The following is a 56,056-nucleotide window of genomic DNA, read 5'->3' as shown; positions in this document are numbered from 1 at the left end:
ACGTGGTCAACAAGTCGGCCGAATTCGCCAAGGAAAGCCCGGAACCGGCGCATGAAGAGCTGTGGACCGATATCTACGCCGATGTGGCGCCCCAGGAAGAAGCGTAAGGGAGGCTGACAGAATGGCTACCGAAATCCTCATGCCCGCCCTGTCCCCGACGATGGAGGAAGGGACGCTCGCCAAATGGCTGAAGAAGGAGGGCGACAGCGTCGCCTCCGGCGATGTCCTGGCCGAGATCGAAACCGACAAGGCCACGATGGAATTCGAGGCCGTGGATGAGGGCATCCTCGGCAAGATCCTGATCGAGGAAGGCTCCGAAGGGGTCAAGGTCAACACCCCCATCGCGGTGATGATCGAGGAAGGCGAAAGCGCCGATGACATCGAGGCCGCCTCCTCCGGCGGTGGCGGCGAGGCGCAGGCCGCCGACGAACCGCCCGCCGAGAAGGGCGAGGGCGAGAATTCCAAGGACGAGACCGGCGAAACCCCCTCCGCCGTGGCCGAGGTCAAGACCCCTGCCCCGGACCGCACCCCCGACTGGCCGGAAGGCACCAAGGTCAAGTCGCAGACCGTGCGCGAGGCGCTGCGCGACGCCATGGCCGAGGAGATGCGCCGCGACGACACCGTCTTCCTGATGGGCGAGGAAGTCGGCGAATATCAGGGCGCCTACAAGATCAGCCAGGGCCTTCTGGACGAATTCGGCCCGCGCCGCATCGTCGACACCCCGATCTCGGAACATGGCTTCACCGGCATCGGCGTCGGCGCGGCCTTTGGCGGGCTGCGCCCCATCGTCGAGTTCATGACCTTCAACTTCGCCATGCAGGCGATGGACCAGATCATCAACTCCGCGGCCAAGACGCTTTATATGTCGGGCGGCCAGATGGGCGCGCCGATGGTGTTCCGCGGCCCGAACGGGGCTGCCGCCCGCGTCGGCGCCCAGCACAGCCAGGATTACGCCGCCTGGTACAGCTCCGTCCCCGGCCTCAAGGTGGTGATGCCCTACAGCGCCGCCGATGCGAAGGGCCTGCTGAAAACCGCCATCCGCGACCCGAACCCGGTGATCTTCCTGGAAAACGAGATCCTCTATGGCCGCAGCTTCGACGTGCCGGAGCTGGAGGATTTCACCATCCCCTTCGGCAAGGCCCGCGTGGCCCGCGACGGCAAGGACGTGACCATCGTCAGCTTCGGCATCGGCATGGCCCATTCGCTGGAAGCCGCCGACAAGCTCTCCGAACAGGGGATCGAGGCCGAGGTGATCGACCTGCGCACGCTGCGCCCGCTGGATTACGGCACGGTGATCGAGTCGGTGAAAAAGACCAACCGCATGGTGACGGTGGAGGAAGGCTTCCCGGTCGGCTCCATCGGCAACCATCTGTCGGCCTATGTGATGGAAAACGCCTTCGATTATCTCGACGCGCCGGTCATCAACTGCGCGGGCAAGGATGTGCCCATGCCTTATGCGGCCAATCTTGAACGCCATGCGCTGATCACCTCCGACGAGGTGGTCGAGGCGGTCAAGAAAGTCACCTACAAGTAAGGAGCAAGCGAGATGCCCACAGAAATCCTGATGCCCGCGCTTTCTCCGACGATGGAAGAAGGCACGCTGGCCAAATGGCTGGTCAAGGAAGGCGACGAGGTCAGCTCCGGCGACATTCTGGCCGAGATCGAGACCGACAAGGCGACGATGGAATTCGAGGCCGTCGATGAAGGCAAGATCGGCAAGATCCTAATCGAGGAAGGCAGCGAAGGGGTCAAGGTCAACACCCCCATCGCCGTGCTGCTGGAGGAAGGCGAAAGCGCCGACGATATCGGGGATGTCTCCTCGGGCGGCGGCGACGCCAAGGCTGACGCGCCCAAGAATGGCGGCAAGGACGAGCCGAAGGACGAGACCGCCGAAGCCCCGAAAGCCGAGGCCAGCAAGGCCCCGCCCGCGCCGAAATCCGGCGATGGTGGGCGCGTTTTCGCCTCGCCGCTGGCCCGCCGCATCGCGGCCGACAAGGGGCTGGATCTGAGCCAGATCAAGGGCTCCGGCCCCAATGGCCGCATCGTCAAGGCCGATGTGGAGGAGGCGAAGCCCGGCGCCCCGCCCGCCAAGGCCGACGCGCCCAAGGCCGACGCCAAAGCTGCGGATGCCCCCGCCGCCGCCCCCGCCGGCCCCTCCGCCGATGCCATCCTCAAGATGTATGAGGATCGCGAGACCGAAGAGGTCAAGCTCGACGGGATGCGCCGAACCATCGCCGCCCGTCTGGGCGAGGCGAAGCAGACCATCCCGCATTTCTATCTGCGCCGCTCGGCCAAGCTGGACGAGCTGATGAAATTCCGCGGCCAGCTCAACAAGCAGCTTGAAGAACGCGGCATCAAGCTGTCGGTCAACGACTTCATCATCAAGGCCTGCGCGCTCGCCCTGCAAGAGGTGCCCGACGCCAATGCCGTCTGGGCCGGCGACCGCATCCTGAAGCTGAAACCCTCGGACGTGGCGGTCGCCGTCGCGATCGAAGGCGGGCTGTTTACCCCGGTGCTGAAGGACGCGCAGCAGAAAACCCTCTCGGCGCTTTCGGCCGAGATGAAGGATCTGGCCAGCCGCGCGAAATCCAAAAAACTCGCCCCCCATGAATATCAGGGCGGCAGCTTCGCCATCTCCAATCTCGGCATGTTCGGGATCGAGAATTTCGACGCGGTCATCAACCCGCCCCACGGCGCGATCCTGGCCGTAGGCTCCGGCATCCAGACCCCGGTGGTCGAGGCCGGAGAGGTGGTGATCCGCAATGTCATGTCGATGACCCTCTCGGTCGATCACCGGGTCATTGACGGCGCGCTCGGCGCGCAATTGCTGGAGGCCATCGTGCGGCATCTGGAAAACCCGATGGGCATGCTGGCCTGAGCCCAGCCTGAGCAACCATCACCGGGCGGGGCCTCCCCGCCCGGTTTTTTTATGGCTGCGCGGCCGCGTGCAGCGCCGCACGGGCCTGCGCCGCCACATCCTCACCGCGCATCTCGCGGATCGTCTCGATCAGCAGATCGCGAAAGGCCGCCTGCTCCGCCGCGCCGGGCGGGGGCGTCGGCGCGGACGGTCGGAACAGGCGCGGCCGCTCGGGGAAATACCGCGCCCGCAGCTGCTCGTTTTCCGCGGCGAACCAGCCCTCGATCTTCGCCACCGTCTCGCGGTCGAACAGATCGGCAGAGCCGGTGACGCCCGGCAGGCCGGAGGCCACGATGCGCCGGTTGATCTGCTGGAGGCGGTCGATCTTCGGCAGTTTCAGATACATCCCGATCAGCGCAGCCGAGGGCGAGACATTCTGACGCGACCGCGCCAGTTCCACGTCCGGCCGATACGGAATCCCCAGCACCGCCATCGCATCCCGGATCACATCACCGCCCGCCATCTCGCCGGGATCGAAGATCCGCACCGTGACGCGGCCCTTGCGGTGTTCGGCACACAGCGCCTCCCACGGCGCCAGCAAGCTGGCGTAATGGCTGGTGCGCATCGGCTTGGACGACGCCACCAGCATGCTGCGCGTCGATTGCTTGCTGCCCCATTTCGCGGTCTGCTTGTACCAGCTTTCCAGATATTCCGGCTGCGGCCGCAGATAGGCAAGCACGCTGATCCGGTCCCATGCCTCGGGCCGGACGAACTGGCGAAACGACTCCATCCGCGTCGAGGCCAGCCCCTCGGACGAGATCAGCACCTGCCCCGCCTCCTGCCGCGCCGTCCATGCGGCGAACGCCTCCGCCTGCGTCGTCATGTCGTCGCCACGTGCGATCTGCCGGGCGACGGAGCCGATGGAGTCGAGCTGGCTGCGGTAATAGGCGAGGCCGTGGCTGAGCAGGTAATCCGCGTTCCGCGTCCAGTAGGATTGCAGGCCGGAGGTGCCGGTTTTCGGCCAGCCAATGTGAATATGCAGATGTTTCATCAGCTTGCCGGAGCGTTCGACACGCTGCCAGCTTAGCCATCCCCGCCGCGTCTTGCCAAGCCCGCCCGCCTTCGGCGGTCAGGATGGCGCGACGGCGGCCCGGCATACGCGCGGTGTACAGCCTGTGTACATCCGGTGTACGCGCTGTGCGCGGGTCCCGCCCTTAAGCCGGGGCTAGACCATCATCTCCTTGGTCGCGGTCAGTTTCAGATCGGGATGATCCCGCTCCACCCGGTCGATATCCCATTGCAGACGGGTCAGATACACTAGGTCCCCGTCGTGATCCGTGGCCATGTGCTGCTTGTTGGCATTGGCGAAGCCCTCGATCTTGTCGCGCGGCCCCGCCAGCCAGCGTGCACTGGTAAATTGCGACGCCTCGAAGCGCACCGGAATGCCGTATTCCAGCTCGATCCGGCTCGCCAGCACCTCGAATTGCAGCGCGCCGACGACACCCACGATAAAGCCCGATCCGATTTGCGGCTTGAACACCTTGGCCGCACCTTCTTCGGCGAATTGCATCAGCGCCTTTTCCAGATGCTTGGCCTTCATCGGATCGGTGGCCCGCACCGATTGCAGCAATTCCGGGGCAAATGACGGGATTCCGGTGAATTTCAGCGCCTCGCCCTCGGTCAGCGCATCCCCGATCCGCAGCTGCCCGTGGTTCGGGATGCCGATAATATCACCCGCCCAGGCCTCTTCGGCCAGTTCCCGGTCGGCGGCGAGAAACAGCACCGGATTGCTCACCGCCATCGGCTTCTTGCTGCGCACATGCAGCAGTTTCATCCCCCGTTCGAAATGCCCCGAGGCGAGCCGTACGAAGGCCACCCGGTCGCGATGCTTGGGGTCCATATTGGCCTGCACCTTGAAGACAAAGCCCGAGACCTTCTTCTCCTCCGGCGCGATCTGGCGCTCGGCGGCGTTCTGCGGCTGCGGCTCGGGCCCGTAATCGCCGATCCCGTCCATCAGCTCGCGCACCCCGAAACTGTTGATCGCGCTGCCGAACCAGATCGGGGTCAGATGCCCCTCCAGAAACGATTTCCGGTCAAACGCAGGCAGCAATTCCCGTGCCATTTCAATTTCTTCGCGCAACTTGTTCAACTGCTCAGCCGGAATATGATAGGCCAGTTTCGGGTCGTCGATCCCGGTGATCTTCACCGTCTCGGCGACCTTGTTGCGGTCGGCGCGATCCATGATTTCCAGCCGGTCGCGCAGCAGGTCATACGCCCCGATGAACTCGCGCCCCGTGCCGATCGGCCAGCTCGCTGGCGCCACATCGATGGCCAGGTTTTCCTGGATCTCGTCGATGATCTCGAACGTGTCGCGGCTTTCGCGGTCCATCTTGTTGCAGAAGGTCAGGATCGGCAGATCGCGCAGCCGGCAGACCTCGAACAGCTTGCGGGTCTGGCTTTCGACCCCCTTCGCGCCATCGATGACCATGATCGCCGCATCCACCGCCGTCAGCGTGCGATAGGTGTCCTCGGAAAAGTCCGAGTGGCCGGGCGTGTCCACCAGATTGTAGCGGAAATCGCGATATTCGAAGGACATGGCCGAGGCCGAGACCGAGATGCCCCGATCCTGTTCCATCTTCATGAAATCCGACCGCGTCCGCCGCGCCTCGCCCTTGGCGCGGACCTGCCCGGCCATCTGGATCGCGCCACCAAACAGCAGGAATTTCTCGGTCAGCGTGGTCTTGCCGGCATCCGGGTGGCTGATGATCGCGAAGGTGCGGCGGCGCGCGATCTCGGGCGGCAATTCGGGGCGGTTGCTGGTCATGGGAACGTCCTTTCCTGACCGCGCCATTTATCCTGCCGGGCGGCAACCCGCAAACGGGAAAAGGGCGCCCCAGGGGCGCCCCGTGCCGTTGCCGCTGTCGGTGCGCTCAGCCGAGATAGGAGGAGACGAACCAGGTATCCTTGTCGACCTCGTTCGAGGCGGCGGTGATGATGTCGGCGGTGTTGGGATCGCCCGCCTCGTCGGTGGTGTCGATGCCGTCGCGCAGCTTGCCGCCATAGTCGCGCAGCAGTTCCGCGACCGCCTTGGCGTGATCGTTCAGCTTCACCATGTCCGTCGGATAGGGCTTCAGCGACGTTGCCTTGGCCACGTCCCGCACCGTCCCGATGGCCGTGCCGTCAAGCTGCTGCACGCGCTCTGCCATCTCGTCGATGCCGGCGTCGACATGCTCCTTGACCGAATCGAGCAGCTCGTGAAACCCAATGAAACCCGGCCCCTTCACGTTCCAATGCGCTTGTTTCAGCGCCCGGCTGACGGCAATTCCGTCGGCGACGAGCGCATTGAGCACTTCGATGGAGGTCTTGCGGGCATTGTCGGTCAGGCTCTGAAGTTCGACGGCCATTGTTAACTCCTCTTCACATTGCGTTGCAGCAGAAACGGGGCTGGCGACGTGAAGTTCCCGGCGCGCCAGCATCAGCCGCAATTTCGCGGCCCGCGCGGCCGCCGGGAGGGGCAGCGGGACCGCCAAGATGTGAAAAACGCTGTTTATTTTTCTGTTACATACGGAACGGAACGGGCGCTCGCTTGTTGACTCGGGAAATCGAATTACGCAATCTCGCTACCAGCCTGAGAGGTGTCACATGAGCGATAACACCCTGACTCGCATGGATTTGGCCGAAGCGGTCTTTCGCGAGGTCGGCCTGTCCCGCCACGAATCCGGCCAGCTTGTCGAAAGCGTCCTGACGCATATTTCTGACGCTTTGGTGAAGGGGGAGCAGGTCAAGATCTCCTCCTTCGGCACCTTCTCCGTGCGTGACAAGAACGAGCGGATCGGCCGCAACCCCAAGACCGGGGAAGAGGTTCCGATCACCCCGCGCCGGGTGCTCAGCTTCCGCCCGTCCCATCTGATGAAGGACCGGGTGGCGGTCGGCAACAAGGACTGACATGAAAAAGGCGGCCGACGCATTCCGATCCATTGGCGAGGTGTCGCAACTGGTCGGAGTCGCGCCGCATGTCCTGCGCTACTGGGAATCGCAATTCCCGCTGTTCAGCCCGGTAAAGCGGCGCGACGGCAGGCGCTATTACCGCCCCGATGACATTCGGATGGCCGCAGGTCTCTGTGCCCTGCTGCGTGAGGACGGGATGTCGATCCGCGGCGCCAAAAGCCAGATGGCCACGGATCGCGGTGCCGCGGTGAAGGCGCGCGGTGCCGCCCGGCTCGGGGGCGATTTCGCCACCGGGGCGGAGGCGCAGACCGGCGATAGCGGCAAGATGCGCAAGCCCGGTAAGGGCAGCGCGCCTGAGACCCGGCAGAAGGCCGCCGCCAAGGCAGACACCGAAATGCCCGTATCGCGCAAGGGCCAGACCGTCCCGCGCCCGAGGAAGGATAACCAGTTGACCGATTCCCTGCCGCTCTTTCCCGAACTCGGCGCCAGGACTGCCGACGCTGCCACGGACGGCTCGCCGTCCGCCGCACCGACGGAGCGTTCGGATCACCCCGCGCCCGCGACGCGCCGCACGGGCGGACCGGAAGGCGCAGACGGGGCATGGCTGGGCCGTCTGCTGCGGATCTCGGCGGCGCTGCACGCGGTCTCGGACCTGCCGGCCGGGTCGGCGCAGGTCGCGCGTGACCATATCCGGCAGGCCCGCCAGACCCTGTCCGCCTGACACCGGTTCCGAAACGGAATTTTGTCACTTGGCCCCTTGTGTCCCCGCCGCGCTTCGCCCTATATGGCCCGCGTCGGGCTGTGGCGCAGCCTGGTTAGCGCGTCCGTCTGGGGGACGGAAGGTCGTGAGTTCGAATCTCGCCAGCCCGACCATCATCGAACCGCCCATCCCGTCCGGGGTGGGCGTTCGTCCATCGGGAGGTCCGAGATGAGCGGTGTTCTGCCTGACAGCGATTTGCGTGCGCTGATCGCATCCGGCGCGATTTCCGCCGCCGAGCCGATCACCGATGCCCAGATCCAGCCCGCCAGTCTCGATCTGCGTCTTGGTGAGCAGGCCTGGCGGCTGCGCGCCTCCTTCCTGCCCGGCAAGGGGCAGCGCATCAGCGACCGGCTGGCCGATTTCGAGATGCACCGGATGGATCTGTCACAGGGCGCGGTGCTGGAAAAGGGCTGTGTCTACCTCGTGCCGCTGGTGGAGCGGTTGCGGCTGCCCGCGGGGCTGTCTGCGGTGGCCAACGCCAAGTCCTCCACCGGGCGGCTGGATCTGCTGACACGGCTCATCACCGATGAGGGGACCGAGTTCGACCGCCTGCCCGACGCCTATGACGGCCCGCTCTACGCCGAGATCTGCCCGCGCAGTTTTTCCGTGCTCGTGCGGCCGGGAATGCGGCTGAACCAGCTTCGGCTGCGGCGCGGACAGGCGGTTCTGGACGATGCGGCGCTGCGCGCGCTGCACCAGGACACGCCGCTGGTGGAAGGGCCGGCGCTGATCGACCAGGGGCTGGGATTTTCCGTCGATCTGCGGCCCGAGACCGGCGACCTGGTCGGGTATCGCGCGCGCCCGCATAGCGGGGTGATCGACCTGGACCGGATCGGCACCTATGACCCGCGCGATTTCTGGGACCGGCTGCATGGCCGCGACGGCAGGCTGATCCTCGATCCCGGTGCGTTCTATATCCTGGTCAGCCGCGAATCCGTGGCGATCCCGCCCGATTACGCGGCCGAGATGGCCCCCTATCTGGCGATGGTGGGCGAGTTCCGCGTGCATTATGCCGGATTCTTCGATCCCGGCTTCGGGATCGGCGCGGCCGGTCAGGGCGCGCGCGGCGTGCTGGAGGTCCGCTGCCACGAGGCACCCTTCGCGCTTGAACACGGCCAGGTGGTCGGGCGGCTCGTCTATGAGCGGATGGCGGCGCGTCCCGACCGGCTCTACGGTCAGGACATCGCGTCGAATTACCAGGGTCAGGGCCTGAAACTGGCCAAGCAGTTCAGCGCATCCGCCGGGTGATCCGCGCGGCCTGGCGGGCGCGCTTGACCATATCGCGCGTGCCCTTGCTGGATTTCGCCGCCTGCTGGCGTTCGAGATCGGTCATGTCGGCAGTCTTCTTGCCGCGCCGTGCCAGGTAATCCGCGCCCTTGTTGATCCCGTAATCCGTTGCCCGGTGGGTCAGGCGGCGCAGCACCATGTTGATGAGGCCATTCAGATTCATCGTCTAATCATCCTCTTCCCCGAACAGGTCGCCCGGTCGTGTGTCGTCGCCATTATCGTCCTCATCCCCCTCCCGCACAAGGGGAACGCTCATCTCGCCGGGCGGGCGGCTGTCGAGAAGCCCGGCGGCGCGCAGTTCCGACAATCCCGGCAAATCGCGCGCGCTTTCCAGCCCGAAATGATCCAGAAATCCCTCCGTCACCACGAAAGTCACCGGGCGGCCCGGCGTCATGCGCCTGCGGCCGATGCGCACCCAGCCCTGCTCGATCAGTTGATCCAGCGTCCCGCGCGAGGTGGCGACGCCGCGGATCTCCTCGATCTCTGCGCGGGTGACGGGCTGGTGATAGGCGATGATCGCCAGCGTCTCGGTCGCCGCCCGCGACAGGCGGCGGGTTTCCACGGTCTCGGTCTGCATCAGGAAGGACAGATCGGCGGCCGTGCGGAAGGCAAAGGAATCGCCCACGCGGGCCAGTTCCACCCCCCTGCCCGCGTAACGGCGGCGCAGGCTGGCCACCGCTTCGGCCGGATCGGCCCCCTGCGGCATCCGGTCGGCCAGATCGCGCAGGCTGACCGGCTGGGCCGAGGCGAACAGCATCGCCTCGACCATGCGCTCCTGTTCCGCCAGCGGCGGCGGCGGGAAATCCGGCTCTTCGCTCATTCCGCCCCCGGCTTGCGGCGCAGCGTGATGGGGGCGAAGGTGGCGTCCTGCCGGATCTCCAGCTTGCCTTCGCGGGCCAGTTCCAGCGTCGCGGCAAAGGTGGCCGCGGTGGCGGAGCGGCCGCGTTCGCCGCTGCCCCAGCCATCGGGCAGGAACTCCGACAGCGCCGTCCACTCCCCGGCAAAGCCGATCAGCCCGCGCACCCTTTCAAGCGCCTGCTCCATGGTGAACACATTCTTGCGGTCGAACGCATAGGGCCGGAACTCGTCGCGGGTCTTGAGCCGCGCATAGGCGCGCATCAGATCGATCAGCCCGACCTCGAAGGTCACGCTGCGCCGCCGGGCGATCTGTTCGGGCATGCCGCGCAGAAACCGGCTCTGCCCCAGACGGTCGCGCCCCATCAGCCGGGCCGCAGCCTTGCGCATCGCGTCCAGCCGTTCGAGCTGAAAGGCCAGATGCGCGGCCAGATCCTCGGCCGAGGGGCCGTCCTCCTCCGGGTCGGGTGGCAGCAGAAGGCGCGATTTCAGAAAGGCCAGCCAGGCCGCCATGACCAGGTAATCTGCGGCCAGCTCGATCCGCAATTGCCGGGCTTCCTCGACGAAACCCAGATATTGCTCGGCCAGTTGCAGGATCGAGACCTGCATCAGATCGACCTTCTGGGTCCGCGCCAGCGTCAGCAGCAGATCCAGCGGCCCTTCATACCCGTCCACATCGACGATCAGCGCCTCCTCCGCGCGCCGCTCCTCGACGGCCGTGGCGACCTCCAGCGGCAGGGGCGCGGGCGGCGTGCGGTGTCGGGGACGCAGCGGGGTGACTTTGTCGGTCAAACGGGCCTCTTCGGGTTCAGGGGCGCAGAATCCGCGCTGCCCGCGCCCGTGTCAAGCGTGCGGCCAGTCAACCCGCCCGCCTGCGGCCCGGTATTCGGCCAAAAGCGCCGCGGCCGGGATCTCCTCCGGCGTGCGGCGGGCGCTGAGCGCGGCTTCCCCGCGGCGGAGTGCGGCGTCGCTCATCTGCCCCGCCTCGGCCGTGACCGCCTCCATCTCATCCATCTGGCCGTGGCAGTGCAGCACCAGATCGCAGCCGGCCCGGATCGCCGCGGCGCTGCGCGCGGCGATGCTGCCCGTCAGCCCGTTCATCGAAATGTCGTCGGTCATCAGCAGCCCGTCAAAGCCGATCTCGTCGCGGATCACGCCGATCATCCGCGCCGATGCGGTGGCCGGCGCGTCGTCGATCTCGGAGAAGCGGATATGCGCCGTCATCCCCATCGGCAGGTCATTCAAGGCCCGGAACGTCGCGAAATCGCTTTGCATCAGCGCCTCCCGCGTGGCGGTGACGCGGGGGGTTTCCTTGTGGCTGTCCACTTGCGCGCGGCCATGGCCCGGCATGTGCTTCATGATCGGGACCACCCCGGCCGCCAGCAACCCGTCCGCCACCGCGCGGCCATTGGCCACCACGGTTTCAACGTCCCGGCCGAGGCAGCGGTTTTGCAGGAAGGAATGGGTCTCGTCCGAGGCGATGTCGAGCGTCGGGGCGCAATTGCTGTCAATGCCCACCGCCCGCAATTCCTGCCCGATCAGGTGAGAGCGCAGCCGCAGCGCCTGCGGGCCCAATTGGGCATCCTCCAGCGGCGGGGCCCATTCGGCCCAATGCGGGGCGCGCATCCGCTGCACCCGGCCGCCCTCCTGGTCGATGGTGACGATCGCCTCGCGCCCGACAGCGTCGCGCAGATCGCCGGTCAGGCGGCGAAGCTGGTCGGGGCTGTCCACGTTGCGGGCAAACAGGATGAAGCCCCAAGGATCGGCCGAGCGAAAGAAATCCCGCTCGGCCCGCGTCAGTTCGGTGCCCAGGAGCCCGAAAATCGCCGCCGTGGTCATTTACTGCGCCGTGGCGGGGTAGCAATCCGTGCCTTCGGCCAGAAGCGCGGCGCAGAACCGGCGCGCGTCGTCGCGCGATTCGAAGCCCGCGACGCGCAGCCGGTAGAAGGTGCGGCCATTGCGCTCGGTCGTCTGCACCACCGGCGACTTGCCCGAGAAGAGCGAGGAGAACCGGCCCGAGATCCGGCCCCATTCGCTGTTGGCGATGCCGTCGGAATCGAAGGCACCGATCTGAACCAGCGGCGAGCCGGAGGAGACCTGCGCAGGCGGCGGTGCCTCGGCTACGGCTTCGGCCACGGCCTGCTCGATCGCCGGGCGCTCGGCCGGGGTTTCGGTCTCTGCCTCGGCCGTCTGCGTGGCCTCGGTCGCGGCGGGCGCGGATTGGGCGCGGGCGGCGACACTGGCCGGGCGCGGCGCAGGGCGCGGGGCGGAGATCGCCGGTGCGGCGTCTGCCATCGACTCGTCCTGCATCTCGGCGCCGATCAGCGTCGCATCCTCGCCCTCCCCGACGATGCCGAGCGCGGCAAGATCGGTGGGCTCCTCGGCGATCAGTCCGGCAGCCAGACCGGCCGCAGCTTCGGCGTCGGCCACGGCAATCACCGGCCTTTCGGGCATGCTCAGTGGCACCTGTTCGGCCATGGCGTCGAGTGCCGCCGGATCGGCCAGCTCGCCCATCGCGACATCGTCCTCCTCCAGCCCGGTCGGCGCGGGAGCGATGGCAATCTCGGCATTGGGCGGCACGCTCACGCCGGCCGCGACTTCGTTCACCGACAGCCCGCCATTGCGCGCCAGATCGCCGCCCGGATCGTCCGGTGCGGTGCGGGCATCGCCCTGAACGGCCCGGATCACCGGCACGCCGGAGACGTCGCGCGCCACCAGCTTGTAGCCCCAGACCACGAGCCCGATCAGCAGAACGACCGAGACGAGCGCCCCCAGGTAATGCGTCAACCGCCCAAGGCGCGCGCCGATGCTTTCGGGATGGTCCTCCGGGTAGGGCTGGTCGTCCTCGTACCAGCCATACTCCTCGTCATACTCGTCCTGGGCCTGCGCCTGGTGCTGATACTGGTATTCACGCGCCTGGCGCGGCGCGGACTCCATGAACCGGCGCGAGCCGAAATCGGTTACTGCCATACGATGCCTGCCTGCCGGTTGACCGGCTGTTGATTACTGCCCGAAACCGGCCAGGCACTTTTGTCAGCGCATTTCCTTGGCCGGAGTCACCCCAAGAATAGCAAGACCTGACGAAATGACAACGCCAACGGCACGCAGCAGCGCAATTTTTGCCGCCGTGGCCTCTGCATCTCCGTCCTGGATGAAGCGCAGCGCGTGATCGTCATTGCCGCGATTCCACAGCGAATGCAGGCTGCCGGCCAGGTCATAGAGGTAGAACGCCACGCGGTGCGGCTCATGCGCGGCGGCCGCGGCCTCGATCAGGCGGGGATATTCGGCCAGCTTGCGGATCAGCTCCATCTCGGCCGGGTGATCCAGCCGTGCCAGATCCGCCTGCGCAAGCGCCGCGTCGGACAGGTCGATGCCCATCTCGGCGGCGCGCTTCATCACAGAATGCACCCGCGCCGAGGCGTATTGGACATACCAGACCGGATTGTCCTTCGATTGTTCCAGCACCTTGGCGAAGTCGAAATCCAGCGGCGCATCGTTCTTGCGCGTCAGCATGTGGAAGCGGGTCACGTCGCGCCCGGCCTGTTCGACCACATCGCGCAGGGTGATGAAGGTGCCGGCGCGCTTCGACATCTTGAACGGCTCGCCATTCCTGAACAGCTTCACCAACTGGATCAGCTTGACATCGAGCGGCACGCGGCCGTTCGACAGCGCCTTGACCGCCGCGTTCATCCGCTTGACATAGCCGCCGTGATCGGCACCGAACACGTCGATCAACTGATCGAAGCCGCGGTCGATCTTGTCCCAGTGATAGGCGATATCGGGCGCGAAATAGGTCCAGCTTCCGTCCGATTTCATCACCGCCCGATCCTGGTCATCGCCGTGATCGGTGGAGCGGAACAGCGTCTGTTCCCGCGCCTCCCAATCATCGGGCAGCTTGCCCTTTGGCGGCTCCAGCACGCCTTCATAGATCAGCCCGGCCGCGCGCAACCGCTCGATCGCGGCCTCGATCCGGCCCGAGCCATAGAGCGCCTTCTCCGAGGAGTAGACGTCCATCGTGATATTCAGCAGCGCCAGATCCTCGCGGATCATCTGCAGCATGGCCTCGGTGGCGAATTCGCGGAATTCGGGCAGCCAGTCCTCTTCCGGCCGGTCGAGCAGGCTGTCGCCGTATTTCTCCTTCAGCGCCTCACCGACCGGCTTCAGATAGTCGCCGGGATAGAGCCCGTCCGCGATCACAGGTGTCTGGCCATTCGCCTCGCGATACCGCTCATAGGCAGAGCGGGCCAGAACATCGACCTGCGCCCCGCCATCGTTGATGTAGTATTCGCGCGTGACGTCGTAGCCTGCGAAATCCAGCAGGCTGGCAAGCGCGTCGCCGAACACCGCGCCGCGGGTATGGCCGACATGCATCGGGCCGGTCGGGTTGGCCGAGACGAATTCGACATTCACCCTGACCCCCTGCCCCATGCCTGAGCGCCCGAAGCCGTCCGGCGCGCGCAACGCGTCCTTCACCACCCCGTGCCACGCCGCCGGGTCAAGCCGCAGATTGATGAAACCCGGCCCGGCCACGTCGGCGGCGGTGATGCGCGGATCGGCGGTCAGGCGCAGGGCCAGCGTCTCGGCAATGTCGCGCGGCTTCGCGCCGGCGGGCTTGGCCAGCACCATCGCCGCATTCGTCGCCATGTCGCCATGCGCCGGATCGCGCGGCGGCTCGACTGTGACGTTTTTCAGGTCCAGCCCGGCGGGCAGCTCTCCGGCCCCGGCCATGGCGTTCAGCGCGTCCAGAACGACGCCGCGAATTTCGGCAAACAGGTTCATCTTCATCTTCCGCTTGTTCCCGCCTGCGATAGCCCCGCCCGCCACCAAAGGTCAACGGCTCCGGGCTTACCGGGCAGCGGTTTCGGTCGTCAGATGGCGCAGCCCGTGGGTCACATCGGCCCGGATCGACAGGCGCAGCGCCGGCTCGTCCCCCGCCTTCAGCGCGGCGATAATCATCCGGTGATGTCGCGGCGGATCGTTGCGCTGCACCCGCCCGTAAAGCGCCCGCATCGTGGGGCCAAGCTGCAGCCAGACGGTTTCCACGATGGCCAGCATCGCCGGGGCCTGGGCGCGCAGGTAGAGCGTGCGGTGGAAATCCAGGTTGCTGCGGATATAGCCCACCGCATCATGGCGCATCACCGCCTCGGCGATGGCGTTATTGATCGCGCTGAGCCGGTCGATCAGGGCGAAATGCGCGCGCGGCAGGGCGCGCGAGGCCAGCTCCGGCTCGATCAGCGCGCGCAGGGCCGCCAGCTCCTCGATCCGCTCGACGGACAATTCCGGCGTCGTCACCCGCCCCGAGGCGGACAGCGTCAGCGCCCCTTCCGCCGCGAGCCTACGCACCGCCTCGCGCGCCGGTGTCACCGAGACGCCGTATTCCCCGGCAATCCCGCGCAGGGTCAGCGCCTGGCCCGGCGGCAACTCGCCCACCAGGATCCGGCCGCGCAGATTGCGGTAGAGCCGCTCATGGGCGGCGGGATCGGTGGGGCGGGCGGCGCTCATGCCGGTCTTGTGATCACAAGCCGCGCCGCGGTCAATCCTTGAAACGCCAGGCCTGCAATTCGGCCCCGTGCTGCTTGAGCCATCCGCGCGGCACCTCATAGCCCGGCATCAGCGCCCCGACCTGCGCCCAGAACCGCGGCGAGTGATCCATATGCGCCAGATGCGCCACCTCATGCGCGGCCACGTAATCGAGCACATCGTAAGGCGCCATCGCCAGCCGCCAGGAAAACATCAGCCTTCCGTCGGCGGTGCAGCTTCCCCATCGAGAGCGCGTATCGCGCAGCGTCAGCGCGCTCGGCCGCTTTTCGAGACGCGCGGCATGACGGTCCACCGCCTCGCGCAATGCGGCATGGGCGCGCGCCTTCAGCCAGGCCTGCACCACCGGGCCCATCGGCTTGCCCTGCGGCACCGCCAGCACCCCATCACCCATCTGCACCCGCCGGACCGGCAGGGCGCATAGCCGCAGCGCCTGCCCCGCAACCGGAAGATGTGCGCCCTCGACCACCACCGCCGGTTCGGGCATCGCGGCCAGCGTCCGGCGCAGCCAGTCCGACTTTGATTCGACGAAGCGCCGCCCCGCCTCCAGGCTCATCTGCCGTGGCAGCGTCAGCGCCACCGCGCCGCCCTGGCGCGACACGCGCAGCGTCATCCGCCGGGCCCGCGCATTGCGCCGCACCGTCACCGCGATATCGTCGATCCTGATCAGTTCCGAACGCGCCATGCGGATAGGTCTTTACAGCCTCATGGGCTTGTGGCAGGGGGACGCGGATTTACCTAACCGCGGCGTAAGGAGAATACCATGCCCAAAGAGGAATGGGGCACGAAACGCCTCTGCCCGCATTGCGGGTCGCGTTTTTACGACCTGCAGAACGATCCGATGACCTGCCCGGCCTGCGGGGCGGAAATGACGCTGGAGAGCCTGGCCTCGGGCCGCGCCCGCACGCTGGTCTCCGAAAAGACCGCCGCGAAGGACGAGGATCAGAACGACAATCTGATCGAAGACGAGATCGATGACGACGACTCCGGCGACATCGAGGACGATCTGCTGGAAGATGACGACGATGACGACGACGTCTCGCTCGACGACATCGCGGACCGGACCACCGAAGACGAAGATTGATTGCAACTGCAACCAATCGCCGCTATCCCTGCCCTGGACCCAACCGTTCAGAGCAGGGAGACGCTCATTGACCTACACCAGACTCGAGAGTTTCGCGCCCCAGATGCGCAGCGTGCTACGCATCGTCTCGGCGCTCATCTTCATGGCCCACGGCACCCAGAAGATCCTGGGCATCCCGGCCAGCGACCGCGCCTTTCCCGAGATCATGTCACGGTTCTGGATCGCCGGCATGCTGGAGCTGATCGGTGGCGCGCTGCTGATCGTCGGGCTATTCTCGCGCCCGGTGGCCTTCGTGCTCTCGGGGCTGATGGCCTTCGCCTACTGGCTGGCGCACGCGCCGCAGCACCCGGTTCCGGCGCTGAACGGCGGTGATGCGGCGATCCTGTATTGCTTCATCTTCCTCTATATCGTCTTCGCCGGCCCGGGCCCGTGGAGCCTGGACGCGAAGCTGAACCGCGACCGCTGAACGCGGTCCGACCGGGGACGCAGGCGGGGCCGCACGGCCCCGTTTTTCTTTTTCGGAGGCCCGCCCAAATTTCCGCTTGCGCGCCGCCACCCGACCCCATATAGACCCCCCACGCAGCGGCGCCGCGCGCCGAAGCAGACCTCCGGTGGGGCCATAGCTCAGTTGGTAGAGCGCTTGAATGGCATTCAAGAGGTCAGGGGTTCGACTCCCCTTGGCTCCACCAATAATTCAGACATTCGCGCGATCCCAGTTCGATGAAGCCCTTCCAAGGGGCATCAGCAAAGCGGCACGGCGTCTATGCAATAGGCTGACGACGACGCGTTTTCGGCCGCTGATACCCGCCACCCACCCAGCATCCTTACCGCGTTAACTGTCTATTTGAATTGCTTTTGATTGTTTGATTTCGGCCCCCTATTGCATGTCCGCGACGATTGAACCGGATGCCATTGCGAGGGGTGAGCCATGTGCGCAGCGAGAACCACGGGACGTCAGGCCGGGCAGGCCCTGGATTACGGCAGGACGCGCGCTCAGAGCTTTTCCGAAAAGACCGGGACGAGCATCGTTGACGGTGTCCTGTCCGGCGTCAAATGGGCCGAGCCGCATCTGACCTACGCCTTCCCGACCGATATTTCCCAGTATCACCCCTATGCACTGAAGAAGGGTGTGGAGCCTGCCACTGCGCGTCAGAAGGAGATGTTCACGAAATATATCGATGAGGTTTCGGACTACACCAATCTGACATTCTCGGAATTGACGTCAGGCGGCGACACTGCCGTTTCCGTGCGCGAAGCCACCATCAGGATCGGCAACGCAAAACCGGCGCCCGGCAGTTCGGCCTCCGCCTACTACCCCCATGATAACGCGGCCGGCGGCGATATCTTCATGGGCCCCGACAATCGCGGCCCGATCGTCGGGAACTGGGCGTCCAAGGTTTCGATGCACGAACTCGGCCACGCGCTTGGCCTCTCGCACGCGTTTCAGAATCATGGCGGGTTCGGGACGGCCGGAGTCTATAACGGCTATGAATACACCGTGATGACGCATCTGGCCTATGAGGGAACGAAGGCGCGCACCCCGAATAACAGCTTCCCGCAATCCTACATGATGTCCGACATCGCGGCGCTGCAATTCATGTATGGCGCGAATTTCGATCACAACGCCGGGAACACCATCTACAGCTTCGACTCCAACGGTCAGATGCGTGTCAATGGCAGGCTGGAAGATCAGAAGAACGACACCGGCATCATCTTCCGCACCATCTGGGACGGAAACGGGGTCGACACCTATGATTTCTCGAATTTCGACAGCAACCAGGCCATTGACCTGGCGCCCGGCGGCTGGAGCGATCTGACCGCCGATGGCAATGGCATGAACGCCAGGCTCGACAGCGCCAGGGGCGTCTACGCCAAGGGCCATGTCTACAACGCCTTGCAATACAAGGACGACGCGCGCTCGCTGATCGAGAATGCGAAAACCGGCGCGGGCGACGATGTCATCAAGGGCAACCGGGCGGCGAATGCGCTGACGGCAAATGACGGCAATGACCGGCTTTACGGATATGCAGGCAACGACACGCTGGATGGCGGTGACGGGAAGGATGTGCTCGACGGCGGGGACGGCGATGACCGGCTGATCGGCGGTGCGAATGACGACCGGATCAATGGCGGCGCCGGGGACGACCTGATCCTGCAGCATCTGCTGTGGGCGAGGGATGTCATCGATGGCGGGTCGGGCATCGACACGCTCGACTATGGCCGGCTGAATGATCCGTCAGGCTACATGGCGAAGCAATATGGCATCCAGGCCTATCTGGATCGCGGCTACGTCAACAAGGCCCCCTATTACGGCGGAATGCGCGACACGGTGTCGAATATCGAGAACGTGACGGGCACGAAGATCGCGGATTATCTGGGCGGCAACCATCTGGATAACGTGCTGCGCGGTCTCGACGGCGACGACAAGATCGTCGGGCATTCCGGGAATGATCAGCTTTTCGGCGACACAGGCAACGACACGCTGTACGGCAGCCACGGCCATGACCGTCTGTTCGGCGGGACCGGCAATGACACGCTGTATGGCGGCTCGGGCAACGACAATCTGGACGGCGGTGACGGCAAGGATGTTCTGCACGGCGAGAGCGGCAATGACCGGCTGATCGCCGGCTCGAATGACGACCGGATCTTTGCCGGGGCGGGCAACGACCTGATCCTGCAACATCTGCTGTGGGAGAAGGATGTCATCGACGGCGGCACGGGAACCGACACGATCGATTACAGCCAGATGAACGATCCGTCAGGTTACATGGCCAAGAAATACGGCATCCAAGCCTATCTCGATCGCGGGTTCATCAACAAGGCGCCCTATTACGACGGCATTCCGGACCGGGTCTCGAATGTGGAGAATGTGACCGGCACGAAGATCGCCGATTACATTCGCGGCAACCAGGTCAACAACGTCCTGCGGGGGCTGGCGGGCGACGACACGCTGGACGGCGGCAGCGGGCATGACACGCTGACCGGCGACGCCGGCAATGACCGGCTTTACGGGTCTGCCGGGAATGACAGCCTGGATGGCGGCGACGGGAAGGATGTGATCGAGGGCGGGGACGGGCATGACCGGCTGATCGGCGGATCGAATGACGACCGCATCTCTGCCGGTTCGGGCAACGACCTGATCCTGCAACATCTGCTGTGGGAGAAGGATGTCATCGACGGCGGCGCGGGCACCGACACGATCGATTACAGTCAGATGAATGACCCGTCAGGCTACATGGCGCATAAATACGGCATCCAGGCCCATCTGGAACGCGGGATCATCTACAAGGCCCCCTATTACGATGGCATGCCCGACCGGGTCTCGAATGTGGAGAACGTGACCGGCACGAAGATCAACGACCATCTTGGCGGCAACAATGCCAACAACGTTCTGCGAGGGCTGGACGGCAATGACCGTCTCGTGGGGTTGGGCGGAAATGACCTGCTGCATGGCGATGGTGGAAATGACAATCTCGACGGCGGCACGGGGAATGACAGGCTGTATGGCGGGGCGGGCAATGACCGCCTCGTGGGGTTGGGCGGAAATGACCTGCTGCATGGCGATGCCGGAAATGACAATCTCGACGGCGGCGCGGGGAATGACACGCTGTATGGCGGGGCGGGCAATGACCGGCTTCAGGGCGGGGGCGGCAACGACCTGCTTTATGGCGGGTCCGGCTCCGATGTCTTTGTCTTCACCACATCCGGTCGAGATACCGGGACCGCCAGCATTCAGGATTTCCAGCGGGGCCTGGACAAGATCGCGATGAGCGGGGCGAAATACGCGGATGGCAGCGCGATCAATCTGTGGTGGCTGGACAGCAATTTCGACGGATATATCAGCGCGTCGGATGACGGCTGGAGCTACTCGAACCATTCGTTGCGGTTCGACGGCTTCGGCGAGGATCTGGTGATCGCGAATATCTCGTCGCTCTACATGTCCGATTTCGTCTGAGGGCGCGGCGGCAGCAGGTCTGACCCGCTGAGGCGAGGCAGCGGCATTACCGGGCTGTGCCGCTGCGGGCGCGCCGTGATCCTCACATCCGGCTCGGCGCCACCCCGAACTGCTTCTTGAACAGGCGGGAAAACTCGCTGGAGCTTGAAAAACCGCAGGTCATCGCGATCCGGGTCAGCGATTCACGATCCCCGAGATGCAGGATCATCCCGCGCGCCGCCTCCAGACGGCGCTGCCTGACCCGCTCCATCACCGACGGACCGTCGGAGAAGATCTTGTAGAGATAGCTGCGCGAGACGCGACAGGCGGCGGCGATCCGCTGTGGCGTCAGCTCGGGGTCGCGAAATGACGCGTCAATATAGGCCAGGACCCGCGCCTGCGCGGCCTGAACCGCGATGCTGTCCTCCGACATGCTGTCGCCCGAGGTCAGAAAAAATGCCACGGTCTCCATCATCTGGTTGGTCATGAAGGCGACGGTCCTGTCATCGGCCTCATCGACATTCTGCAGCAGCTCGAAAATCAGCCGGGTCATCATGTGATAGATGGCATCGGGTTGCACGACCGCCCTGGCCAGGATGCCGGAATTGGGGCCGAGCCGGTGTTCCAGCGCGCTGACCGGGATCTTCAGATTGAAGGTCGAGTAGTCCTTCTCCACGCGCAGCTTCGCCGACATGCCATTGTTCAGCAGATATGTATTCTGCGGCAGCAGGCGCACCGTCCGGTCGCCGATCTGGCACTGCGCGGCCCCGCTTTCGGGAAAGCTCAGCGAGAAGAACGGCTCTTCGGAGAGTGTCCGGCTATGCGATTTCTCGAATTGCTGGTTTCCGAACTCGATCCGGTTGAAGGTCAGATCGCCGATCTTGCGGCTGTAGAGGCTGCCCGAAATGCTGCCCTCGACGGCGGGCTTCACGTTCAGCGCGCCCCACACGCCGCTGAACAGGCTGCGCCAATGCTCACCGGCGCTGTCGGGGCGCGCGTCGGATGATCGGCCGATCAGGGGCAGTTGGGGGTGTGTTTTCTGATCCATCGGGTAATCTGCGTTGGCCGGTGGACGGTATCACAAAAATTCGTGGCGCCAAACAGAAGTCAGCCGCGTCAATGCGCGTCAATTTGTCGGGTGACAGAGCGGGCCCTCGACCTGAATGATGAGCGGCCACGTATCCAGAAAGGGAGGAAGACATGAAGATCACGATGGCAGCGAGCCTGATGGGGACGGCAATGCTGGTTGCGACCGCAGCGCAGGCGCAGGACGAGACATTCGACTGGACGCTGGCCTATCTTTCGGTGAAAGGCACGATCTACGAGGAGGTCGCGCTGGCGATCCCCGAGCGGATCTCGGCCGCGACCGATGGCCGCGTCACGATCACCGCAAATTCGTCGCTGGTGGCCGGGGACCGGCTGCTGGAAAGCGTGCGCGACGGGCTGGTGCAGATGAGCATGCCGCTGACCGGCTATTACACCGGCTCGCAGCCCATGTTCACCGTGCCCAGCCTGCCCGGCTATTCCGAGAGCTATGACGATCTGAAGGCGCTGTCGGAGTCGGATTACGGCGAACAGGTCCGCGCCATCTACAATGACGACTACACCGCGACAGAGATCATGGAGACGGCATTCTGCCCGCAGACGCTGTTCTCGACCGCGCCGATCACCACACTCGAGGAGTGGGAGGGCAAGAAGCTGCGGGTGAACAATCGCGGCACCGGCCTGATCGGCGGCGAGCTGGGCGCGATCACCGTGTCGCTGTCGGCGGCGGAGGTTCTGCCGGCACTGGAACGCGGTGTGATCGACGGCGTCATCACCGACACGTGCTGGGCCTATGGGGCCGGCTTCGGATCGGTCATCACGCACGGTGCGGACTGGCAATTGGGCAAGGTCGTGCCCTCGCCGGTGCTGGTCAACAACGATGCCTGGAACGAATTGCCCGAAGATCTGCGCGAGACCATCGCCGCCGAGTTCGCGGCGATCGAAGCCGATTTCGAGACCCGCTGGCGGGAGCGGACCGGCGAATTGCCGGGTCTGTGGGCCGAGGCCGGCGTCGATTACACCGTCGTGAGCGACGAGGAAAACGCGCGGTTCAACGCCGACGATCTGCAATCGCAGGTCATCGAGGCCTGGCGCGAGGATATGGCGCGCGCCGGACATGATGCCGATGCGGTGCTTGAGACGGCGAAAGCGGCCATCGGGAAAGAGTAATGGCAGCTGTCGCGGAAGAAACGCCGGGGTCGGATCAGACCCCGGCGATGGCAGGGATCACGGCGGCGCTCTCTCGCTGGCTGGGGATCCTGGCGGTTCTGGCCATGCTGGTCAGCGTCAATATCGAGGTGATCGGCCGCAGCTTTTTCGGTCACGCCACGATCTGGGTCACCGAAATCTCGACCTATCTGGTGGTCGTCATCACCTTTGTCGGCTCTGCCTTCGTGGCGGGTCGCGACAGCCATGTCCGCGTCGATCTGTGGCTGAACCGGCTGACCGAGGCGCGCCAGGCCCGGATCAAATCGGCGCTCGGATGGATTTCGGTCCTGATCGCGCTGATCGTGCTGTGGCGCTTCGCCTTTTTCTGGGCCGAGAATTTCGAGCGCGACACACGAAGCTGGAGCCTGCTGAACGCGCCGCTCTGGATCCCGCAATCGGCGGTCCTGCTGGGGCTCGCCGGGATGATCCTGACCCTGATCTTCGGCTTGCAACCGCGGCGGCGCGGATGGACGATCATCCCGGCGCTGATCGCCCTGGCCCTGGCACTCGCCCCCGCCGCAAGCCTGTCCGTGATCGCGCTGTCGCCGCTTCAGCAGGTGATCGTCTTTGCCGGGCTGGTGCTGTGCGCGGCCGTGCTGGCAGGCGGCGGCCGGACGCTTGCGGTCATCGCCGCGATCCTGCTGCCCGGCCTTGCGCTGTTCGTCCTGACCCGGCAGAGCGGCCTGCCCATCCAATCGCTGACCCTGATCCTCACGCTGTTCTTCTTGCTCTTCGCGGGGCTGCCGGTCGTGTTCACGCTGGCTGGGCTCGGCATTCTGGCAATGATCGTCTGGCTGCCGCCGGTCACCCTGACATCCATCGGCGAACGCGCATGGAGTTCGGTGAACACCTTCGAGTTGGCTGCGATCCCGATGTTCGTGCTGATGGGCGCAATCCTGGTGCGCAGCAATGCCTCGGCCGAGATGTTCACCGCCGCGCAGATGGCGATGGGCCGGCTGCGCGGCAGCCTCGCCTATGCCTCGATTCTGGCATCGGGCATCTTTGCCGCCGTCTCCGGCTCCAGCCTCGCGACGGCGGCGACGATGGGCCGCGTGGCCGGGCCGGAGATGATGCGCGCGGGCTACCGGCCCGGCCTGGCTTACGGCGTGCTGGCCGCGGGCGGAACGCTGGGCATCCTGATCCCGCCCAGCATCGCGATGATCATCTATGGCCCGATGGCCGGTGTGCCGGTGACGCAGCTTTTCATGGCCGGCATCGTGCCCGGCCTGCTGATGATCGCGGCCTTCGCGCTCGTGGTCATGGTCTGGGCGCTGATCGACCCGTCCGCCGCCCCCGCTGGGCAGAGCGCGTCCCTGCGCGAGAAGCTGATCGCCACCAAGGGCGTGGTGCCGTTCCTGCTGCTGATGGTCATGGTGCTGGGCTCGCTCTATGCCGGGATCGCCACCCCGACCGAGGCCGGCGCGGTGGGCGTTCTGGGCGCGATCCTCATCAGCCTGGCGCGCAGAACGCTCACCCTCGCCGAGTTCGTCGCGGCGTTGGAAGAAACCGTGCTGACCACCTCCTTTTTGCTGATGATCGCGGTCGGCGCGTCGGTCATGGGGTTCGCGCTGGATTTCCTGGCGATGCCCCAGGCCCTCGTACGGCTGGTGCAGTCGCTGTCGCTGTCGGATGTCGGGCTGTTCCTGGCCATCGTGCTCCTGTATCTGGTCCTCGGCATGTTCGTCGAACCGATCAGCATGGTGCTGATGACGCTGCCGATCATCCTGCCGGTGATCGGCGCCGCAGGGTGGGATCCGCTCTGGTTCGGGATCGTGCTGGTGATGCTGGTCGAGATCGGGCTGATTACCCCGCCCGTCGGAATGATCCTGTATGTGCTGTCGGGCGTCGCGGGCAAACAGGCCTCGCTGGGCCAGATCTCGGGCGGCACCCTGCCCTTCGTGGCGGCGTTCCTGCTGATGGTGCTTGTGTTCTTCGCCTTCCCGCAGATCGTCACCTTTCTGCCGGCGATGATGCAATGATGCGGGCGCAGCAGTTCGACGCGGCCCCGGTCGCGGCCTGGCTGGATCGCGAAAGACAGGCCGGGCGGCTCCAGGCCGGCGCGCTCGAGATCGAAGTCAACGGGCACCGCGCGCATGATGTCAGCTTCGGCCATCACGGTCGCGACGGCACGGGCGCTGCGATCACGCGGGACACGGCCTTCTGGATCGCCTCGATGACCAAGCCGATCGTCTCGGTCGCGGCCCTGCAGCTCATCGAGTCCGGGCAGCTTTCGCTGGCCGCTCAGGTCCGGGACCATATCCCCGGCTTCGGCGATGCCGGTGTGCTGCGTGACGATGGCGAGACCGATCCGCTGTACTGGCCGGTCACGATTGCGGACCTGATGCGCCACACATCCGGGCTGACCTATGGCGCGTTTGGTGATCAGCCCATCCATCGGCGCTACCGCGACGCGAACGCCTTTGATTTCACGGCCGATAACCGCGAGATTGCCATCCGGTTGCGCGGTCTGCCGCTGCTCCACCAGCCGGGCACGGTGTTTGAATACGGCATGTCCACCGATCTGCTGGGCCGGGTGATCGAGGTCATCACCGGCGACCCCCTCGACACCGCCCTGCAGAGGATGGTGCTGGGGCCGTTGGGCATGACGCGCACCGGCTTCCTGCCCGATCCCGCCGGACGCGCCGCACTGCCGTCATCGCCGGTTCAGCAGTCCTTCGCGCCGCCCTTGTCCGCGGGTCAGAAATGGTGGTCGGGCGGTGCGGGTCTGTGGTCCAGCGTGGCCGATTACATGCGCTTTGCCCGGATGCTGCACGCCGGCGGCGCGCTCGACGGGGTGCGCATCCTTGACCCCGAGACCGTTGCCCTGATGCGGCAGAACCACCTGCCGCCGGAAGTGGCCTATGGCGAGTATACCGAAACCCTGGGGATCACCGCGCCCTGGCCGGAGAACGGCCTGGGCTTCGGCCTCGGGCTGGCGGTGCGCACCCGGAAAACCGCAGAGATCCCCGGCGGTGTGGGCGAGTTCTTCTGGCCCGGCATCTCCGGCGCGAATTTCTGGGTCGATCCCGCGCATGAGCTGATCGTGGTGTTCCTGACCCACGCGCCGGAACACCGTGCCGATCACCGGATCGGGCTGCGCCGCGCGGTCTATGACGGGCTGGGCACGATATAGCCGGACTACGCTGCCGGGCATGCCTCCGCCTGGCGCCGTCCGGTCACGGCCCGTCAAGCCTCGCCGGGATCGACCCAGCCCCCGGCCCATGTCAGTCCTCGTCATCCTCGATCAGCACCAGATCCCCGTCCGGCAGAGGGCGCTGCAGCGTGCGCGCCGCGTCGATCGGCGCGGAGAGCCAGGTCTCCCAATCTTCGGGATCGCGCAGGATCACCGGCATCGCCTTCGGGTGGATCGCGCCGACCTCGGCATTGGGTGGGCAGGTCAGGAAGGCAAACAGATCGTCGGTGGTCGGCCCGTCCTTGACCTTGCGGACCGATTCCCATCCGCGCAGCTCGATCCCGGCGAAAAAGATCGGACGGTCATCGGCCGGGGCGAACCACTGGTTGCCGCGCCCCTTGCCGCGCGGCTCGGCAAAGGCGGTCAGCGGCACAAGGCAGCGTTGCGCGGGCGACAGCCAGCGCCGCCAATGGGGCGATGACAGGTTGCGGATATTGGTGACGCCGGGATCCCGCGCGGTTTTCAGCACCGAGGGCGGCGAGGGCATCCCCCACCGCGCCGCCGCCAGTTCCAGCCCGTCCGCGCCATGCCGGATGATCGGGGCCGCGCGGTCGGGATAGATCCGGCCGGGCGGCAGATTGCCCGCCGCATTCTCGAGCCCCGCGAAAAGCCGGCGCATCGCCTCGGCCGAGGTGGTCTGGGTGTAGAGATTGCACATCTCAGCCCTCGAAACCGTCCGCCAAAGCCATCGCCGCCATCGACGGCAATGTCAGTTCCTCGCGGATCGTTTCGACGCGCGCGGGCGTGTAATACCCCTCCTCGTGCAGCATGTTGATCGTCGCCACCAGCTCGCCCGCGCGGATCACCGGCAGATTGACCACCGATGCGCAGCCGAGCCGCCCGATCAGATCGGCATCGGGGAACACCGTGGCGATCTCCGCCAGCGTGTTGGCGATGAAGCACTCATGCCGGCCGTGGACCTGTTCGAACCAGCGATCGATGGTGATCGGCTTGGTGCCGGAGGCTGGATAATTCACCGGATCGTCGCTGTAGGCACGGCGCGCCAGCATGGCCTGCATGTCCACCGTCATAATGGTGAACAGCTTCGCGCCGACGCGCGCGCGCGCCAGGGCGCAAAGCGCATCAAAGACCTGCGTCTCGGTCGTGGCGGCCGACAGGGCGCGGATGAACGCGCCATGCGCGTCCTGGTGATCGGTCATGCTTGGGCCTCGCGCGCGGGATTGCCGCCGGACGCCGCGTAGAGCGCCCGGCTGTAGGGATCGGTGAAGCTTCCGTCATGCAGCGCGGTGGCCGGCGCGATCTCGACCACGCGGCCCTTGTTCATCAGCGCCATGCGGTCGCACATGAAGCCCACCACCGGCAGGTTATGCGTCACCATCAGATAGGTCAGCCCCTGCTCGCGGCGCAGCTTTTTCAGAAGGTTGAGGATCTCGGCCTGAACAGAGACATCGAGCGCCGAGGTGGGTTCATCCAGAAGCATCACCTTCGGTTCCAGCATCAGCGCGCGGGCGATGGCCACGCGCTGCCGCTGACCGCCGGACAGCTGATGCGGAAAGCGAAAGCGGAAGCGCTGATCGAGGCCGACCGCCGCCAGCATCTCGACCACGCGCGCGGCGCGGTTGCCGAGGCCATGCACCTCCAGCGGTTCCGACAGCACCGCATCGACCGTCCGGCGCGGATGCAGCGAGCCGTAGGGGTCCTGGAACACCATCTGGCAGGTGGTGGCAAAGCCGCGATCGACCCGGTGGCCGCGCGGCTGACCCAGCACGGTGATCTCTCCCGTCCAGTCGGGCGCCAGCCCCGCAATGGCCTTCAGGATGGTGGATTTGCCGGATCCGCTTTCCCCGACAAGCGCGAAGCTCTCGCCCTCGGCCACGTCGAGCGTGACGTCATGGACCACGCGCGTCGTGCCGTAGGAGATGTTCAAGTCCTTCAGGACGATGGCGCTCATGTTCCACCCCATGCGCTGCGGTCCAGAACGGGAAGCGTGTCGCGGGTCTCTTCCATCCGCGGCACGGCCGCCAGCAGCCCCCGCGTATAGGGATGGCTGGCATGGTGGAGATCCTGCGCCTTGCAGCTCTCGACCACCTCGCCGCCATGCATGACCATGATCCGGTCGCAATAGCGCGCCACAAGGTTCAGATCGTGGCTGATGAGGATCAGCCCCATGCCGTGATCGCGCACCAGCTCGTCGATCAGGTCGAGCACCTGCGCCTGCACCGACACATCGAGCGCCGAGGTCGGCTCGTCCGCGATCAGCAGGTCCGGGCGCGGGATCAGCATCATCGCGATCATGATGCGCTGCCCCATCCCGCCCGACACCTCATGCGGGAACAGCCGCAGCACCCGCTCGGGTTCATGGATGCGCACCGCGTGCAGCATCTCGATCACGCGCGCGCGGACGTCGCGCCGCGCCAGCCGTTCATGGGTGATCAGCGCCTCGGCGATCTGGTCGCCCACCGTCATCACCGGGTTCAGCGAGAATTTCGGATCCTGCATGATCATCGAGATCCGCGCCCCGCGCAGCGCCCGCATCTGGCGTTCGGATTGCGCGTCCAGGTCGATCCCGTCAAAGACCATGCGCGCCGCGCGCTGCCGTCCCGGCGGGCGGATCAGCCGCAGGATGGCACGGCCGGTCATCGACTTGCCCGAGCCGCTTTCACCGACGATCCCCAGTCGCTCGCGCCCGAGGCGCAGCGACAGGCCCCTGACCACCTCGACCCGGCCCTTCGGCGTGGGAAAGCTGACCCGCAGATCCTCGATCTCCAGCAGCGGCGCGTTCATGACTTGCCCCCCTGTTTCGGGTCCAGCACGTCGCGCAGCCCGTCGCCCAGAAAGCAGAACCCCAGCGAGACCAGGATGATCGCGAAGCCCGGCATCGTCGCCACCCACCACTGATCAAGGATGAAGGTCCGCCCGCGCGAGATCATCGCCCCCCATTCCGGCAAGGGCGGCTGTGCGCCGAGGCCCAGGAAACCAAGCCCCGCCGCGGTCAGGATGATCCCGGCCATGTCCAGCGTCACCCGCACGATCATCGAGGAGGTGCAGAGCGGCAGGATATGGCGCGTGATGACCCGCAGATGCGAGGCGCCGAGAAGCTGGGTCGCGGCAATGAACTCGGAATTGCGGAAGGTCAGCGTCTCGGCCCGCGCGATGCGGGCATAGGCCGGCCAGGAGGTGATGGCGATGGCGATCACCGCGTTCTCGATGCCGGGGCCAAGGGCCGCAACGAAGGCGAGGGCCAGGATCAGCTTGGGCATGGACAGGAACACATCGGTCAGCCCCATCAGGATCTTGTCGATCCAGCCGCCGAAATAGCCGGAGATCGCGCCGATCAGCAGCCCCAGCGGGGCCGAGATCACCGCCACCAGCACCACGATCATCAGCGTGATCCGGGCGCCGTAGATCACCCGGCTGAAAATATTCCGGCCCAGCTCGTCCGTGCCCATCCAATGCGCGGCGGAGGGCGCCAGCAGCCGCGCGCCGAGGTTCTGCCCGAACGGGCTGTGCGGCGCGATCAGCGGCGCGAACGCGGCGGTCAGCAGCAGGATCAGCAGGATCGCCGCACCCAACACCGCCAGCGGGTTGCGCGAGAGCGCCAGCAGCATCCTGTAGCTCCGCCCGAGGCTCGCCTGCAGCCGCGATGCGGGGGAGTCGTCCAGAAGCCAGTCACGGGTGGTGCTCATCGTCTTTGCCCCCTACCGGCTGCGCGGGTCGAGGACGCGATACAGCACGTCCGACACCCGGTTGATGAGGATGAACACCGCACCGATCACCAGCGTCGCGCCGAGGACGGCGTTCATGTCGGCATTCAGCAGCGCCACGGTCAGGTAATTGCCGATGCCGGGCCAGCTGAACACCGTCTCGATCATCACCGACCCTTCCAGCAGCGCCGCATAGGACAGGCCGATCACGGTAATCAGCGGCACCCGGATCGGGCGGAAGGCATGGGTCCAGATCACCCGCCACTCCGCCACGCCCTTGACCCGCGCGGTGGTGACATATTCCTGGCCAAGCTGATCCAGCATGAAGCTGCGCGTCATCCGCGCGATATAGGCAAGCGAGAAGAATCCAAGGATCGCCGCCGGCAGCAGCAGGTGGGCGAGCGCGTTCCAGAACACCTCCCAGTCGCGGGCAATGGCGGCATCGACCAGCATCAGCCCGGTCACCGGGTCGACGAGCCCTTCATAGAAGATGTCCACCCGGCCCGGCCCCGCAACCCAGCCGAGGCCCGCATAGAACACCGCCAGCCCCACCAGCCCCAGCCAGAAGGCCGGCACCGAATAGCCGAGCAGCGCGAAGACCCGGATAACCTGGTCTATCCAGCTTCCCCGGCGCGCCGCCGCCCAGACCCCAAGCGGTACGCCGAGCCCCACCCCGATCAGGATGCCCAGCGTCGCCATCTCCAGCGTGGCCGGGAACACTGTCGCCAGATCCTGCGCCACCGGCCGGTTGGTGGAGATGGAGCGGCCCAGATCGCCGCGAAACACCGCGCCCACATAGTCGATGAACTGCACGATTATCGGCCGGTCCAGACCCATCGCGGCGCGGGCGGCGTCGTATTGGTCCTGTGTCGCGCGGTCGCCCACCACCGACAGCACCGGGTCGATCGGAATCACCCGCCCGATGAAAAACGTGATCGCCAGAAGCCCGATGAAGGTCAGCAGGGTCAGCAGCACGAAGCCGGCCACCGATGCCACCGCACCTTGGATCCTGCCGCGATCCGGGACCGCCGCGCCCATCGCCATCCTCCTCAATCCGCGCCCGCCCCGGCGCTCAGCCTGCGCCGCTCCGGTCCGCATGCTTCGCCGAGCCTCCCGTGCATAGATGAAATCATCAACATTGCAAAAACATTTTTGTTATGGAAAAATTATTTTTGTAGCCTTTCCAGATGCGTCTGGCAGAATGTGATGTGCGCGCAGCAATCGCCGCGCGCCGCGTGACTGAGGGGGGAGATGTCGAGCATGCCGGCAGACAGGGCCAAGCCGGAGCCGCGCCTGGGTTCCGCGATTCGCAAGCGGCGCAAGCAGTTGCGGCTGACACTTCAGGCGCTCTGCGACCGGTCCGGCGTCTCCGTGGGCTATCTGAGCCAGGTGGAGCGCGACAATGCCACGCCGACGCTCGGCACGCTGGCGCAGATCGCCGATGCGCTCGACGTGTCGCTGGATTACTTCATCGCCGCCCCGAAGCCGTCGGACGGGCTGACCCGCGCCGGAGAGCGCCCGCAATTCGCGCTGCCGAGTTCCGAGCTGACCTATGAGAATATCGCCTCCGATTTCCCCGGCGCGGAGCTGTCCGGCTATGTGCTGACCGTTCCGCCAGGGTTTCGGTCGGAGACCGTCAGCCACGAGGGGGAGGAGCTGGTCTTCATCCTCGACGGCGAGATCGAGCAGGAGCTGGACGGCCAGGCTTTTCGCATGACCGCCGGCGACAGCCTGCATTACAGCGGCGAAACACCGCATGCCTGGCGCAACCCGACCACCGCCCCGGCCCGTATGCTGTGGACCGGAACGCTCACCGTGCTGAACCGCAAGGGCGCGGTGCGATTGCCGGCATTCTCGCGCCGCGATGGCGCGGCGGATGACGACGCCAGGGACCACCCCGCCTGACCACCATCATCGAGATCACAGGGAGAAGACCATGAAATATCTGAGATTCGCCGTGCTGGCTAGCGCCGTGGCGCTGCCGCTCACCGCCGGTGCCGACACGCCGGACAACGCGCTTGTCGTGGCGCAGAACATCGACGACATCGTCGCAATCGATCCGGCCCAGGCCTACGAGTTCACCTCGGGAGAGCTGGTCACCAATCTCTATGACCGGCTGGTGCAGTATGATGCGGACGACACCGACACGCTGGCCGCGGGCCTCGCCTCGGAATGGGAGACGGATGCCGAGGGCAAGACCATCACCTTCACCCTGCGCGACGGCGCAAGTTTCGCCTCGGGCAATCCGGTCCGGGCCGAGGACGTGGTCTATTCGCTGACCCGCGTCATCAAGCTGAACCTGACCCCGGCCTTCATCCTGGCCCAGCTTGGCTGGACGCCGGAGAATGTCGATCAGATGGTGACGGCAGATGGCAACCGCGTCACCATCCGCTATGAGGGCGAGTTCTCGCCCGCCTTCGTGCTCAACGTCATCGCCTCGCGCTCGGCCTCGATCCTCGACAGCGAACTCGTCAAGCAGCACGAGGTCGATGGCGACATGGGCAATGCCTGGCTCAACGAGAACTCGGCCGGGTCCGGCCCGTTCAGGCTGGACCGCTATCAGCCCGCGCAGATGGTGCGCATGTCCGCGAACGAGAATTATTTCAACGGCGCACCCGCCATCGACAGCGTCATCATCCGCCATGTGGCCGAGGCCGCGACCCAGCAGTTGCTGCTGGAACAGGGCGATGTGGACATGGCCCGCAACCTGACGCCGGACCAGATCGCCTCGATGGACAGCGAGGAGATCAAGGTCGAGACCTATCCCCAGGCGGCCGTCCATTTCCTGTCCTTCAACCAGAAGACCGAGAGCCTGACCGATCCCGCGCTGTGGGAGGCCGCGCGCTATCTGGTCGATTACACCGGCATGACCGACAGCATCATCAACGGCCAGATGGAGGTGCACCAGGCGTTCTGGCCGAAGGGGTTCCCCGGCTCCTACGACGAAACCCCGTTCAGCTATGACCCGGAGAAGGCGAAGCAGATCTTGGAAGATGCCGGGGTCGAAACCCCGATCACGGTGACGCTGGATGTCATAAACTCGGCCCCGTTCACCGACATGGCGCAATCGCTTCAGGCCAGCTTCGCCGATGCCGGGATCAATTTCGAGATCCTGCCCGGCACCGGCAGCCAGGTCATCACCAAGTATCGCGAGCGCAGCCATCAGGCGATGCTGCTCTACTGGGGGCCCGACTTCATGGACCCGCATTCCAACGCCAAGGCCTTCGCCTATAACTCGGACAATTCGGACGAGAACTATGCCGCGACGACCACCTGGCGCAACGCCTGGGCCGTCCCCGAGGAGATGAATGCCGAAACCATGGCCGCCCTGTCCGAAGCCGACCCGGAGACGCGGCTGGAGATGTATCGCGACCTGCAACAGAAGGTGCAGGAAAATTCGCCCATCGTCATCATGTTCCAGGCTGCCTACCAGGTGGCGATGGACGAGGACGTCACCGGCTATGTGAACGGTGCGACATCGGATTTCGTTTTCTATCGCCTGGTCGAGAAAAACTGATCCGATCGCGGGCCGCCGTCCTCCCCCGGCGGCCCGTTTTTCATTCCATCCCGAAGGCAAGCTATGTCCAAATTCCCCCGCACCGCGCGCCGGATCTCCGCGCTGCGCGACCGGATGGCCGCCACTGGCACCGACCTCGTCGCGCTCGGTCCCTCCAGCCATATGGGCTGGGCCACAGGCGTGCACCCGCATGGCGACGAACGTCCGGTGATGCTGCTCGTCAGCCGAGATTACGCCGGTTTCCTGATGCCGTCGCTGAACGCCGATGCCGCGCGCAAGGACAGCGACCTGCCGTTTCATACCTGGCGCGACGATGAGGGGCCGCAGGCGGCACTCGCCGAGTTGCTGGCGGCCTGCGATGCCGACCGGCCCGGCCTGACGGTCGTGCTGGACGAGACGATGCGGGCGGATTTCGCGCTGCGCCTACTGGATGCGCTGAACGCACCGCGGCGGCGGTTTACCGCGGACACGGTCGGGCTGCTGCGCGCGGCGAAGGATGCCGAGGAACAGGCCGCCATCAAGCGCGCCCATCAGACCAACGACCGCGTCATGGCCGCGGCCTTCGCGGCGCTCCGCGCGGGCATGACCGAGCGCGATCTGGAAGCCGTGATTACCGCACGCCACACGGCCGAGGGGGCGGTGACGGAATTCTGCTCCGTCTGCTTCGGGCCGAACGCCGCCTTTCCGCATCACCATTCCGGCGACACACGGCTGACGGCGGACATGGCGGTTCTGATCGACACCGGCTGCCGGGTGGATGGCTACCCGTCCGACATGACGCGCTGCGGGTTCTTCGGCACGCCGGATGCGCAATATCTGGAGGTCTTTGCGGTGGTGGAACGCGCCGTGCAGGCGGCGCTGCAGGCGGCCCGGCCGGGCGTGCCGGCCCGGGCCGTCGACAAGGCGGCGCGCGATGTGATTACAGCGGCGGGTTATGGTGCGAATTTCCTGCACCGCACCGGCCACGGGCTCGGGCTGGACATCCACGAGCCGCCCTATATCACCGCCACATCGGATCAGCCGCTGGCAGAGGGCAATGTCTTCTCCATCGAGCCGGGCATCTATCTTCCCGGCAAATTCGGTGTCAGGCTGGAGGAAATCGTGTTTCTGCGCGCGGATGGGCCGGAAATCTTCTCGGACATGCCGCGCGACTGCGTGACAGGCGGGGACGGCGCGCGAGATCGGGGCTGAAAGGAACAGGGCAATGAAGATCGGATTCATCGGCACAGGCGAGATCACCCAGGCCATCGTGACCGGGCTGATGGCGTCGGATTATCCGGTGGAGGAGGTGATCCTGTCGCCGCGCAGCAAGGCGGTCTCGGCCCGGCTGGCGCAGGCGCATGACCGGGTCAGCGTCGCCGACAGCAACCAGCATGTCGTCGATCAGGCCGAGCTGCTGTTTCTGTCGGTGCGCCCGCAAATTGCCGGGGAGGTGCTGCGCGCGCTCGATTTCCGCGCCGATCAGCGCATCGTCAGCCTGATCGCGACCATCCCGGACGAGGTGCTGCGGGGCTGGACCCGCACCACCGATCCGATCCCGCGGGTGGTGCCCCTGCCCGCCGTGGCGGACCGGCAGGGCGCGACGCTGATCCATCCGGCGGATTCCACACTCGCCAAGCTCTTCGGCGCGCTCGGCCCGGTCATCGAGGCCGGCAGCCTCGACGAATTCGACGCGCTCACCAGCTCCGGCGCGGTGATGGGGCTGTATTTCGGGCTGCTGGAGACGATCTCGGACTGGCTCGCCGCGCGCGGCATCGACCGCGCCGACGCGCGGACATTCATGGGAAAGGTGTTTCTCGAACTGGGCCGCACGGCCGAGCGTCATCCGGGAGAGGATTTCCCGGCGCTGCGCGACGCGCATTCGACCGCGGGCGGGATCAACGAGCAGATGTTCCGGGTGTTCGGGGAACAGGGCGGCACACAGGCGCTGCGCGCCGCGCTCGACAGCGTGGCGGACCGCATCGCCTCGGCGCGGGGCGACGGCAGCGGCGCGGCGTGACCGCCCGCCGGGCCGCGCTCAGTGCACGGCCGAGTGGACGGGCACGGGATGCAGCACCTCGCCCCGCCCCTTCGCGTGACGCCAGACGACCGCGAGGCCGAGCAATCCGACCAGCGAGAAGCCAATGGCGACCACGCCCGGCGCCCGCCAGCCGAACCCCGCATCCAGCGCCAGCCCCGCGAACAGCGGACCCAGACCGTTCGCGGCGTTGAAGGCCGCGTGGTTCATCGCGGCGGCCATGCTCTGCGCCTGGCCGGCAATGTCCATCAGCCGTGTCTGCAACGGCACGAACACGGTCGAGGTCAGCCCGAGCAGCAGCGCCGCCGCGATCATCGCCTGCCAGGTGCCCACCGACCAGATGGTGAAGCCCTGCGCGCCGATCATCATCACGAACAGCCAGGCGCAGGCCGCGACCGGGCCGAGCGCGATGGTCATCCGCGCCGCCATGATGCTGCCGATGGTGCTGCCGATGCCGAAGGCCGACAGCATCGCCGGCACCGCCCATCCCGGCGGGCTCGCCGTGACCAGCATGGCCTGCGACATGAAGGCATAGACCGCGAACATCCCGCCGCTGCCGATCGTGCCGACCAGCAGGGTCAGAAGCACCGCGGAATTGCTGAGCGCCTTCAGCTCCGCCATCGGCCGCGCATCGGGATCCACCCCCACGCGCGGGGCGAATTTCAGGATCAGCGCGGCGGCGATCAGCGCAAAGATGCCGGGCAGCGCGAAGCCGCTGCGCCAGCCCAGAACATCGCCCAGCACCCCGGCAAAGGGCACGCCGACGATATTGGCCACGGTCAGCCCCAGGATCACCTGCGTCACCCCCTTGGCCCGCTTCTCGCGCGGCAGGGCATCGGCGGCAAACAGCATCCCCACGCCCAGGAACCCGCCATGCGGCAGCCCGGCCAGGAAGCGCATCCCCACCAGCGTCGAATAGCCCGGCAGGATCGCGGCGGCGAGGTTCAGCACGCCGTAAGCGCCGATCAGCGCGGCCAGATAGCGCCGCCGCGGCAGCCGCGCCCCCAGAAGCGTGGTGATCGGCGCCCCGATCACCACACCGAACGCATAGGCAGAGATGACATGCCCGGCCTCGGCCTCGCTGAGGCCCAGATCGGCGGCGAACCAGGGCAGAAGCCCCATCGCGGCGAATTCGGACGTGCCGATGGCAAAGGCACCAAGGGCAAGGGACAGGATCACCAGCGACAGGCTGGCGGGTTTGCTGGCGTCAGCAGTCATGGCGGCACCGCTCGATTTCGGGAGGTTCCGTTTGCGATAACAGCTTCGCGTGTGGCACGCCATGCCCGGCTGCGAAGACCCGCCATGCAGCCATCGCAACGCTCAGGCGCAAAGTCGTGGGTAGGCCCGCTCAGCGCCCGCGTCTGAAAAGCGCCGGAGGCGGGACCGGCGCGCGTCTCGCGTGGCGCGCGCCGTGACGCATCAGCCGCGCGTCCGCGGCCGACGCGGCGGCGTATTGCCGCCCGGTCGCGGTCGCTTCGATCCGGGCTTCGCGGGGCGCTTGGACTCCGCCCGGCCCTTGCCGCGGCCAGAGGCAGGCTTGCCATCGGTGGCGGCGGTGCGGGATTTTTTTCCGGCGGGCGCGCCGTCCTTTCCGGCTGGGCGGGGTGGCCGCGCGGGTTTACCTTTTTCCGCTGTCGCAGCGTCAGAAGCATGGGCCGGTTTCGACGCCGCAGCCGCCTTCTTCTCGGCGCTCCAACGCGCCTTCTTCTTCAGCTTCGCAACCCGGCCGTCCGCCGCGACATCCGGTTCGGGCGACCAGGCCGGCGCGGTTTTCCCGGAGCCAGAGGACGGCTCGCGCGGCGCGGCAGCATCACGGGGTTTCGCCGCCCGCGTCGCGGCCCCGCGCGCAGGCTTCGGCGGGCCGCGGCGCGCGGGGCGCGCATCGAAGGCCGGCTCGCCCGCCAGGCGGCGCATGAGCAGTCCTGCCTCCAGCTCGATCTCGTCTCCGAAGCGCGGCGCCTCAGCGGTGGCGATCTGGACCAGGGTTTCATCCTCGCGCACCCGGATGGCCCCGATCGCGTCGCGGGTGATCCCGCCCGCCTCGCAGATCTTGGGAAGCAGCCAGCGGGCCTCCGCCCGGCCGCTATGCCCGACCGAGATGCTGAACCAGACCGAGGCGCCGAAGTCGCGCGGCGGGCGCGGTGCGGCGTCCGGCGCGGGCGGCACATCGGTCAGCTCCTCGGGCGGCGGCCGCCCCTCGCGCCAGAGCTGGACGAAGGCCGCGGCGAGCTGTTCCGGCCCGACCCGGTCCAGCAGATCGCGCGCCACGGTCATGTCCTCCAGCGGCGACGACAGGGCCGGGTGATCCAGCATCCGCAGATCGTCGCGGGCGCTGACCTCCTCAGCCGAGGGCGGCTTGCCCCATTCCGCCGTCACCTTCGCCCCCTGCAACAGCCGCTGCGCCTTCTTGTATTCGGACGAGGTCGCGATCAGCGCCGAGACCCCCTTGGACCCGGCCCGCCCGGTCCGGCCGGACCGGTGCAGCAGGGTTTCGGAATTGGTCGGCAGATCGGCATGGATCACCAGATCCAGCCCCGGCAGGTCGATGCCGCGCGCCGCCACATCGGTGGCGATACAGACCCGTGCGCGACCGTCACGCAGCGCCTGCAGGGCATGGGTCCGCTCCTGCTGGGACAGCTCGCCCGACAGCGCCACCACGCGGAAGCCGCGATTGCCCATCCGCGCCAGCAGATGGTTCACATTGGCGCGGGTCTTGCAGAAGATGATCGCGGTCCGCGCCTCGTGAAAGCGCAGCAGGTTGAAGATGGCGTTTTCCTTGTCGCGCGCGGTGACGGAGAGCGCGTGATAGGTGATGTCGCCATGTTGCCGCGCCTCTCCGGTGGCGGCGACGCGCAGGCTGTCGCGCTGAAAATCGCGGGCGAGTTTCTCGATGGCCGGCGGCACGGTGGCCGAGAACATCAGCGTGCGGCGGCTGTCCGGCGCGGCCTGCAGGATATGTTCCAGATCCTCGCGGAAGCCGAGATCAAGCATCTCGTCGGCCTCGTCCAGCACCGCCACGCGCAGCCCGGAGAGATCGAGCGCGCCCTTGTCGAGATGGTCGCGCAGCCGCCCCGGCGTGCCGACCACGATCTGCGCGCCGCGTGCCAGCGCCCTTCGTTCGGTCCGGTAATCCATCCCGCCCACGCAGGTCGCGATCCGCGCCCCCGTCTGGGCATAGAGCCAGCCCAGCTCTGCCGCGACCTGCAGCGCGAGTTCCCGCGTGGGCGCGATGGCGAGCGCCAGCGGCTGGCCGGTTTCGGGCATGCGGTCATCCGCGTCCAGCAATTCCGGCGCGGCGGCGATGCCGAAGGCCACGGTCTTGCCGGAGCCGGTCTGCGCCGAGACCAGCAGGTCGCGGCCGCCGATGTCGGGGTCCAGCATCTGCTGCTGCACGGTGGTCAGCCGGTCATAGCCGCGTTCGGCCAGCGTCGCGGCCAGCGGGGCGGCAATATCTGTCTGTGTCATCTCGTCTGCCAGGATGGGGCCCTCGGGCCGGGGGGTATCGGCCCGGTCCGGTTTCTGCGCGGCCCATCCGCGCCCACCACATGCAGCCGAAACGCCGCCCTTAGCCGCTGGCCGGGGCAAAGTCAAAGCCTGTCTCGCCCGGACCGGCAGGGCATCGCGCTGCGTCGCGCGTGGCCGGCCCCCCTACCCCTTATCCCTCTCCATGATCCACTCTACCTCCGGCGCGGGGACAAAGCGCCAGTTCCGGCGCGGTCCTGCCATGACGTTGAGGTAGTACATCTCGAAGCCGTAAGGAGCGCCGCAGGGGTGGTGGCCTCGGGGGACGCAGACGACATCGCCGTCCTTGACCGCCATGTTCTCATCGAGGCTGCCATCATCGGTATAGACCCGCTGAATCGCCCAGCCATTGCTGGGGTTCAGGCGGTGGTAATAGGTCTCCTCCAGATAGGTGATGCGGGGGAAATCATCCTCGTCATGGCGGTGGCTGGGATAGCTGGACCAGTGGCCTGCGGGGGTGAAGACCTCGGTCACCAGCAGGCTGTCGGCGTAATCCTGATCCTCCATGGCGATATTGTTGATATGGCGGGTATTGGTACCCTTTCCGCGTTCGGTCAGGGTGATGCCGTCGGGCCCGATCCGGCGGGCCTCATGGCCGCCGCGGCCGGGGGCAGAGCAGGCCGCGATGACGCAATCGGTTGTCGCTTCGGCCTGCCATTGCTGGCCGTTCGGGACATAGAGGCAATGCGGCGGGGTCTTGTCGAACACATCCATCCGCTCGCCCAATTCGCCCCAGTCCCGCCCGGCGGCCTCGATCCGGGCCTTGCCTTCGACCATCACCAGAATGACCTCTCGATCCCCGGTCAGATCGCCGGCGCGGTCGCCCGCGCGCAGGCGGTGCAGGGAGAAGCCGACATAGCGCCAGCCGGCATCCTCGGGCGTGATGCGATGCACCTCGCCATGGCTGCCGAAGGGTTTGTGCAGAAGATGGCTCATAGCATGTCCTTTCTCAAACTCGGCGCCGCCGTTAGGGGCAACAGCACCGTGCGTTGCGCCGCACGGCGGGTCATCCCTGCGGCCGCGAAACACCCTGCAAGTGCTGGCCGAACGGCCGCACGGGCCGTGCACCGCCCGACCACAACATGTACACAGCGCGTACACCGAACACCGCGCCTCGCGCCTTCTCCTCAGGAAAATACCCCGGGGTGAACTGGCCGCAGGCCAGGAGGGGCAGCGCCCCTGCCATCCTGCGCTTATGCCGCCGCATCACGATCCAGCCCGGCCTCGCGGGCCATGCGGCGCAGCGCGTCGAGGCCCATGGACTGGTAATGCTTCGGGTCGCGGCTGGCGCTGTCCTGCTCGGCTTCGATCACCAGCCAGCCGTCATATCCGGCTTCTGCGGCGATGCGCAGCACCGGGGCGAAGTCCACGCAGCCTTCGGGGTCGCCGGGGACGGTGAAGGCGCCGCGGCGGACGCCCTCGATGAAGGAAAGCCCCTCGGCGCGCACCTCCTCCATCACCTTCTGCCGGATATTCTTGCAATGGATATGGCCCACGCGGGACATGTATCTGCGCGCCAGCTCCGCCGGATCGGCGCCGCCGAAATGCGCGTGTCCCGTATCCAGCAGCAGATGCACATCCGGCCCGGCGGCGGCCATGAAGCGGTCGATATCCGCGGCGCTTTCGACGCAGGAGCCGGCATGGTGGTGATAGCAGAAGCGCATCCCCTGCCCGGCGGCATGGGCGGCCAGATCGTTGATGCCCGCCATCAGCCGGTCCCATTCCTCATCGCTGAGAATCGGCCGGTCATTGGCGGCGACCTCGCTTTTGCCATGCACGGTGTTGGAACATTCGCAGATGATGATGAGATCGCTGCCCGCCGCTTTCGACATGGCGATATGCGCATCCATCGCCGCGCGCTCCACCTGCGGGGTCGAGCCGGTGGCCAGGATATTCGTCGAATGCCAGCCGCCGATGAATTGCAGCCCATACGCGCCGAGCGCGGCTTTCAGCTCATCACCGTCCGAGGGCATCTTGTGGCCCTTCTCGATGCCGTCAAAGCCGATCTCGCGGCAATCGGTGAGGCAATCCTCGAGCGAAAGATGCGCGCCGATGGAGTGGTCGTCATCATTCGACCAGGCGATGGGATTGGTGCCGTAACGGATCATGTCAGCCTCAGTTCACAAGCCTCTGGCGGGCGATATTGGCAAGGTAATCGGCATAGGCGGCGCGAAGTTTTTGGGTCTCGCCCACCTCCGGCACGGCCACGTCCCAGAAATGCCCGGCGCCTTCCAGCCCGTCGCCGGGGCCGGGCTCGGCGGTGGTGTCGATGACGATCACGGTGGGAATGTCGCGGGACCGCGCGGCGGCGATCTCTGATTCCAGCTCCGCGATGCCGCCCGCCTTGACCGCATGCGCCCCCATGCTGGCGGCATGGGCCACGAAATCGATCTGCGGCTGGGTCTCGATATTGCTGTTCACATAGAGATTGTTGAACGGCACCCCGCCCGTGCCCTGTTGCAGCCGGTTGATGCAGCCATAGCCGCGATTATCGGTCAGCACGACGGTGAAGGGGATGCGCCGCATCACCGCCGTGGCCAGTTCCGAATTGGCCATCATATAGCTGCCATCGCCGACAAAGCAGATCACCTCGCGGTCGGGACGGGCCAGTTTCAGGCCCATGGCGCCCGCGATCTCGTATCCCATGCAGCTATAGCCGTATTCCATGTGATAGCCGTGCCGGCTGGCCTGCCACAGCAGCTTCAACGCACCGGGCATGGTGCCTGCGGCGCACATAGCGATGGCGTCGGGGCCTGTCGCGCGCTGCACCGCGCCGATCACCTGCGCGTCGGTGGGCAGTTCGTTGGTATCGGTGGGGGCGGCGCAATGGGCGGTGACGGCCTCCAGCCAATCGGCGCGGGCCTGCGGGTTTGCCGCATCGGCGCGGTACTCGCCAAGCGCCTGCGTCAGTGCCGCAAGCGCCACTTTGGCATCGGCGACGAGGCTGACCCCGCCATGCTTGGCCGCGTCATAGGGCTGGACATTGATGCTGGCCAGTCTCGCATCCGGAAACAGCGTCCGCGAGCCGGTGGTGAAATCCTGCAACCTCGTGCCGATGCCGATCACCAGATCGGCCTGTGCGGCCATGGCATTGGCCGCGCCCGAGCCATCGACCCCCGCCGCGCCATAATTCATCTTGTGATCCTGCGGCAGGGCGGATTTGCCGGCCTGGGTCTCGATCACCGGGATATTGTGGCGGGTCGCGAAGTCGCTCAGCGCGTCCTCGGCCTGCGCATAGATCACGCCCCCGCCCGCCACGATCACCGGCGCGCGCGCGGCGCGGATCATGTCCGCGACTTCGGCCAGTTCCTGACGGTCGGGTTCGGGGCGGCGGATGCGCCAGATGCGGGGTTCGAAGAATGCCGCGGGCCAGTCATAGGCTTCGGCCTGCACATCCTGACAGAAACTCAGCACCGCCGGGCCGCAAGCGGCGGGGTCGGTCATCGCGGCCATGGCGCGGGGCAAGGCCGTCAGCAGATGTTCGGGCCGTGTGATACGGTCGAAATAGCGGCTGACGGGGCGGAAACAGTCATTCGCGCTGACGGTCCCGTCGCCCCAATCCTCGACTTGCTGCAGCACCGGATCGGGGCGGCGATTCGCAAACACATCGCCCGCAATGACCAGCAGCGGCAGCCGGTTCACATGCGCAAGCGCCGCCGCCGTCACGACATTGGTCGCCCCCGGCCCGATCGAGGTCGTCACCGCCTGTGCCCGGCGGCGCGCATGGCCCTTGGCCCAGGCAATCGCGGCATGGGCCATCGACTGTTCGTTCTGGCCCCGCCATGTCGGAAGCGCCTCGCCCATGCCGTGGAGCGCCTCGCCGATCCCCGCCACATTGCCATGACCGAAGATCGCCCAGACGCCTTCGATGAAGCGCTGATCGTCCTCGTTCATCTGCACCGACAGCCAGCGGGTCATGGCCTGCGCGGCGGTCAGTCGGATGGTCTTGCCGCTCATCACATCGCCTCCAATTTCTTCTTCATCCAAATACCCAAGGATCAGGCCGCCGCCTTTGCCTTGCTGCGGGCGCTGTCCCAAATCTCGCAAAGCCGCGCATATCGCTCCGCCATTTGCGCGACCGCGTCGTCGTCGCCGATTTCACCCTGCATCCACGCCCGCGCCGCGTCACCGAAGATGGTGCGGCCGACGGCGAAACCCTTGACCAGATCGAAACCCGCCGCGACCTCAAAGCTGGCGGCCAGCTCGGCTTCGGGCGCGTCTAGGCCGAGGACGACGATGCCGCGGGTGTGTTTGTCATGTTCCTCGATGGCGTCGATGGCGTTCTGCCAGCCCTCGCGGGTTTTCATCGGCTCCAGCTTCCACCAGTCGGGATAGACGCCGATGGCGTAGAATTGCCGGATCAGGGTCGCGGTGGTCATGTCATCGACCGGGCCGACCTTGGAGGGGATCACCTCCAGCAGGAACTCCAGATCGTTGCGGCGCGCCGCCGTGTAAAGCCGCCGGATCGTGGCCTCCTGATCCTCGCGCATCGCGGCATCGTCATCGGGATGGCAGAAGCAGAGGCATTTCACGATATTCTCGCGCGCCCATTCCTGCAGACCGCCGCAATCGGGGCCGAGCTCCGGCTCCAGCGTCAAAGGGCGGGAGCCGGGCCATTCGGCGGGCCGCCCGATCCACAGGCCGCTGCCGCTGGCCGCATGCAGCGCCGAACGCCCGATGCGGTTGTCGCAGAGGATGCCGTAGCCGCTCTGCCCGTTTGCCACCTGAAGCGCGGCGCTCAGGCACAACTCCTTGAACACCCCGCCCTTGTCCGGCGTATAGCCGTCCATCTCTTCGAGCTGCGCGCGGTGGTCGAAGGCGAAGACGCGCATCTCGGACCAGTCGCCGCCCATGCGGCCCTGACGGTTGGTGGCCCAGTGGATCTGTTCCAGTTCGGCGTCATTGCGCAGATCGGGCTGGGTCACGCCGCGCCTGAGGAAGAACTCCAGCTCCGTCAGCGAGGGATAGGCGGGCGTGCAGCCGTGGCGGCTGACCGCGAAGGCGCCGCAGGCATTGGCATATTTCAGCGCCGTCGGCCAGTCCTCGCCGTCCAGCCAGCCTTTCATCAGCCCCGAGAAAAACCCGTCGCCCGCGCCGAGGACGTTGAAGACCTCGATCGGAAAACCCGGACCGGTCTGGCCGTCATCGAGGCTGTCGGGGATGTCGCCCTCGAAGGCCACAGCCCCCGCCGCGCCGCGTTTGCAGACCAGCGTGGCGTCAGAGACCTTGCGGACCGCGCGCAGCGCCGCAATCGTGTCGGTGCTGCCGCCGGCGATGTGGAATTCCTCCTCGGTGCCCACGATCAGGTCGAAAAGGTGAAGCGTCGATTGCAGCTCCGCCGTGACCGCCTCGCTTGCGACGAAGCGGCTCTCGCCCTCGCCATGGCCCGCCACGCCCCAGAGATTGGGACGATAATCGATGTCGAGCGCCGTCCGCGCGCCGTGCTTGCGCGCCAGTTCCAGCGCCTTGATGACGGCGGCGCGGGTTTGCGGGTGCGACAGATGCGTCCCGGTGGCCAGCACTGACCGCGCCTCGGCGATGAAATCCTCGTCGATATCAACCTCGGTCAGACCCATATCGGCGCAATTCTCGCGATAGAAGATCAGTGGAAAGCTGTCCTCGTCGCGGATGCCCAAGAGAACCAGGGCGGTCAGCCGCGCGGGGTCGGTCTTAACCCCGCGCACATCCACCCCCTCGCGCTGCAACTGCTCTCGGATGAAGCGGCCCATATGCTCATCGCCCACCCCGGTGATGACGGCGGATTTCAGCCCCAGCCGCGCCGTCCCGCAGGCGATATTGGTCGGGCTGCCGCCGATATACTTGCTGAACGACCCCATATCCTCCAGCCGGCCACCGATCTGGTCGCCATAGAGGTCCACGCTGCTGCGACCGATGGTGATGAGATCAAGCGGCTTCATGGCTAAGCTCCTCGATGCGGACGGGCTGGCCGTTCGAGGCGGCCATGGCGTGAATGACGCGCTCGATCCGCAGACCGGCGGCGAAATCGGGCGCGGCGGCGGAGCCGCCCGCAATCGCGCGTAGCAGGTCGCGGCATTCGATGATCTTCTGTTCGTTGAAGCCGAAATTATGGCCCGGCGCGGGGCAGAATGCGGCGAAATCGGGCTGTTCGGGGCCGCTGAGATGGCGGGTGAAGCCGGCCTCGCCCGCGCGGTGGAGCCACAGCTCGTTCATGTTCTCCTGATCGAAGACCAGCGTGCCGTCGCTGCCGTGAACCTCCCATTGCAGGCGGCATTTGCGGCCGCGCGCCACGCGCGAGGTGGCGAAACTGCCCTGCGCGCCGGAGGCAAAGCGGATCAGCGCCATGGCGCTGTCCTCGTTCTCGACATCGCGCGGTCCGTCGGGCGAAAGGCGGCTCGGCACGGCGATCTGGGTCATGGCCGTCACCTCGGCCACATCGCCCATCAGCGCGACCATCTGGCTGACGAGGTGACAGCCGAGATCGCCCAGCACGCCCAGCCCGCCGCCCGCATGGGTCATGCGCCAGGACCAGGGCAGATCGGGATCGGCCGAGTAATCCTCGTCATACACGCCGCGAAAGGCCAGCGGGCGGCCGATTTCGCCTGCGGCGACCAGACGTTCGGCCGCCTGAAAGGCCGGGTTGCGCAGGTAGTTGTAACCCAGAAGCGTGACCTGCCCGGGATGGGAAGCGGCCAGATCGGCCATGGATTGCGCATCGGCCAGCGTCAGCGCCATGGGTTTTTCCAGCCAGACATGCTTGCCCCCGCGCAAGGCCGCCTCGGCCATGGGGCGGTGCAGACCGTTCGGCGTGGTGATCGAGACCACATCGACGGCCGGGTCGGCCACCGCCACCTGCCAGTCATCCGTGGCGCGGGCGAAACCGAACTGCGCCGCGATCTCCCCGGCCCGGTCGGCGGGGGTGTCGCAGAGGATCTCCAGCCTCGGATGGGCGCCGCCGAAGACCGTGGCGACATTGCGCCAGGCCATGGCGTGGCATTTGCCCATGAAGCCGGTGCCGATCAGGGCAACGCCGAGCGGGGCTTGCGGCATGGGATGGATCATGTCGTCTCCTGTCGGGATGGCGGACGGGCGCGATCCGCCCGGCCCGCTGCTTGTCCTAGACCGTGCCGCCGAGCGAGCCTTCGAGCTGGGCCATTTCCTGCCCGCCGGCCATCATGTCCTGAAGCTGGGCCGCGTCGATCTCTCCCTTCACCGCGGTGCCGAGCGTCTGTCCCCGGTTCAGCACGGTGAAACGGTCGCCCACCGCCATGGCGTGGCGCACGTTATGGCTGATGAACACGACACCGATGCCCTGGTTGCGCACCCGGTCGATGGTGGCCAGCACGTTGGAGGTCTGGCGCACGCCAAGCGCCGAGGTGGGTTCGTCGAGGATCAGCACCTTGGCGCCGAAATAGACCGCGCGCGCAATGGCGACGGTCTGGCGTTCGCCGCCCGAGAGCGCGCCGACCGCCTGATCGGGCGCGCGCAGGTTGATGCCCATGCGGCGCATCTCCTCCATGGTGATCTGGTTGGCGCGGTCGATGTCGAAGCGCTTGATGATGCCGCCCTTCTTGGGCTCGCGGCCCATGAAGAAATTGCGCGTCACGCTCATCAGCGGGATCATGGCGAGATCCTGGAAGACGGTGGCGATCCCCGCCTCCATCGCGTCGCGGGGGCTGTCGAAGCTCATCGGGCGGCCTTCGAAGAAGATCTCTCCGGCGGTGGGTTTGTGGACGCCCGACATGGTCTTGATGAAGGTGGATTTCCCCGCGCCGTTGTCGCCCAGCAGGCAGTGGCATTCGCCGGGGCGCACATCGAAGGTCACGCCGTTCAGCGCGATGACATTGCCGAAATGCTTCTTGATGTTTTCCATGTGGATGATGGGTTCGGACATCTCAGCGCTCCCCCGTCACGCGTTTGCGGATGACGTTGTTGAACACGACGGCCAGAAGCAGCATTCCGCCCAGAAAGACCTGGAACCAGTCCTGGTCGAAATCGGTATAGGTCAGCCCGATCGTGACCATGCCGAAGATGATCGCGCCGAAAAATGCGCCGATGGCCGAGCCGTAGCCGCCGGTCAGCAGGCAGCCGCCGATCACCGCGGTGATGATCGCCTCGAATTCCTTCATGAAGCCGCGCCGGGCATCGGTGGAGCCCGCGTCGATCACGGTGATGATGGCGACAAGCGCCGCCGCGCAGGCGGTCAGCATGAACAGCGCGATCTTGACGCGCTTGACCGGCACGCCGGAATTGGCCGCTGCATTGTCATCGCCGCCGGTGGCGAAGATCCAGTTGCCCGCGGGCGTGCGCAGCAGCACGAAGGTGCAGATCAGCGCCATGACGATGAACCACAGGATTTCGACCGGGATGCCCGGCACCTTGGGCGCGCCGGAGTTGAAGCTGTCGATGATGCCGCGCTCGGCCAGCCAGGAAAACAGGCCGGGAAAAGCGTCGCCCGAGAAGAACGGGGTGAGGAAATCGCCCTCCACCGCGTCGCGCACGCCGCGAAGCTGCGTCGAGCCGCCGGTGAACCATTTCAGCCCCACGAGCGAGGCGCCGCGCAGGATGAACAGGAAGGCCAGCGTCACGATGAAGCTGGGCAGTCCGGTGCGGATCACCACCGTGCCGTTGACGGCCCCCATTCCCGCCGCGGCCAGAAGCGTCAGCGGGATGCAGAGGATCAGCGGCAGGCCCATATTCACCGCCAGCACCCCGAAGATCAGCCCCGCGAAGGCCACCATGGAGCCTATGGACAGGTCGAACTCGCCCCCGATCATCAGCATGGCGGCGGCGATGCCCAGGATGCCCAGCTGCGCGGCGGGGGTCATGAAATTCATGATCCCGGACAGGGTGAACATGCTGCGATCGGCGGTGATCAGGAAAAAGATCGTGACCAGGATGACGCCGCTGATGGCGCCCAGCTCCGGCCGTTTCATCAATCGGGTGACGACGGATTCCGACTTGATCCGTTCGTCCGCCCCATCCGTGGCATCCGTCATGTGGTCCCCCACGCTGAAAATGAATTCGTCATGCGCCAGGCGCGCGGGACCTCTCCCGCGCGCCCGGTGGACAGGATCAGCGGATCCCCTGGGCGGACAGCTCGACCACCTGTTCGGCCTTGTCCTGCGTCACAAGGTTCGGCCCCGAGGGCACATCGCCGCCCGGCATCAGCCCGTATTGGGCCTGCAGCGCCAGGAATGAGACCGGCAGATACCCTTGCAGGAACTGCTGCTGGTCGATGGCAAATGTGGCGTCGCCATCGACGACGGCCTGTAGGAAGCCGGCAGAAAGGTCGAAGCTGGCAATCTGGATATCGTCGCGATCGAGGGCCTTCACGGCATCGACCGCGGGCTCACCCACCATCGAGGCGCCTAGAGTCAGGATCGTGTCGATCTCGGGGTCGGATTCGAGTGCCGCGCGGACCTTGGACTGCACATCGGCCGGGTCCATCTGGGTCGGGATGACTTCAACGACATTGCCGAAACCCTCGGCAAACCCGTCGCAACGCTGGTCGAGCGACACATTGCCGACCTCGTGGTTGACGCAGATCGCCTTGGTGCCGCCCATCTCGGCCAGTTCCTCGCCCGCCGCGACGCCGGCATCGTACTCAGACTGCCCGACATGCAAGAGCACGCCCATATCCGCGGCAACATCGCCGCCCGAGTTCATCGAGATCACCGGAATCCCAGCCTCGACCGCGCGCTGGATCGACGGGCCGAGCGCGTCCGCATCGGGTATCGAAACGATCAGCCCGTCCGGTTCCTGGTTTACGGCGGCATCGATGAGCTGGCTCATCTGGACCATGTCGAAGGTCTCGGGCGAGCGGAAATCGACATTCGCGCCGGTATCCTCGCCGGCCTTGGCAGCGCCGTTCTTGACCACGGACCAGAACGGATCATTGGCCTGGCCGTGGGCCACGACGACAATCTCCTGCGCCAGTCCGGGTGCGGCGAGCGCGAGGCTCATCGCGGCGGTTGCAAGTAGCTGTTTCATCTTCGGTCTTCCTCCCTTGGTGGTTGATCGGGCGTCTCCTCCCGCCCGGCTCACCCGGCGCGTGGCGCGCCGGCTGTCTTCAATGCCCCATCGTTCTGATGGCGCGCACGGACCGGGTCAGGATCTGCTCCAGCCGGTCGCGATACCCCGCGCCCTTGTCGGTGTTGAACGGATCGGGTCCGGGCGCGGCGGGTTCTATGATGATGGGGCCATCATAGCCGATTTCATCCAGCGCGGCGAATTGCGCGGCGAAATCCGTGTGACCGTTCCCGATGGCGCCGCGATGGGAATCGGCTGCGTGGTAGAGCCCGATCCGCGCGCCCCCGGCACGCAGTGCTGCGGCGGGATCGGCCTCTTCGATATTCATGTGATAGGCATCGGGCAGCAGCGACAGGTTGGGTGCGCCGACCCGGTCGATCAGCGCCAGCCCCTCTGCCACGCTGCGGATCTGGTGGGATTCGTAGCGGTTCAGGATCTCGAACACCACCGGCAGACCGGCATCCGCCGCAAGCGCGCAGACATGCCGCGTGCTGTCCGCCAGATGCGCGTCCTCGACCTGCTGGTCGGCAACCGGGCGGATGCGCCCGACCTGCCCGTGACAGGAGATGCGCGGCAGCCCGTCCGGCTGGCCGAGCCGCCCGGCCCAGTCGATGAGCCGGTCGTAATAGGTCAGCGCCGCCGCGCGGATCGGCGGATCGGGATGCGAGATATCCGCATCGCCGGGCGTGACCGAAAACACCGAAAGCCCGTGATCCGCAAAGACGCGCCCCGCCTGTTCAGGGTCGATCCCGTCCACATCGCCATGCAGTTCCACCCCGTCCAGCCCGGCGCGGTGGGCGCGCGCGGCGATGGCGGCGAGATCCTCGCCGCCGAAGATCCAGGTGCAGCAGCCGGTCTGCCGGATCATGCGGCCCCCAGCATCTCGGGGGTGAGATCCACCGTATCGCCGGATCGCGCAGCACGGGTCGCAGCCTCGGCGCAGGCCAGTGCGGCCACCCCGTCGCGCAGGCTGACCGGCATCGGGGCGCGGGATTTCAGCGCCTCGACAAAGGCCGCCCATTCGATCTCATAGGCGCGCATGTAGCGTTCGAGGAAGAAATAGACCGGCTTGGCGGAGAGCGCACCATCCGCGGTGATCTTCTCCACCGTGTGTTCCAGCATGTTCCGGGCCGAGAGCAGCCCCTCCGCCCCCAGAAGTTCGATCCGCTGCTCATAGCCATACCCGGCGCGGCGCGAATTCTTGATGACGCAGATCCGCCCGTCATCCCATTGCAGCGTGGCGGCCGCCGTGTCCACATCGCCCGCCGCCCCGATCTCGGGATCGACGAGCGCGCTGCCTGTGGCGCTGATGCGCGCGGGCGGGCCGCCGAAGATCCAGCAGGCCATGTCGAAATCATGGATCATCATGTCGCGGAACAGCCCGCCCGAGACCTTGATGTAGCTGACCGGCGGCGGCGCGGGGTCGAATGAGGTGATCGAGAGCAATTCGCCCTTGCCGATCTCGCCCCGGTCAAAGGCGGATTTCAGCGTCGCGAATTGCGGATCGAAACGGCGGTTGAAGCCGATCATCACCGGCTGCGCCGTGGCATCGGCCGCGCGCAGCGCCGCCAGCGCCCGGTCCAGCGACAGATCGACCGGCTTTTCACACAGCACCGCCTTGCCGGCCCCGGTGGCGCGTTCGATCAGGTCGGAATGCGTGTCGGTGGAGGTGGCGATCAGCACCGCCTCGATGTCGCGATCGGCGATGATCTCGTCCACGCTGCGGACCGCGACGCCTAGCGGATCAGCCAGCGCCCGCGCGGCCTGCGCATTGGCATCGGCCACGGCGACCAGCAGGCAATCGGGATTCGCAGTGATTGACCTAGCGTGAACCTGACCGATCCGCCCGGCCCCCAGCAATGCGACCTTGATCATGCGTCCTCCCCCCGAATCGCAGCAATCGCTGACTAGGCGGCAAGATGCGCATCCATGCTCGCGTGTGCAAGAAAAATCTGCTCGCGTGTGCAAATCTCTTCCCGCGGCGGGATTCTGCCTGTAGGGTCGGAGGATGGACCGGATCGCTGAGAACGCGGATCAGAGCCGCGGCGTGACCGCGGATGACGTGGCCGCGGCGGCGGGCGTGTCGCGGTGGACGGTGGCCCGCGCCTTCAAGAAGCGCGGCGCGATCTCTCCCAAGACCCGGCAGAAGGTGCTGGCGGCGGCCGAACGGCTGGGATATGCGCCCGATCTGCTGGCCGCCTCTCTCGCCTCGGATCGCTCGCATCTGGTGGCGCTCATCACCAATGATTTCAACAACCCCCACAAGCTGGTGCTGCTGGAGCGGCTGACCCGGATCCTGTGGTCGCAGGGCTGGGGCACGCTGCTGGTCAACATGTCGGAGAGCGAGGATGCCTCGGCCGCGCTGCTTGCGGCCAGCCAGCGCCGGGTCGATGCGGCGGTGATGATCGGCACCCGCTTCGATGACCGGGTGCTGGACACCGCCCTGGGGGCGCGGCGGGTCAAGAAGCTGGTGGTGTTCGCGCGCTACAGCAACAACCCCAACACGCTGACGATTTCCTGCGACGACCGGCTGGCCATGCGCGAGATCGGGGACCACCTGTTCGCGCGGGGCTATGCCAGCCCCGCCTTCATCGCCGGGCCGGACACGCAATCGGCCAAGCTGCACCGGGTGGACAGTTTCCGCGACCACTGGCTCGGGCTGACCGGCGGCGCGGTGCCGACGCGGCACGCGGCAGGATATGACTTCCATTCCGCGATCGACACGGTGAACGCGGTGCTCGACGCGGCCCTGCCCGGCACCCTGCCCGATGTGCTGGTCTGCGAGAACGACATCCTCGCCATCGGTGCGAAGGAGGCGCTGCGCGCGCGCGGCGGCGCGGCCGCCGGGATCGCGGTGACAGGCTTCGACGACATCCCGCTGGCCGCCGCGCCATCCTATCACCTGACCACCTACCGCCAGCCGATCACCGCGATGTGCGAGCGGCTGCTGGACGTGCTGTCGGGGCGGCTGAACGAGGATGTGTTCGTCCCCGGCACGCTGATCGTGCGCGGCGGCTGAGCCTGCCCCGATCACATGGTGGCGCGTGGCAATTCGAGCGGAAAGATCGCCATCCTCTACCAGTTGACGCGACTGCCGTAGAGCTTGTTCCAGTAATCCGGGTCTTCGGCCGCGCGTTTCGCGTAGAAGGGTGAGCAGGAGAATGCTTCTTTTAATCGTTCGGTGCCCTCCGCCTGCCTTTCGCATTCTTGGATGCTGAGACCAAGTCTTAAGCATTCCATCAGATATCTGTTCGCCTTGAGACTTTCGGAAGGTTCGGGTTGCGACGTCGTATCGGGCGCGGGCGATTTCGGGAACATGGTGGGTGACGCTCCGGGTGCTGGTCTCGATCAATGCCGCCATATTACCCAGCGTATCGCCCTTTTTCCATCGCAGCGGCGGGACGCCCAGCTCCGCATCACCTTCCAACTGGCGCGGATGGGGGACCAGGTGATCGGTCGAGCCGTGGCGCAGCGCCTGCGACAGCATGATCTCGTTGCGCCGACGCTGGGCGAAATGGGACATGAGAAGCTGCGGATCGTGTCGAGCGCGCGGCGCAGCGGGCCGGGCTTCACGTCGCGGCGACCCTGCGCCCAATCGGCGTAGAGTTCGGCGACCATTTCCTCGGCCTGCACCGCGGCGCTTTCATCGGCGTAATGCTGGCGCACTCGGGCGGAGATCGCGTCATCGGCGCGGGCGGCGCGGAGCAGGGCGCGCCATTCCTCCCTGGTGAACAGCCCGTAGGGAGCGCCCCAGCGGTCGGGCGCGCGCAGCGCATGGACGATCTCGTGGTCGAGCGTGTGGCGCCAGCCCTTGCCCCGGTCGCGCAGGATCGACACGACGCCGCGGAAGAACTGCCCGTTGGGGCCGGTCAGCCGTCCGGCCTCGACCTTCAGGCCGATCTTGCCCAGCAGTCCGACCTTCGCGAGCGCCTGATTCGCGGCCGCATTGATGGCGCGGGCCTGCGCGGGGCTGATGGCGCTGGAATTGACTTCGCTGCCAGCAGTGGCTAGGTTGAGATCGGCGGGGGCGCCCTTGAATGCCGATCTGATGGCCTGCTCTCTTGGAGAGTCGGTCTTCAACGCGGTCCTTGACCGGCCCTCGCTGCCTTCCACCCCGAGATCGTAATGGAACCGACCGTCGGTTGTCTCGCGGACATGGGCCAGAAGCGCCAGACGCCGACCGTCCAGCATGATTGTAGCGGCAAAGGTATGGACTGCCTTGATCTGGTCACGCCCTTTTCTGTCGGGTTCCGAGGCGATCGGCCTGCCATGCTCCAGAATTGCCGGAAGCGCGACGACAGCTCTATATACGTCTTCGCCCTTGCGGCCGCCGATCTTTTTCGTGCCCGCGTTATCGAACGAGATTTCCCAGCCCGTCGCACGATTTTTGACCGTGATGGGTTTGCCGTCGCGGACCAAATTCTTGCGATACCAGCTGGACGCAAGCCGCGCCAACTGCCTGATATCAGCCCGCGGCCCCAGCTCGTCGCCCGTCAGCTGGGCGACCACAGGCGCGTCATCTCCGAACCGGCTGTCGCGCGGGCCGTCCTCCGGCTCGGTCAGCGCGGCGATTTTCTGGTTCTCGCCGTGGCCCGAGATGATCAGGATCGCGCGCGCCCCGTCGCTGTCGCGCCGCGCCTCGACCGCCATGCCGCCATTCGGGCGGCTGCCTGCGAGGCCGGTGACGATGTAGCTCTCGCCATCGACCGTGTATTCGGTCTGTTCGGGGGCCGGGTTTGTGCCGCTGCCCTTGAGCGGGCGCTTGGCGTCGCCCTCGATGTAGCGGTTCACCTTGCCCTGGCGGCGCTGCGTTGCGGCTTCCCCGAACCTGGGCCTTCGGCGCGCTCCGCGGCATTTCCCTCCGGCCAGGCCCGAAGGCGGTCGGCCGAGCGGCTGCGGGAGTGAGGGCGTTCAGACTTTCCCTACCGCGCTGATTTCAAAGTTTTCTCGCCACGCCAGCGCAGCGCCTCGACCAGCAGTCTGAATGCGGGCGAGGCGTTGCGGCGGTTGGCATAATACAGGTGATAGCCCGGCAAATCTGGAACGCGGCCCTGCATCACGCTGACCAACCGCCTTTCCCCGATGTCGCTATGGACGACATCGAGCGGCAGATAGGCGAGGCCGTGGCCGTCCCGTGCGGCATCAAGGATCAGGTCGATCGCATTCAATGTGAGCGGCCCCTCGACGCGGACGCGGGTGAGTTCCTGCTTGTCGCTGCCAAGCAATGGCCAGGCATAAGTCGTGCCCGAACTCGGCAGGTGCAGGTTGATGCAGCGATGCTCGATCAGATCATGGGGTCCGGCAGGCGCGGGGCGGTCCTTCAGATAGGCCGGCGACCCGACAATCGCCATGGGAATATCCGGCGAGATCGGCACGGCGATCATGTCCTTCTCCACCTGCGCGCCCAGCCTGACGCCTGCGTCGAAGCGGTCCGCGACGATATCCGACAGGCCGTAGTCGATCATCACTTCGATATTGATATCGGGGTTTTCGTGCAGCAGATCGCGGATGCCGGGCAGGATGATGGTCTTGGCGGCATGTTCGACCGTGGTGATGCGGATACGGCCTGCGGGGCGGTCTCGGAACCGGCCAAGCGCGGTCAGGCTGTGATCCATCTCCTCCAGCATCGGCGCGATCCGGCGCAGCAGGTCCTCGCCAGCAGCGGTGGGCGCAACGCTCCGGGTCGTGCGCGACAGCAGGCGCAGGCCGACGCGCTCCTCCAGACGCCGCATGATCTGGCTGAGCGCGGATTGCGACATGCCCAGCCGGAGCGCCGCGCGGGTAAAGCTCTGCTCCTGCGCGACGGCCACGAAGACGGTCAGATCGGCCAGTTCATCTCGTTTCATCTATTACCTGAATGATAGGGCCATGCAGTTTTAAGCGTCTAATCCATGAAACGGGGATGCACCATATTGACGATGCATCACCAGATCGACCGTCCGGGTCGGTCGTGTTTTCCAAGGAGAACGTCATGGACAAGATCAGCTTCAAGAACAGCAACAACCCAACCATCGACATGTCGGCCGTCATCAACTACCCCGAGGGCTTCGACACATCGAAAACCTACCCGGCGGTGATCGTCAGCCATCCGGGCGGCGGTGTGAAGGAACAGACCGCTGGCACCTATGCCAGGAAGCTGGCTGAGGAAGGCTTTGTGACCATCGCCTATGACCGCTCCTATCAGGGTGAAAGCGGTGGCATGCCGCGCCAGACGGAAAACCCGTCGGTCAGCACCGAGGATGTCAGCGCCGTGCTGGACCACCTGACGACGCTGGATTTCGTGGATAACAACCGCATCGGCGCGATGGGGATCTGCGCTGGCGCGGGCTATACCGCCAATGCCGCCATCAACGATCCGCGCATCAAGGCCGTGGGCACGGTCAGCGCCGTCAATATCGGCCAGATGTTCCGCAATGGCTGGGATGGCAGCGTCGAGGACGCGGATGCTGCGCCGATGATCGAGAAAGGCGCCGAGGCGCGGACCGCCGATGCCAGGGGCGGAGATCCGGCCCAGTTCCCGCTGGCCCCGATGAAGGAAGAAGACGCGCCGAACGAGGAACTGCGCCAGGCCTGGGAATATTACCACACGCCCCGCGCCGAACACCCGACCGCGCCCGGCTACATGACCGCGCGCAGTCTTGACCAGATCATCCCCTACGACGCCTACAGCAAGGCCGAAGCCTTCCTGACCCAGCCGCTGCAGGTCATCGCGGGCAGCGAGGCCGGCAGCAAATGGATGAGCGACGATCTGTTCGAGCGCGCCGCCAGCAAGGACAAGAAGTTCCATGTCGTCGAGGGTGCGAACCACATGGATATGTATGACGGCGAGAAGGAAATCGCCGAGGCCGTCGGCGTCCTCGCCCCGTTCTTCGAAAAGAACCTGAGCGGCAAGTAAGCCGTCGGGCGCGGGCAGAGATGTCCGCGCCTTCACCGCAGATCTGAGCGATCGTCAGGTCCAAGATGGAACAGATGACGTTTCGCAACAACGATATGGCGTGGGATATCGCCGCGCTGATCCTGACTCCGCCCGATTTCGACCCGAAGAAGACATACCCGACCATCATCAGCGTCCATCCCTTCGGCAGCTGCAAGGAACAGACATCGGGCGAGGTCTATGGCAAGCGGCTGGCGGACCAGGGTTTCGTCGTCATCGCATATGACGCCAGCTATCAGGGCGAGTCCGGCGGTCAGCCACGCTGGGTCGAGGATCCGACGCAGCGGGTCGAGGATGTCAGCCATGTCATCGACTACGCGGTGACGCTGACATATGTCGATGCCGACCGCATCGGTGGCATCGGGATTTGCGGCGGCGGGGGGTATATCCTGAGCGCCGCGCTGACCGAAAAACGCATCAAGGCCGTGGCCTGCCAGAAGGTCGGGGCCTTCGGGGCCTATTGCGACGGGATGGAGGCATACGGCCGCGCGACAGCATCCAGGGACCGCCAACTGGTGTCGCTGGAGGATTGGTCTCATTCCGATCTTTACGACAAGCAGGAGCCGGTCAGTCTGGCGATGGATCGGATGGTGCCGTTCCTGAAGCAGCACGTCGCGGGCGAGGCTGCGCAGGCGAAAGCGGCGGGGTAAGCCAGCATTCGACCTCACCCCCCGCGGCAGA

Annotated in this window: 51 protein-coding genes, 2 tRNA genes and 1 pseudogene (1 of these 54 only partly in view); 21 read left to right on the top strand and 33 right to left on the bottom strand. The window is 66.2% G+C overall.

Annotation, left to right across the window (positions count from 1 at the left end; genetic code table 11):
- The 3 genes in view from pdhA to BLT73_RS04690 are tightly spaced (at most 14 nt apart) and all read left to right on the top strand, a layout consistent with a single transcriptional unit that may run on beyond the window.
- Positions 1-107, top strand: the end of a protein-coding gene (gene pdhA / locus BLT73_RS04700; RefSeq protein ID WP_090521367.1) for a pyruvate dehydrogenase (acetyl-transferring) E1 component subunit alpha. The gene continues 973 nt to the left of window position 1, outside the view; the window shows 107 of its 1,080 coding nt (coding positions 974-1,080); its start codon lies off the left edge, out of view; the stop codon is at positions 105-107.
- Between the two features lie 14 nt (positions 108-121).
- On the top strand, positions 122-1,534 hold the full coding sequence (locus BLT73_RS04695; RefSeq protein WP_090521365.1) for a pyruvate dehydrogenase complex E1 component subunit beta: 1,413 nt from the start codon (positions 122-124) through the stop codon (positions 1,532-1,534).
- A gap of 12 nt (positions 1,535-1,546) precedes the next feature.
- Positions 1,547-2,878 (top strand): pyruvate dehydrogenase complex dihydrolipoamide acetyltransferase, encoded by a 1,332-nt coding sequence (locus BLT73_RS04690; protein WP_090521364.1) that lies wholly within the window; start codon positions 1,547-1,549, stop codon positions 2,876-2,878.
- 49 nt (positions 2,879-2,927) lie between these two features.
- On the opposite strand, the gene BLT73_RS04685 is transcribed toward BLT73_RS04690, so the two are convergent.
- The 3 genes from BLT73_RS04685 to dps form a co-directional block, all read right to left on the bottom strand.
- Entirely contained in the window at positions 2,928-3,908 is a 981-nt protein-coding gene (locus BLT73_RS04685) for a hypothetical protein (RefSeq protein WP_090521362.1), read from the bottom strand.
- A 174-nt stretch (positions 3,909-4,082) separates the two neighbouring features.
- Complete coding sequence (locus tag BLT73_RS04680; protein ID WP_176804908.1) at positions 4,083-5,681, bottom strand: peptide chain release factor 3; 1,599 nt, start codon at positions 5,679-5,681, stop codon at positions 4,083-4,085.
- A 106-nt stretch (positions 5,682-5,787) separates the two neighbouring features.
- The gene (gene dps, locus BLT73_RS04675) at positions 5,788-6,261 is read right to left on the bottom strand and encodes a DNA starvation/stationary phase protection protein Dps (RefSeq protein WP_090521359.1); all 474 of its coding nucleotides are present in this window, start codon (positions 6,259-6,261) and stop codon (positions 5,788-5,790) included.
- A 238-nt stretch (positions 6,262-6,499) separates the two neighbouring features.
- Between dps and ihfA the strand changes: the two genes are divergently transcribed.
- From ihfA to BLT73_RS04655, 4 genes are all read left to right on the top strand, one after another.
- Positions 6,500-6,802, top strand: coding sequence for an integration host factor subunit alpha (ihfA, locus tag BLT73_RS04670; RefSeq protein WP_090521358.1), 303 nt, complete (start codon positions 6,500-6,502; stop codon positions 6,800-6,802).
- Position 6,803: 1 nt separating this feature from the next.
- Entirely contained in the window at positions 6,804-7,526 is a 723-nt protein-coding gene (locus tag BLT73_RS04665) for a MerR family transcriptional regulator (protein ID WP_090521356.1), read from the top strand.
- Between the two features lie 74 nt (positions 7,527-7,600).
- Positions 7,601-7,678, top strand: a tRNA-Pro gene (locus BLT73_RS04660).
- A 55-nt stretch (positions 7,679-7,733) separates the two neighbouring features.
- Entirely contained in the window at positions 7,734-8,813 is a 1,080-nt protein-coding gene (locus tag BLT73_RS04655; RefSeq protein ID WP_090521354.1) for a 2'-deoxycytidine 5'-triphosphate deaminase, read from the top strand.
- On the opposite strand, the gene BLT73_RS04650 is transcribed toward BLT73_RS04655, so the two are convergent.
- The 8 genes from BLT73_RS04650 to BLT73_RS04615 form a co-directional block, all read right to left on the bottom strand.
- Positions 8,794-9,015: a hypothetical protein gene (locus BLT73_RS04650; RefSeq protein ID WP_245727069.1), complete on the bottom strand. Its 222-nt coding sequence runs from the start codon at positions 9,013-9,015 to the stop codon at positions 8,794-8,796. The two genes, BLT73_RS04655 and BLT73_RS04650, sit on opposite strands and share 20 nt — an antisense overlap.
- Before the next feature lie 3 nt (positions 9,016-9,018).
- Positions 9,019-9,672: an SMC-Scp complex subunit ScpB gene (gene scpB / locus BLT73_RS04645; protein ID WP_090521353.1), complete on the bottom strand. Its 654-nt coding sequence runs from the start codon at positions 9,670-9,672 to the stop codon at positions 9,019-9,021.
- Positions 9,669-10,445, bottom strand: coding sequence for a segregation and condensation protein A (locus BLT73_RS04640; protein ID WP_245727117.1), 777 nt, complete (start codon positions 10,443-10,445; stop codon positions 9,669-9,671). The genes scpB and BLT73_RS04640 overlap by 4 nt, the downstream gene beginning before the upstream one ends.
- A gap of 105 nt (positions 10,446-10,550) precedes the next feature.
- Positions 10,551-11,546: a beta-N-acetylhexosaminidase gene (gene nagZ / locus BLT73_RS04635; protein WP_090521350.1), complete on the bottom strand. Its 996-nt coding sequence runs from the start codon at positions 11,544-11,546 to the stop codon at positions 10,551-10,553.
- A complete protein-coding gene (locus tag BLT73_RS04630; RefSeq protein WP_090521349.1) occupies positions 11,547-12,677 on the bottom strand; it encodes an SPOR domain-containing protein in 1,131 nt (376 codons plus the stop codon).
- Positions 12,678-12,740: 63 nt separating this feature from the next.
- Positions 12,741-14,486, bottom strand: a complete 1,746-nt coding sequence (gene argS / locus BLT73_RS04625; RefSeq protein ID WP_090521874.1) for an arginine--tRNA ligase — start codon at positions 14,484-14,486, stop codon at positions 12,741-12,743.
- Positions 14,487-14,552: 66 nt separating this feature from the next.
- Complete coding sequence (locus tag BLT73_RS04620; RefSeq protein WP_090521347.1) at positions 14,553-15,209, bottom strand: GntR family transcriptional regulator; 657 nt, start codon at positions 15,207-15,209, stop codon at positions 14,553-14,555.
- 31 nt (positions 15,210-15,240) lie between these two features.
- Positions 15,241-15,930, bottom strand: coding sequence for a M48 family metallopeptidase (locus BLT73_RS04615; protein WP_090521346.1), 690 nt, complete (start codon positions 15,928-15,930; stop codon positions 15,241-15,243).
- Positions 15,931-16,008: 78 nt separating this feature from the next.
- On the opposite strand from BLT73_RS04615, the gene BLT73_RS04610 reads away from it, so the two are divergent.
- From BLT73_RS04610 to BLT73_RS17765, 4 genes are all read left to right on the top strand, one after another.
- A complete protein-coding gene (locus BLT73_RS04610) occupies positions 16,009-16,329 on the top strand; it encodes an FYDLN acid domain-containing protein (protein ID WP_090521344.1) in 321 nt (106 codons plus the stop codon).
- A gap of 67 nt (positions 16,330-16,396) precedes the next feature.
- Positions 16,397-16,795, top strand: coding sequence for a DoxX family protein (locus tag BLT73_RS04605; protein WP_342705152.1), 399 nt, complete (start codon positions 16,397-16,399; stop codon positions 16,793-16,795).
- A gap of 147 nt (positions 16,796-16,942) precedes the next feature.
- Positions 16,943-17,018 (top strand) — tRNA-Ala (locus BLT73_RS04600).
- A gap of 239 nt (positions 17,019-17,257) precedes the next feature.
- Positions 17,258-20,284: a M10 family metallopeptidase C-terminal domain-containing protein gene (locus BLT73_RS17765; protein WP_090521342.1), complete on the top strand. Its 3,027-nt coding sequence runs from the start codon at positions 17,258-17,260 to the stop codon at positions 20,282-20,284.
- 82 nt (positions 20,285-20,366) lie between these two features.
- Here the strand turns inward: BLT73_RS17765 and BLT73_RS04590 are convergent, their stop codons facing one another.
- Positions 20,367-21,311 (bottom strand): AraC family transcriptional regulator, encoded by a 945-nt coding sequence (locus BLT73_RS04590; RefSeq protein WP_090521340.1) that lies wholly within the window; start codon positions 21,309-21,311, stop codon positions 20,367-20,369.
- Positions 21,312-21,463: 152 nt separating this feature from the next.
- Here BLT73_RS04590 and dctP point away from each other — a divergent pair, with 152 nt between their 5' ends.
- From dctP to BLT73_RS04575, 3 genes are read left to right on the top strand one after another with little or no spacing between them, the layout of a single operon-like run.
- Positions 21,464-22,477 carry a TRAP transporter substrate-binding protein DctP gene (dctP, locus tag BLT73_RS04585; RefSeq protein WP_090521338.1) on the top strand — a complete coding sequence of 338 codons (1,014 nt, stop codon included), beginning with the start codon at positions 21,464-21,466 and terminating at the stop codon, positions 22,475-22,477.
- Entirely contained in the window at positions 22,477-24,495 is a 2,019-nt protein-coding gene (locus tag BLT73_RS04580; RefSeq protein ID WP_090521335.1) for a TRAP transporter large permease subunit, read from the top strand. The genes dctP and BLT73_RS04580 overlap by 1 nt, the downstream gene beginning before the upstream one ends.
- Complete coding sequence (locus tag BLT73_RS04575; protein ID WP_090521333.1) at positions 24,492-25,649, top strand: serine hydrolase domain-containing protein; 1,158 nt, start codon at positions 24,492-24,494, stop codon at positions 25,647-25,649. The genes BLT73_RS04580 and BLT73_RS04575 overlap by 4 nt, the downstream gene beginning before the upstream one ends.
- 91 nt (positions 25,650-25,740) lie before the next feature.
- On the opposite strand, the gene BLT73_RS04570 is transcribed toward BLT73_RS04575, so the two are convergent.
- Genes BLT73_RS04570 through BLT73_RS04545 form a run of 6 tightly spaced genes read right to left on the bottom strand, consistent with a single transcriptional unit; the run spans position 25,741 to position 30,412 of the window.
- A complete protein-coding gene (locus BLT73_RS04570; RefSeq protein ID WP_090521331.1) occupies positions 25,741-26,367 on the bottom strand; it encodes an SOS response-associated peptidase in 627 nt (208 codons plus the stop codon).
- A gap of 1 nt (position 26,368) precedes the next feature.
- The gene (locus BLT73_RS04565; RefSeq protein WP_090521329.1) at positions 26,369-26,869 is read right to left on the bottom strand and encodes a GAF domain-containing protein; all 501 of its coding nucleotides are present in this window, start codon (positions 26,867-26,869) and stop codon (positions 26,369-26,371) included.
- Positions 26,866-27,621, bottom strand: coding sequence for an ABC transporter ATP-binding protein (locus BLT73_RS04560; protein WP_090521326.1), 756 nt, complete (start codon positions 27,619-27,621; stop codon positions 26,866-26,868). Before BLT73_RS04560 ends, BLT73_RS04565 begins: the two co-directional genes overlap by 4 nt.
- Positions 27,618-28,454, bottom strand: coding sequence for an ABC transporter ATP-binding protein (locus tag BLT73_RS04555; RefSeq protein ID WP_090521324.1), 837 nt, complete (start codon positions 28,452-28,454; stop codon positions 27,618-27,620). The genes BLT73_RS04560 and BLT73_RS04555 overlap by 4 nt, the downstream gene beginning before the upstream one ends.
- Positions 28,451-29,356: an ABC transporter permease gene (locus BLT73_RS04550; RefSeq protein ID WP_090521322.1), complete on the bottom strand. Its 906-nt coding sequence runs from the start codon at positions 29,354-29,356 to the stop codon at positions 28,451-28,453. Before BLT73_RS04550 ends, BLT73_RS04555 begins: the two co-directional genes overlap by 4 nt.
- Before the next feature lie 12 nt (positions 29,357-29,368).
- Complete coding sequence (locus tag BLT73_RS04545; RefSeq protein ID WP_176804906.1) at positions 29,369-30,412, bottom strand: ABC transporter permease; 1,044 nt, start codon at positions 30,410-30,412, stop codon at positions 29,369-29,371.
- Positions 30,413-30,634: 222 nt separating this feature from the next.
- Between BLT73_RS04545 and BLT73_RS04540 the strand changes: the two genes are divergently transcribed.
- The 4 genes from BLT73_RS04540 (at position 30,635) to BLT73_RS04525 (ending at position 34,890) form a co-directional block, all read left to right on the top strand.
- Complete coding sequence (locus tag BLT73_RS04540; protein WP_090521319.1) at positions 30,635-31,279, top strand: helix-turn-helix domain-containing protein; 645 nt, start codon at positions 30,635-30,637, stop codon at positions 31,277-31,279.
- A gap of 31 nt (positions 31,280-31,310) precedes the next feature.
- A complete protein-coding gene (locus BLT73_RS04535; RefSeq protein ID WP_090521317.1) occupies positions 31,311-32,891 on the top strand; it encodes an ABC transporter substrate-binding protein in 1,581 nt (526 codons plus the stop codon).
- A gap of 63 nt (positions 32,892-32,954) precedes the next feature.
- Positions 32,955-34,082 (top strand): M24 family metallopeptidase, encoded by a 1,128-nt coding sequence (locus BLT73_RS04530; RefSeq protein WP_090521314.1) that lies wholly within the window; start codon positions 32,955-32,957, stop codon positions 34,080-34,082.
- Positions 34,083-34,095: 13 nt separating this feature from the next.
- Positions 34,096-34,890, top strand: a complete 795-nt coding sequence (locus tag BLT73_RS04525) for a pyrroline-5-carboxylate reductase (protein WP_090521313.1) — start codon at positions 34,096-34,098, stop codon at positions 34,888-34,890.
- Positions 34,891-34,908: 18 nt separating this feature from the next.
- Here the strand turns inward: BLT73_RS04525 and BLT73_RS04520 are convergent, their stop codons facing one another.
- The 12 genes from BLT73_RS04520 to iolG form a co-directional block, all read right to left on the bottom strand.
- Entirely contained in the window at positions 34,909-36,126 is a 1,218-nt protein-coding gene (locus BLT73_RS04520) for an MFS transporter (protein WP_090521311.1), read from the bottom strand.
- A 201-nt stretch (positions 36,127-36,327) separates the two neighbouring features.
- Positions 36,328-38,373, bottom strand: coding sequence for a DEAD/DEAH box helicase (locus BLT73_RS04515; RefSeq protein WP_090521309.1), 2,046 nt, complete (start codon positions 38,371-38,373; stop codon positions 36,328-36,330).
- A gap of 183 nt (positions 38,374-38,556) precedes the next feature.
- Entirely contained in the window at positions 38,557-39,366 is an 810-nt protein-coding gene (iolB, locus tag BLT73_RS04510; RefSeq protein WP_090521308.1) for a 5-deoxy-glucuronate isomerase, read from the bottom strand.
- A 257-nt stretch (positions 39,367-39,623) separates the two neighbouring features.
- Entirely contained in the window at positions 39,624-40,538 is a 915-nt protein-coding gene (gene iolE, locus BLT73_RS04505) for a myo-inosose-2 dehydratase (protein WP_090521307.1), read from the bottom strand.
- A gap of 7 nt (positions 40,539-40,545) precedes the next feature.
- On the bottom strand, positions 40,546-42,387 hold the full coding sequence (gene iolD / locus BLT73_RS04500; RefSeq protein ID WP_090521872.1) for a 3D-(3,5/4)-trihydroxycyclohexane-1,2-dione acylhydrolase (decyclizing): 1,842 nt from the start codon (positions 42,385-42,387) through the stop codon (positions 40,546-40,548).
- A gap of 41 nt (positions 42,388-42,428) precedes the next feature.
- Positions 42,429-44,348, bottom strand: a complete 1,920-nt coding sequence (locus BLT73_RS04495; protein WP_090521304.1) for a bifunctional 5-dehydro-2-deoxygluconokinase/5-dehydro-2-deoxyphosphogluconate aldolase — start codon at positions 44,346-44,348, stop codon at positions 42,429-42,431.
- A complete protein-coding gene (locus BLT73_RS04490) occupies positions 44,335-45,471 on the bottom strand; it encodes a Gfo/Idh/MocA family protein (protein WP_090521302.1) in 1,137 nt (378 codons plus the stop codon). The genes BLT73_RS04495 and BLT73_RS04490 overlap by 14 nt, the downstream gene beginning before the upstream one ends.
- A 55-nt stretch (positions 45,472-45,526) precedes the next feature.
- The gene (locus tag BLT73_RS04485; RefSeq protein ID WP_090521300.1) at positions 45,527-46,303 is read right to left on the bottom strand and encodes an ATP-binding cassette domain-containing protein; all 777 of its coding nucleotides are present in this window, start codon (positions 46,301-46,303) and stop codon (positions 45,527-45,529) included.
- 1 nt (position 46,304) lies between these two features.
- Entirely contained in the window at positions 46,305-47,408 is a 1,104-nt protein-coding gene (locus BLT73_RS04480; RefSeq protein ID WP_090521298.1) for an ABC transporter permease, read from the bottom strand.
- 76 nt (positions 47,409-47,484) lie between these two features.
- On the bottom strand, positions 47,485-48,402 hold the full coding sequence (locus BLT73_RS04475) for a sugar ABC transporter substrate-binding protein (RefSeq protein ID WP_090521296.1): 918 nt from the start codon (positions 48,400-48,402) through the stop codon (positions 47,485-47,487).
- Positions 48,403-48,481: 79 nt separating this feature from the next.
- A complete protein-coding gene (locus BLT73_RS04470; RefSeq protein WP_090521294.1) occupies positions 48,482-49,309 on the bottom strand; it encodes a sugar phosphate isomerase/epimerase family protein in 828 nt (275 codons plus the stop codon).
- Positions 49,306-50,316: an inositol 2-dehydrogenase gene (gene iolG, locus BLT73_RS04465; RefSeq protein WP_090521292.1), complete on the bottom strand. Its 1,011-nt coding sequence runs from the start codon at positions 50,314-50,316 to the stop codon at positions 49,306-49,308. Before iolG ends, BLT73_RS04470 begins: the two co-directional genes overlap by 4 nt.
- Positions 50,317-50,449: 133 nt before the next feature.
- Here iolG and BLT73_RS04460 point away from each other — a divergent pair, with 133 nt between their 5' ends.
- Entirely contained in the window at positions 50,450-51,460 is a 1,011-nt protein-coding gene (locus tag BLT73_RS04460) for a LacI family DNA-binding transcriptional regulator (protein ID WP_090521290.1), read from the top strand.
- A 177-nt stretch (positions 51,461-51,637) separates the two neighbouring features.
- Here BLT73_RS04460 and BLT73_RS17825 read toward each other — a convergent pair.
- The 3 genes and pseudogenes from BLT73_RS17825 to BLT73_RS04445 all read right to left on the bottom strand — a co-directional run.
- Positions 51,638-51,904, bottom strand: a pseudogene (locus BLT73_RS17825) (hypothetical protein); the annotation flags it as partial.
- Positions 51,790-53,091, bottom strand: coding sequence for an LPD3 domain-containing protein (locus BLT73_RS04450; RefSeq protein WP_143025622.1), 1,302 nt, complete (start codon positions 53,089-53,091; stop codon positions 51,790-51,792). The gene BLT73_RS04450 and the pseudogene BLT73_RS17825, both read right to left, overlap by 115 nt.
- Positions 53,092-53,363: 272 nt before the next feature.
- Positions 53,364-54,287, bottom strand: coding sequence for a LysR family transcriptional regulator (locus BLT73_RS04445; RefSeq protein WP_090521285.1), 924 nt, complete (start codon positions 54,285-54,287; stop codon positions 53,364-53,366).
- Positions 54,288-54,412: 125 nt separating this feature from the next.
- Here BLT73_RS04445 and BLT73_RS04440 point away from each other — a divergent pair, with 125 nt between their 5' ends.
- The gene (locus BLT73_RS04440; protein ID WP_090521283.1) at positions 54,413-55,336 is read left to right on the top strand and encodes an alpha/beta hydrolase; all 924 of its coding nucleotides are present in this window, start codon (positions 54,413-54,415) and stop codon (positions 55,334-55,336) included.
- 65 nt (positions 55,337-55,401) lie between these two features.
- Positions 55,402-56,025, top strand: a complete 624-nt coding sequence (locus BLT73_RS04435; protein WP_090521281.1) for an alpha/beta hydrolase — start codon at positions 55,402-55,404, stop codon at positions 56,023-56,025.
- The last annotated feature ends 31 nt before the right edge of the window (positions 56,026-56,056 follow it).

The sequence above is a fragment of the Paracoccus isoporae genome, assembly GCF_900101865.1.
GTDB classification, from domain to species: Bacteria; Pseudomonadota; Alphaproteobacteria; order Rhodobacterales; family Rhodobacteraceae; genus Paracoccus; species Paracoccus isoporae.
The sequence above is the reverse complement of the archived record's forward strand: the minus strand, read 5'-3'. Positions and strand labels throughout refer to the sequence as shown.

Bases quoted from the DNA above. Each gene is read 5' to 3' on its own strand.
- BLT73_RS04695 (WP_090521365.1), top strand. From the start codon at position 122: ATGGCTACCGAAATCCTCATGCCCGCCCTGTCCCCGACGATGGAGGAA.
- BLT73_RS04690 (WP_090521364.1), top strand. From the start codon at position 1,547: ATGCCCACAGAAATCCTGATGCCCGCGCTTTCTCCGACGATGGAAGAA.
- BLT73_RS04685 (WP_090521362.1), bottom strand. From the start codon at position 3,908: ATGAAACATCTGCATATTCACATTGGCTGGCCGAAAACCGGCACCTCC.
- BLT73_RS04680 (WP_176804908.1), bottom strand. From the start codon at position 5,681: ATGACCAGCAACCGCCCCGAATTGCCGCCCGAGATCGCGCGCCGCCGC.
- dps (WP_090521359.1), bottom strand. From the start codon at position 6,261: ATGGCCGTCGAACTTCAGAGCCTGACCGACAATGCCCGCAAGACCTCC.
- ihfA (WP_090521358.1), top strand. From the start codon at position 6,500: ATGAGCGATAACACCCTGACTCGCATGGATTTGGCCGAAGCGGTCTTT.
- BLT73_RS04665 (WP_090521356.1), top strand. From the start codon at position 6,804: ATGAAAAAGGCGGCCGACGCATTCCGATCCATTGGCGAGGTGTCGCAA.
- BLT73_RS04655 (WP_090521354.1), top strand. From the start codon at position 7,734: ATGAGCGGTGTTCTGCCTGACAGCGATTTGCGTGCGCTGATCGCATCC.
- BLT73_RS04650 (WP_245727069.1), bottom strand. From the start codon at position 9,015: ATGAATCTGAATGGCCTCATCAACATGGTGCTGCGCCGCCTGACCCAC.
- scpB (WP_090521353.1), bottom strand. From the start codon at position 9,672: ATGAGCGAAGAGCCGGATTTCCCGCCGCCGCCGCTGGCGGAACAGGAG.
- nagZ (WP_090521350.1), bottom strand. From the start codon at position 11,546: ATGACCACGGCGGCGATTTTCGGGCTCCTGGGCACCGAACTGACGCGG.
- BLT73_RS04630 (WP_090521349.1), bottom strand. From the start codon at position 12,677: ATGGCAGTAACCGATTTCGGCTCGCGCCGGTTCATGGAGTCCGCGCCG.
- argS (WP_090521874.1), bottom strand. From the start codon at position 14,486: ATGAACCTGTTTGCCGAAATTCGCGGCGTCGTTCTGGACGCGCTGAAC.
- BLT73_RS04620 (WP_090521347.1), bottom strand. From the start codon at position 15,209: ATGAGCGCCGCCCGCCCCACCGATCCCGCCGCCCATGAGCGGCTCTAC.
- BLT73_RS04615 (WP_090521346.1), bottom strand. From the start codon at position 15,930: ATGGCGCGTTCGGAACTGATCAGGATCGACGATATCGCGGTGACGGTG.
- BLT73_RS04610 (WP_090521344.1), top strand. From the start codon at position 16,009: ATGCCCAAAGAGGAATGGGGCACGAAACGCCTCTGCCCGCATTGCGGG.
- BLT73_RS17765 (WP_090521342.1), top strand. From the start codon at position 17,258: ATGTGCGCAGCGAGAACCACGGGACGTCAGGCCGGGCAGGCCCTGGAT.
- BLT73_RS04590 (WP_090521340.1), bottom strand. From the start codon at position 21,311: ATGGATCAGAAAACACACCCCCAACTGCCCCTGATCGGCCGATCATCC.
- dctP (WP_090521338.1), top strand. From the start codon at position 21,464: ATGAAGATCACGATGGCAGCGAGCCTGATGGGGACGGCAATGCTGGTT.
- BLT73_RS04580 (WP_090521335.1), top strand. From the start codon at position 22,477: ATGGCAGCTGTCGCGGAAGAAACGCCGGGGTCGGATCAGACCCCGGCG.
- BLT73_RS04575 (WP_090521333.1), top strand. From the start codon at position 24,492: ATGATGCGGGCGCAGCAGTTCGACGCGGCCCCGGTCGCGGCCTGGCTG.
- BLT73_RS04570 (WP_090521331.1), bottom strand. From the start codon at position 26,367: ATGTGCAATCTCTACACCCAGACCACCTCGGCCGAGGCGATGCGCCGG.
- BLT73_RS04565 (WP_090521329.1), bottom strand. From the start codon at position 26,869: ATGACCGATCACCAGGACGCGCATGGCGCGTTCATCCGCGCCCTGTCG.
- BLT73_RS04560 (WP_090521326.1), bottom strand. From the start codon at position 27,621: ATGAGCGCCATCGTCCTGAAGGACTTGAACATCTCCTACGGCACGACG.
- BLT73_RS04555 (WP_090521324.1), bottom strand. From the start codon at position 28,454: ATGAACGCGCCGCTGCTGGAGATCGAGGATCTGCGGGTCAGCTTTCCC.
- BLT73_RS04550 (WP_090521322.1), bottom strand. From the start codon at position 29,356: ATGAGCACCACCCGTGACTGGCTTCTGGACGACTCCCCCGCATCGCGG.
- BLT73_RS04545 (WP_176804906.1), bottom strand. From the start codon at position 30,412: ATGGGCGCGGCGGTCCCGGATCGCGGCAGGATCCAAGGTGCGGTGGCA.
- BLT73_RS04540 (WP_090521319.1), top strand. From the start codon at position 30,635: ATGCCGGCAGACAGGGCCAAGCCGGAGCCGCGCCTGGGTTCCGCGATT.
- BLT73_RS04535 (WP_090521317.1), top strand. From the start codon at position 31,311: ATGAAATATCTGAGATTCGCCGTGCTGGCTAGCGCCGTGGCGCTGCCG.
- BLT73_RS04530 (WP_090521314.1), top strand. From the start codon at position 32,955: ATGTCCAAATTCCCCCGCACCGCGCGCCGGATCTCCGCGCTGCGCGAC.
- BLT73_RS04525 (WP_090521313.1), top strand. From the start codon at position 34,096: ATGAAGATCGGATTCATCGGCACAGGCGAGATCACCCAGGCCATCGTG.
- BLT73_RS04520 (WP_090521311.1), bottom strand. From the start codon at position 36,126: ATGACTGCTGACGCCAGCAAACCCGCCAGCCTGTCGCTGGTGATCCTG.
- BLT73_RS04515 (WP_090521309.1), bottom strand. From the start codon at position 38,373: ATGACACAGACAGATATTGCCGCCCCGCTGGCCGCGACGCTGGCCGAA.
- iolB (WP_090521308.1), bottom strand. From the start codon at position 39,366: ATGAGCCATCTTCTGCACAAACCCTTCGGCAGCCATGGCGAGGTGCAT.
- iolE (WP_090521307.1), bottom strand. From the start codon at position 40,538: ATGATCCGTTACGGCACCAATCCCATCGCCTGGTCGAATGATGACGAC.
- iolD (WP_090521872.1), bottom strand. From the start codon at position 42,387: ATGAGCGGCAAGACCATCCGACTGACCGCCGCGCAGGCCATGACCCGC.
- BLT73_RS04495 (WP_090521304.1), bottom strand. From the start codon at position 44,348: ATGAAGCCGCTTGATCTCATCACCATCGGTCGCAGCAGCGTGGACCTC.
- BLT73_RS04490 (WP_090521302.1), bottom strand. From the start codon at position 45,471: ATGATCCATCCCATGCCGCAAGCCCCGCTCGGCGTTGCCCTGATCGGC.
- BLT73_RS04485 (WP_090521300.1), bottom strand. From the start codon at position 46,303: ATGTCCGAACCCATCATCCACATGGAAAACATCAAGAAGCATTTCGGC.
- BLT73_RS04480 (WP_090521298.1), bottom strand. From the start codon at position 47,408: ATGACGGATGCCACGGATGGGGCGGACGAACGGATCAAGTCGGAATCC.
- BLT73_RS04475 (WP_090521296.1), bottom strand. From the start codon at position 48,402: ATGAAACAGCTACTTGCAACCGCCGCGATGAGCCTCGCGCTCGCCGCA.
- BLT73_RS04470 (WP_090521294.1), bottom strand. From the start codon at position 49,309: ATGATCCGGCAGACCGGCTGCTGCACCTGGATCTTCGGCGGCGAGGAT.
- iolG (WP_090521292.1), bottom strand. From the start codon at position 50,316: ATGATCAAGGTCGCATTGCTGGGGGCCGGGCGGATCGGTCAGGTTCAC.
- BLT73_RS04460 (WP_090521290.1), top strand. From the start codon at position 50,450: ATGGACCGGATCGCTGAGAACGCGGATCAGAGCCGCGGCGTGACCGCG.
- BLT73_RS04450 (WP_143025622.1), bottom strand. From the start codon at position 53,091: ATGGCGGTCGAGGCGCGGCGCGACAGCGACGGGGCGCGCGCGATCCTG.
- BLT73_RS04445 (WP_090521285.1), bottom strand. From the start codon at position 54,287: ATGAAACGAGATGAACTGGCCGATCTGACCGTCTTCGTGGCCGTCGCG.
- BLT73_RS04440 (WP_090521283.1), top strand. From the start codon at position 54,413: ATGGACAAGATCAGCTTCAAGAACAGCAACAACCCAACCATCGACATG.
- BLT73_RS04435 (WP_090521281.1), top strand. From the start codon at position 55,402: ATGGAACAGATGACGTTTCGCAACAACGATATGGCGTGGGATATCGCC.